Annotated in this window: 48 protein-coding genes; 12 read left to right on the top strand and 36 right to left on the bottom strand. The window is 68.8% G+C overall.

The features are described from left to right. Together E3O19_RS05880 and E3O19_RS05875 are read left to right on the top strand one after the other, a co-directional pair. Positions 1 to 904: hypothetical protein (locus E3O19_RS05880; RefSeq protein WP_206750937.1), on the top strand; the 904-nt coding region annotated here is incomplete at its 5' end. Between the two features lie 183 nt (positions 905 to 1,087). Continuing rightward, on the top strand, positions 1,088 to 1,540 hold the full coding sequence (locus E3O19_RS05875) for a DUF2269 family protein (protein WP_134566087.1): 453 nt from the start codon (positions 1,088 to 1,090) through the stop codon (positions 1,538 to 1,540). A 2-nt stretch (positions 1,541 to 1,542) separates the two neighbouring features. On the opposite strand, the gene E3O19_RS05870 is transcribed toward E3O19_RS05875, so the two are convergent. The 10 genes from E3O19_RS05870 to E3O19_RS05830 all read right to left on the bottom strand — a co-directional run bounded on the left by E3O19_RS05870 (position 1,543) and on the right by E3O19_RS05830 (position 10,662). Next, positions 1,543 to 2,340: a sulfite exporter TauE/SafE family protein gene (locus tag E3O19_RS05870; RefSeq protein ID WP_198413867.1), complete on the bottom strand. Its 798-nt coding sequence runs from the start codon at positions 2,338 to 2,340 to the stop codon at positions 1,543 to 1,545. A 210-nt stretch (positions 2,341 to 2,550) separates the two neighbouring features. Then, positions 2,551 to 3,612, bottom strand: coding sequence for a DsbA family protein (locus E3O19_RS05865; protein ID WP_134566083.1), 1,062 nt, complete (start codon positions 3,610 to 3,612; stop codon positions 2,551 to 2,553). After that, positions 3,613 to 4,842 carry an aminotransferase class V-fold PLP-dependent enzyme gene (locus E3O19_RS05860; protein WP_134566081.1) on the bottom strand — a complete coding sequence of 410 codons (1,230 nt, stop codon included), beginning with the start codon at positions 4,840 to 4,842 and terminating at the stop codon, positions 3,613 to 3,615. Between the two features lie 36 nt (positions 4,843 to 4,878). Next, entirely contained in the window at positions 4,879 to 6,384 is a 1,506-nt protein-coding gene (locus E3O19_RS05855; protein ID WP_134566079.1) for a multicopper oxidase family protein, read from the bottom strand. After that, positions 6,384 to 6,665 (bottom strand): SHOCT domain-containing protein, encoded by a 282-nt coding sequence (locus E3O19_RS05850; RefSeq protein WP_134566077.1) that lies wholly within the window; start codon positions 6,663 to 6,665, stop codon positions 6,384 to 6,386. The genes E3O19_RS05855 and E3O19_RS05850 overlap by 1 nt, the downstream gene beginning before the upstream one ends. A gap of 102 nt (positions 6,666 to 6,767) precedes the next feature. Beyond that, entirely contained in the window at positions 6,768 to 7,730 is a 963-nt protein-coding gene (locus E3O19_RS05845) for a F510_1955 family glycosylhydrolase (protein WP_134566075.1), read from the bottom strand. Then, positions 7,727 to 7,879, bottom strand: a complete 153-nt coding sequence (locus E3O19_RS17730; protein WP_166804487.1) for a hypothetical protein — start codon at positions 7,877 to 7,879, stop codon at positions 7,727 to 7,729. The genes E3O19_RS05845 and E3O19_RS17730 overlap by 4 nt, the downstream gene beginning before the upstream one ends. Positions 7,880 to 7,922: 43 nt before the next feature. After that, positions 7,923 to 8,459, bottom strand: a complete 537-nt coding sequence (locus tag E3O19_RS05840; RefSeq protein ID WP_134566073.1) for a hypothetical protein — start codon at positions 8,457 to 8,459, stop codon at positions 7,923 to 7,925. Positions 8,460 to 8,624: 165 nt separating this feature from the next. Next, positions 8,625 to 9,182 (bottom strand): gluconokinase, encoded by a 558-nt coding sequence (locus tag E3O19_RS05835; RefSeq protein WP_134566111.1) that lies wholly within the window; start codon positions 9,180 to 9,182, stop codon positions 8,625 to 8,627. Positions 9,183 to 9,216: 34 nt separating this feature from the next. Next, complete coding sequence (locus E3O19_RS05830; protein WP_420898587.1) at positions 9,217 to 10,662, bottom strand: GntP family permease; 1,446 nt, start codon at positions 10,660 to 10,662, stop codon at positions 9,217 to 9,219. A gap of 249 nt (positions 10,663 to 10,911) precedes the next feature. Between E3O19_RS05830 and E3O19_RS05825 the strand changes: the two genes are divergently transcribed. Beyond that, positions 10,912 to 11,661 carry a FadR/GntR family transcriptional regulator gene (locus E3O19_RS05825; RefSeq protein WP_134566071.1) on the top strand — a complete coding sequence of 250 codons (750 nt, stop codon included), beginning with the start codon at positions 10,912 to 10,914 and terminating at the stop codon, positions 11,659 to 11,661. Between the two features lie 40 nt (positions 11,662 to 11,701). Here the strand turns inward: E3O19_RS05825 and E3O19_RS05820 are convergent, their stop codons facing one another. Further along, complete coding sequence (locus E3O19_RS05820) at positions 11,702 to 12,988, bottom strand: ATP-binding protein (RefSeq protein WP_134566069.1); 1,287 nt, start codon at positions 12,986 to 12,988, stop codon at positions 11,702 to 11,704. 95 nt (positions 12,989 to 13,083) lie between these two features. Further along, positions 13,084 to 15,723 carry an excinuclease ABC subunit UvrA gene (locus E3O19_RS05815; protein ID WP_166804486.1) on the bottom strand — a complete coding sequence of 880 codons (2,640 nt, stop codon included), beginning with the start codon at positions 15,721 to 15,723 and terminating at the stop codon, positions 13,084 to 13,086. Between the two features lie 347 nt (positions 15,724 to 16,070). On the opposite strand from E3O19_RS05815, the gene E3O19_RS17725 reads away from it, so the two are divergent. Continuing rightward, positions 16,071 to 16,247: a hypothetical protein gene (locus E3O19_RS17725; RefSeq protein WP_166804485.1), complete on the top strand. Its 177-nt coding sequence runs from the start codon at positions 16,071 to 16,073 to the stop codon at positions 16,245 to 16,247. Between the two features lie 83 nt (positions 16,248 to 16,330). On the opposite strand, the gene E3O19_RS05810 is transcribed toward E3O19_RS17725, so the two are convergent. After that, the gene (locus E3O19_RS05810) at positions 16,331 to 16,879 is read right to left on the bottom strand and encodes a helix-turn-helix domain-containing protein (RefSeq protein ID WP_134566067.1); all 549 of its coding nucleotides are present in this window, start codon (positions 16,877 to 16,879) and stop codon (positions 16,331 to 16,333) included. Between the two features lie 8 nt (positions 16,880 to 16,887). Next, a complete protein-coding gene (locus E3O19_RS05805; protein WP_134566065.1) occupies positions 16,888 to 17,556 on the bottom strand; it encodes a cyclase family protein in 669 nt (222 codons plus the stop codon). A gap of 114 nt (positions 17,557 to 17,670) precedes the next feature. On the opposite strand from E3O19_RS05805, the gene E3O19_RS05800 reads away from it, so the two are divergent. Together E3O19_RS05800 and E3O19_RS05795 are read left to right on the top strand one after the other, a co-directional pair. After that, positions 17,671 to 19,236, top strand: a complete 1,566-nt coding sequence (locus E3O19_RS05800; protein ID WP_134566063.1) for a purine-cytosine permease family protein — start codon at positions 17,671 to 17,673, stop codon at positions 19,234 to 19,236. Between the two features lie 3 nt (positions 19,237 to 19,239). After that, positions 19,240 to 19,653 carry a nuclear transport factor 2 family protein gene (locus E3O19_RS05795; protein ID WP_134566061.1) on the top strand — a complete coding sequence of 138 codons (414 nt, stop codon included), beginning with the start codon at positions 19,240 to 19,242 and terminating at the stop codon, positions 19,651 to 19,653. A 43-nt stretch (positions 19,654 to 19,696) separates the two neighbouring features. Here the strand turns inward: E3O19_RS05795 and E3O19_RS05790 are convergent, their stop codons facing one another. The 7 genes from E3O19_RS05790 to E3O19_RS05760 all read right to left on the bottom strand — a co-directional run bounded on the left by E3O19_RS05790 (position 19,697) and on the right by E3O19_RS05760 (position 24,873). Further along, positions 19,697 to 20,710: an acyl-CoA thioesterase gene (locus E3O19_RS05790; RefSeq protein WP_241981229.1), complete on the bottom strand. Its 1,014-nt coding sequence runs from the start codon at positions 20,708 to 20,710 to the stop codon at positions 19,697 to 19,699. A 70-nt stretch (positions 20,711 to 20,780) separates the two neighbouring features. Next, a complete protein-coding gene (locus tag E3O19_RS05785) occupies positions 20,781 to 22,085 on the bottom strand; it encodes an MFS transporter (protein WP_134566059.1) in 1,305 nt (434 codons plus the stop codon). A gap of 69 nt (positions 22,086 to 22,154) precedes the next feature. After that, on the bottom strand, positions 22,155 to 22,478 hold the full coding sequence (locus E3O19_RS05780) for a YciI family protein (protein WP_134566057.1): 324 nt from the start codon (positions 22,476 to 22,478) through the stop codon (positions 22,155 to 22,157). A gap of 61 nt (positions 22,479 to 22,539) precedes the next feature. Next, a complete protein-coding gene (locus E3O19_RS05775) occupies positions 22,540 to 23,001 on the bottom strand; it encodes an SRPBCC family protein (RefSeq protein WP_134566055.1) in 462 nt (153 codons plus the stop codon). A 5-nt stretch (positions 23,002 to 23,006) separates the two neighbouring features. Next, entirely contained in the window at positions 23,007 to 23,996 is a 990-nt protein-coding gene (locus E3O19_RS05770; protein WP_134566053.1) for a TIGR03086 family metal-binding protein, read from the bottom strand. After that, positions 23,996 to 24,316, bottom strand: a complete 321-nt coding sequence (locus E3O19_RS05765; RefSeq protein WP_174776901.1) for an ArsR/SmtB family transcription factor — start codon at positions 24,314 to 24,316, stop codon at positions 23,996 to 23,998. The genes E3O19_RS05770 and E3O19_RS05765 overlap by 1 nt, the downstream gene beginning before the upstream one ends. A 74-nt stretch (positions 24,317 to 24,390) precedes the next feature. Beyond that, positions 24,391 to 24,873, bottom strand: coding sequence for a heme-degrading domain-containing protein (locus E3O19_RS05760; protein ID WP_134566050.1), 483 nt, complete (start codon positions 24,871 to 24,873; stop codon positions 24,391 to 24,393). 141 nt (positions 24,874 to 25,014) lie between these two features. Here E3O19_RS05760 and E3O19_RS05755 point away from each other — a divergent pair, with 141 nt between their 5' ends. Then, positions 25,015 to 25,218, top strand: a complete 204-nt coding sequence (locus E3O19_RS05755) for a three-helix bundle dimerization domain-containing protein (protein ID WP_241981228.1) — start codon at positions 25,015 to 25,017, stop codon at positions 25,216 to 25,218. Positions 25,219 to 25,339: 121 nt separating this feature from the next. Here the strand turns inward: E3O19_RS05755 and E3O19_RS05750 are convergent, their stop codons facing one another. The 3 genes from E3O19_RS05750 to E3O19_RS05740 all read right to left on the bottom strand — a co-directional run bounded on the left by E3O19_RS05750 (position 25,340) and on the right by E3O19_RS05740 (position 28,670). Next, positions 25,340 to 25,609, bottom strand: coding sequence for a hypothetical protein (locus tag E3O19_RS05750; protein ID WP_134566046.1), 270 nt, complete (start codon positions 25,607 to 25,609; stop codon positions 25,340 to 25,342). Between the two features lie 316 nt (positions 25,610 to 25,925). Further along, a complete protein-coding gene (locus E3O19_RS05745; RefSeq protein WP_134566044.1) occupies positions 25,926 to 26,435 on the bottom strand; it encodes a universal stress protein in 510 nt (169 codons plus the stop codon). A gap of 333 nt (positions 26,436 to 26,768) precedes the next feature. Next, the gene (locus E3O19_RS05740) at positions 26,769 to 28,670 is read right to left on the bottom strand and encodes an APC family permease (RefSeq protein WP_241981230.1); all 1,902 of its coding nucleotides are present in this window, start codon (positions 28,668 to 28,670) and stop codon (positions 26,769 to 26,771) included. Between the two features lie 122 nt (positions 28,671 to 28,792). On the opposite strand from E3O19_RS05740, the gene E3O19_RS05735 reads away from it, so the two are divergent. Next, the gene (locus E3O19_RS05735; protein ID WP_134566041.1) at positions 28,793 to 29,158 is read left to right on the top strand and encodes an ArsR/SmtB family transcription factor; all 366 of its coding nucleotides are present in this window, start codon (positions 28,793 to 28,795) and stop codon (positions 29,156 to 29,158) included. On the opposite strand, the gene E3O19_RS18260 is transcribed toward E3O19_RS05735, so the two are convergent. Continuing rightward, on the bottom strand, positions 29,128 to 29,352 hold the full coding sequence (locus E3O19_RS18260; protein ID WP_241981227.1) for a hypothetical protein: 225 nt from the start codon (positions 29,350 to 29,352) through the stop codon (positions 29,128 to 29,130). The genes E3O19_RS05735 and E3O19_RS18260 overlap by 31 nt on opposite strands. A 42-nt stretch (positions 29,353 to 29,394) precedes the next feature. Here E3O19_RS18260 and E3O19_RS05730 point away from each other — a divergent pair, with 42 nt between their 5' ends. Then, entirely contained in the window at positions 29,395 to 30,312 is a 918-nt protein-coding gene (locus E3O19_RS05730; protein WP_174776902.1) for a cation diffusion facilitator family transporter, read from the top strand. 40 nt (positions 30,313 to 30,352) lie between these two features. On the opposite strand, the gene E3O19_RS05725 is transcribed toward E3O19_RS05730, so the two are convergent. The 4 genes from E3O19_RS05725 to E3O19_RS05710 all read right to left on the bottom strand — a co-directional run bounded on the left by E3O19_RS05725 (position 30,353) and on the right by E3O19_RS05710 (position 33,988). Further along, a complete protein-coding gene (locus tag E3O19_RS05725) occupies positions 30,353 to 31,615 on the bottom strand; it encodes an MFS transporter (RefSeq protein WP_241981226.1) in 1,263 nt (420 codons plus the stop codon). Positions 31,616 to 31,641: 26 nt separating this feature from the next. Beyond that, a complete protein-coding gene (locus tag E3O19_RS05720) occupies positions 31,642 to 31,869 on the bottom strand; it encodes a YgaP family membrane protein (RefSeq protein WP_198413866.1) in 228 nt (75 codons plus the stop codon). 56 nt (positions 31,870 to 31,925) lie between these two features. Then, a complete protein-coding gene (locus E3O19_RS05715) occupies positions 31,926 to 32,546 on the bottom strand; it encodes a class I SAM-dependent methyltransferase (protein WP_134566037.1) in 621 nt (206 codons plus the stop codon). A gap of 119 nt (positions 32,547 to 32,665) precedes the next feature. Further along, positions 32,666 to 33,988 carry a LuxR C-terminal-related transcriptional regulator gene (locus tag E3O19_RS05710; protein ID WP_241981225.1) on the bottom strand — a complete coding sequence of 441 codons (1,323 nt, stop codon included), beginning with the start codon at positions 33,986 to 33,988 and terminating at the stop codon, positions 32,666 to 32,668. A gap of 120 nt (positions 33,989 to 34,108) precedes the next feature. Between E3O19_RS05710 and hxlB the strand changes: the two genes are divergently transcribed. Continuing rightward, complete coding sequence (hxlB, locus tag E3O19_RS05705) at positions 34,109 to 34,711, top strand: 6-phospho-3-hexuloisomerase (protein WP_134566035.1); 603 nt, start codon at positions 34,109 to 34,111, stop codon at positions 34,709 to 34,711. 82 nt (positions 34,712 to 34,793) lie between these two features. Further along, on the top strand, positions 34,794 to 35,417 hold the full coding sequence (hxlA, locus tag E3O19_RS05700) for a 3-hexulose-6-phosphate synthase (protein WP_134566033.1): 624 nt from the start codon (positions 34,794 to 34,796) through the stop codon (positions 35,415 to 35,417). A 145-nt stretch (positions 35,418 to 35,562) separates the two neighbouring features. Here the strand turns inward: hxlA and E3O19_RS05695 are convergent, their stop codons facing one another. The 3 genes from E3O19_RS05695 to E3O19_RS05685 form a co-directional block, all read right to left on the bottom strand. Beyond that, on the bottom strand, positions 35,563 to 36,231 hold the full coding sequence (locus tag E3O19_RS05695; RefSeq protein ID WP_241981224.1) for an HAD hydrolase-like protein: 669 nt from the start codon (positions 36,229 to 36,231) through the stop codon (positions 35,563 to 35,565). Positions 36,232 to 36,365: 134 nt separating this feature from the next. Continuing rightward, complete coding sequence (nucS, locus tag E3O19_RS05690; RefSeq protein ID WP_134566031.1) at positions 36,366 to 37,061, bottom strand: endonuclease NucS; 696 nt, start codon at positions 37,059 to 37,061, stop codon at positions 36,366 to 36,368. 9 nt (positions 37,062 to 37,070) lie between these two features. Further along, positions 37,071 to 38,330 (bottom strand): MFS transporter, encoded by a 1,260-nt coding sequence (locus E3O19_RS05685; protein WP_241981223.1) that lies wholly within the window; start codon positions 38,328 to 38,330, stop codon positions 37,071 to 37,073. A 92-nt stretch (positions 38,331 to 38,422) separates the two neighbouring features. On the opposite strand from E3O19_RS05685, the gene E3O19_RS05680 reads away from it, so the two are divergent. After that, the gene (locus E3O19_RS05680; protein ID WP_134566029.1) at positions 38,423 to 39,898 is read left to right on the top strand and encodes a pyridoxal phosphate-dependent decarboxylase family protein; all 1,476 of its coding nucleotides are present in this window, start codon (positions 38,423 to 38,425) and stop codon (positions 39,896 to 39,898) included. Positions 39,899 to 40,106: 208 nt separating this feature from the next. Here E3O19_RS05680 and fdxA read toward each other — a convergent pair whose 3' ends face one another. The 4 genes from fdxA to sufD form a co-directional block, all read right to left on the bottom strand. Next, positions 40,107 to 40,430: a ferredoxin gene (gene fdxA, locus E3O19_RS05675; RefSeq protein ID WP_134566027.1), complete on the bottom strand. Its 324-nt coding sequence runs from the start codon at positions 40,428 to 40,430 to the stop codon at positions 40,107 to 40,109. Positions 40,431 to 40,490: 60 nt separating this feature from the next. After that, positions 40,491 to 40,808, bottom strand: coding sequence for a metal-sulfur cluster assembly factor (locus E3O19_RS05670; RefSeq protein WP_420898588.1), 318 nt, complete (start codon positions 40,806 to 40,808; stop codon positions 40,491 to 40,493). A 53-nt stretch (positions 40,809 to 40,861) separates the two neighbouring features. Next, positions 40,862 to 41,626, bottom strand: a complete 765-nt coding sequence (sufC, locus tag E3O19_RS05665; protein WP_134566025.1) for a Fe-S cluster assembly ATPase SufC — start codon at positions 41,624 to 41,626, stop codon at positions 40,862 to 40,864. 80 nt (positions 41,627 to 41,706) lie between these two features. Further along, positions 41,707 to 42,906: a Fe-S cluster assembly protein SufD gene (gene sufD, locus E3O19_RS05660; RefSeq protein WP_241981222.1), complete on the bottom strand. Its 1,200-nt coding sequence runs from the start codon at positions 42,904 to 42,906 to the stop codon at positions 41,707 to 41,709. Positions 42,907 to 43,028 lie beyond the last annotated feature (122 nt).

Raw genomic sequence — 43,028 nt, 5'->3', positions numbered from 1 at the left:
CAATCCCACGGCCGCGCGGGCCTGCCCAGCCCGCGCCCGCCCACACCGCGCCCGAAACCGCTGGGCGCTGCCGCGACCGCGGGCGCGGGCTGCCGAAACCACCGCGGGAGCGAGGACGAAGCGTCTGCGCAGCCCGGCCATGGCGGTGCCCGGCCATGGCGGTGCCCGGCCATGGCGGTGCGCGGCCATGGAGGTGCCCGACCGGCGGCGGTGCTCGACCACCGGCTACGCTCGACTACAGGCCAGCCAGGGAGAAACCGTGACGCACTCGTATCCGCTCTACCAGGCCATCCGGGCCCAATGCTTCTGCTGCCAGGCACTGCAATCGTTCACCTTCACCTCCGCGACCGACCAGGTCGTCTGCGCGCTGTGCCTGCACCACCTCGGCGGCGACAAGGCAGAGCGCCGGGACGCCGAACACGTGCAACTCTGGCTGGCACAGTACGCCGACCTGCAGGAGGTGCACCGGATGGGCGCCGAAAAGGCTGCGGTGGCCGCGGCAGAGGCTGCCGCGACGATCCTGACCCTGACCGGACAACTCGACGACCTCCGCGGCCTGGTCGCCGGCCGCTTCGACCGCACGGTGAGCGGGGAACTCCGGGCCGTGCTAGAAAACGACCTGGTCAGGCGCGCCGAACGCCGCGGCATGCTGGCACTGCGTCAGCGGGACTGGGCGATGGCCGTGATCTGGCGGCTCGGGATGCTGCATCATGACGACCCCGCACGCCTCGGCTCCTGCGCCTGCGGACGAGCCATCATGGCCTGCGCCGAGGGGCGCGTGCTCGACCCGCAGCGGCAGGCCGTGAGCGACTGGGAAAAGAAGAACCTGGCCCTGCTCGCGGCAGGCAAACGCCATGGCCTCCCCGACGACCACCCCGGTGTTGCCGCGGCAGGTGCCTGGTGACCCTCCGGAACTCCGTCGCCCGGGTCACCTCTTCGGCCTGCTCGTCGACGAGTAGCGGGCATCCGGGCGACGCAGTCCGATCCCATCCGGGCGACGCAGTCCGATCCCATTCGGGCGACGCAGTCCGATCCCATTCGGGCGACGCAGTCCGATCCCATCCGGGCGACGCTCTACGCTGAAACCATGGATATTCTGTTCAACACCCTGCACATCGTCGCCGCGGTCTTCATTGTCGGTCCGATGGCCATCCTGCCGATGACCGCCATGCGTTCCATCCGGGCGGGGGAGGCTGGGCAGGTCGCCACGCTGGCGAAGTCGGTGAACCTGTTCACCCTGCTGTCGATCGTCGTCGCATTCTTCGGCTTCGGCGCCCTCGGGGTCTCAGACCCCAAGGACGGCTTCACCTTCGGCTCGACCTGGGTACTGCTCTCGATCCTCGCCTATGTGATCGCCCTGGCGATCAACCTGTTCGTCGTCGTCCCGGCCATGCGACAGGCGGCGGAGGCCATCACCGCCGGAGCGGGGGCGGCCACCCTCGAGGCCAAGCCCGCCGGTTACTCCCGCGTGGCGATGGGATCCGGGAGCTCGTCGCTTCTTTTGGTCATCGTGGTCGTGCTCATGGTCTGGAAGCCGTAGCCTCAGGTCGCGAACAGGACCACGGCGGCGATCACCGCGACGAGCACCAGGATGGTGCGCAGCACCGGCGCGGGCAGCCTGCGGCCGATCCGGGCGCCCAGCCAGCCGCCCGCGGCCGAGCCGACGCCGATCAGAATCGCGATCCGCCAGTCCACAGTGCCGCTGGCGATGAAAACGATCGCCGAAAGGAGGTTCGCCATCCCGGCGAGCACGTTCTTGGCGCCGTTGGCGCGGTGCAGGTCGCTGGACCAGAGGATGCCGAGCAGGGCGAGCAGCACCACACCCTGGGCGGCGCCGAAGTAGCCGCCGTACACGCCGGTGGCGAGCACGCCGAGGGTGAGCCCGAGGGTGAGCGGGCGGGCATCCGTTGCCGCCTCTTCGGCGTCGCGGAGGGACGTGCCGGCCGGTCCCGCGGTCGCCCGGCGCCGGACGAAGCGGGCCACGCGAGGCTGGATGGCCGAGAGAAGCGCGGCCAGCAGCAGGAACGGGACGACGCCGGCGAAGAACCCCCCGGGCAGCACCAGCAGCAGCAAACCGCCGGTGATCCCGCCGACCGCGGAGAAGAGCGCCATCCAGGCGACCGCCCGCCACTGCGTCGCCAGTTCACGCCGGTAGCCGACGGCGCCGACGACGGAGGCCGGAACCAGGCCGACCGTGTTGGACACGTTCGCGATGATCGGCGGCACGCCGAGCGCAAGCAGCACGGGGAAGGTGATCAGGGTGCCGGCGCCGGCGACCACGTTGATGATCCCGGCGGCGATTCCGGCGAGCACGATGATCGCGCCATCGACCAGCGTCACGCGGGGCCGGCGTTGCTGTCGGGAGTCCCGTCGACGAGCTTCACGATCGCGGAGCAGTCCAGAATGCCCGCGCCGGCCCGCCCATCTTGCCGAGCCCGATCCATCCATTCGTTGCCATGACGCCAGCTCCTTTGCCTCGGGCGACCGGGAACCGTGCCCCATCCGTAGTCTGCCAGACGCGGTTCGCGGCCGTTCGAGGCCCGACCCAGGTCAGTCCAGGTCGTCCACCGAGACCAGCCCGTCGTGCCGGCGTCCGTCGAAGATGATGGTCGGGATCTTCACGGTGTGGATGCGCTCCTCGACCAGGGTCTTGTTGTGGGCGATCACCTGGGCGACTTCGGTCGAACCGGCGACGGATGCGACGGTGTCGACCTGCGCCCGGCTCAGGCCGAACTCCTGTGCCCATTCCTGGAGCAGCGCGGTGGTTTCCGCGGAGTCCGCGCCGTTGATGACGCTCTGCCAGGACACGCCCTCGTCGTTCTCCTCGGTGTAGATGCGCTTGAGGATCTGCCAGTCGACCGGCGTCTTCGCGTCGGCGAGCGGGTTCAGGCGCAGGGCCTCGAGGTACTGGGTGACCAGCAGCGAATTCGGGAACTTGTAGCCCGTTGCCGACTGGATCGGGAAGGCGATGTAGCTGAGGTTCCGGCGGTCGGCGAACCCGGCCTTCTCGATGTTCTGGAACAGCTGCAGGCAGTAGGTGCAGCCGGGGTCGATCACCTCGAGCGCCGTCTCCTTCTTCGCGTCCGGGCCGTTCAGGTAGGTCGCGTTCGCCGGCAGGTATTCCGAGGCGTCCCAGTTCTGCATCCGCGAGGGAATCGCGGAGAACGTCTCGCCGAGCCGCACGAAGTCGTTGCCGAACGCACCGACGACGTCCCAGGCCGCCAGGGATTCGCCGAAGGTGGGGGTCTGGTCGGGGATCGAGCAGGCCTCGGCACCCAGGCTGCACGAGGCAGAGTCCTGCTTGTTGCAGGTGCCGTAGACGTAGAGGTTCGCCGCGCTCTCGACGACGACGTAGCCGCTCCAGATGGTCGTGAGCACGACGAGGAACGCCACCACCTCGAGGGCAACGCTGGCGGGGCCGACGAGTCCGGGGCGGCGGGCCGCGAGCGGCGCGAGCATGTGGTCCTTGAGATCTTGCTTAAAGGTCGTGTCGCAGGGGCGGAAGGTGACCCGGCGGAGCGTGCAACTCGCCGCCTTCGCGAGGTAACGCCGGTAGCGCGCCGAGATGGCGGCCATGAAGAGGAGAACGATGAAGGCGGCGATGCAGAACACTTAGGAGAGGCCTTTCATGAGGCGGGCGAGGGCGTCGTGTGCCCGGTCGACGTCCGCCATGGTCGAATGCAGCCCGAGCGAGAAACGCAGCAGCGGGGGAAGACCGAGCCGTTGCTTGAGGTAGTGATGCGCGCAGAAGTAACCGCTGCGCGCGGCGATCCCCGATTGGGAGAGAAAGACGGCCAGTCGGTGTGAATCCTGCTTCGCCGCGTAGACGCTGATCACCGGACTGGCCGCGGCGTTGACCATTGTCAGGCCGGGGATGTCGGAGAGCGAGTCGAAGAGCCGCTCCGACAGGGCCGAGAGGTGTTCGGTCGGGAGCCGGCCGCCGGGGCGAACCCGGCCGATCCAGTCGGTCGCCCCGCGGAGGGCGATGATCTCGGCCCAGGCCTGTAGCCCAGGTTCGAGCAGGGCGCCCGGGTCGTTCGGGAGCAGGTCGTAGGAGTCCTCACGGACATCCGCGACCATGCCGCCGCCGACGAAGGCGAGCTCGAGCGAGGCCAGCAGTTCGCGCCGGGCGACGATCACGCCCAGGCTCGCGCCATACATCTTGTGCGCGGAGAAGCAGATCGCATCCGCGTCAGTCTTCTGCAGCAGGGCGCGCTCGTGGGCCATCGCCTGGGCGGCATCGAGGATGACGATCCCGCCGCGTGCGTGCGTGTCGCGCACGAGGTCGGCCAGGTTCGTCAGGAGCCGGCCATCGATGTTCGAGGCGGCGTTGACGACCACGATGGCGCGTTCGAGCCGGGCCGGTTCGTAGAGCAGGGCGCCGTCGGCGGCCCGGTCGAGCAGGAGCCGGGGGATGCCGAGCCGTTTTGCCGCCGTCATGGTGGGCAGGAAGACCGAGTTGTGCTCGATGTGGCTGGTAACGACCCGGGCGTAACGGCCATGCGGCAGTTGCTGTAGCAGCAGGTTGAGGCCGAAGGTCGTGTTCAGGGTGAAGGAGACCGCGTAATGGCGTCCCGAGAGTCCGAGCAGACCGAGCACGCCCTGCCGGGCGGCCGCCACCTCGTCGTCGACGCGCCTGCCCCAGGCATATTTCACCCGGCCGCCGCAGGCGTTGTAGCTGGTGTAATACTCCGTCAGGGCATCGAGCACCGGTTGCGGGCGCAGGCTCTGGCAGGCGGAGTCGAGATAGACCACGCCGGGGTCGAGGTAGGAGAAGTCGGCGAGACGGTCGGTCCTGATCGCCTCCGGCGTGGCGCGCCGGAAAAGTCCGTTGTGTTTCATGATCCTGAATCTTTCCGGCTCAGTCCAGGTGAGCGGTTAGCCGGCCGGACGGACATCGATGACGCCCATCATGCCGTTGTCTTCGTGGTCGAGAATGTGGCAGTGGTACACGGTCTTGCCGGTGAATCCGGTGAAGGCGATCCGCACCAGAACGACCGAGCGGGCCGGCACGTTGATGACGTCCTGCCAGAGCACGGAGTCCACGGCGCGGCCGGCACGTTCGATGACCTGCATCGGCCAGACGTGCAGGTGCAGCGGGTGGTCCATCCGGCTGGCGTTGGTCAGGGTCCATTCCTCGACGCTGCCGCCCTGCACGGTCGTGTCCACCCTGGCGCCGTCGAATTCGCGGCCGTTGATGGTGAAGCCCATGCCGCCGCCGCCCATCATGCCGCCCATGCCCATTTCGAAGACGAATTCGCGGCGCGCCGTGACCGTGGCGCCGCGAAGGTCGGGCGGTGTGGCTTGACGGGGGATTGGCGCCAGCGCGTTGGCGTTGCCGCCGGAACCGGCATCTGCGACAGTCACCGTGGCGAGCGTGACCTCGGAGGGGGAGGAACCGCCGCTGCCGCCCATCATGCCGTCGTCCCCGCGATCGTAGGGAACGGCGCGCAGGGCGGCGACGCCCTCCGTCGCGGTGACGAGCAGATCGGCACGATTGCCGGGTGCCAGCAGCACCTCGTCCACCTTCTTCGGCTTGCCGAACCGGCCGGAGTCCAGACCGAGGAGCCGCAGCTCCTGCCCGTCGAGTCGGAGTCGCAGGTAGCGGGAGACGCAGGCGTTGACAATCCGCCAGCGTTCGCGTTCGCCCGAACGGATGTCCACCGCCGGGTTCAGCTGTCCGTTCACCAGCACCAGCTCACCCTCACGTCCGTGCATCCGTTCGGCCACCGTGGCCCGGGCCAGGCTGCCTTCGGCGTTGAGGGTGAGGTCGGAGACCACCAGCACGCGTTCGCGGGTGACCGGGATCGGCAGCGGGTCTTCGACGACGATGGCGCCGTAGAGCCCGCCGAAGACCTGGGCGGCCACGACCCCGTGGTGATGCGGGTGGTACCAGTAGAGGCCGGGCGGGTGGTCGGCCGGCAGCCGGAACTCGTAGTCGAACGAGTCGCCTGGCTCGATCATGACGAACGGGTTGTCGCTCTTGCCCTCCGGGGAGACGTGCAGGCCGTGGGTGTGCAGGTTGGTGGGGTCGGCGAGACCGTTATGCAAGGTCACCGCAACCCGGTCCCCGGCCCGCACACGCAGCGTCGGACCCGGGAGGCCGCCGTTGTAGCCGAGGGTGGCGGCGTTCCGGCCGCCGATCCGCACCTGGCCCGGCGCGGCATCCAGCGTCACCTCCAGCACACCGTCGCGGCTCTTCAGCTCGGTCGGCTGGCGCAGCGGCTCGCCGGATTTCGCCCCGAACGCCGACCGGGCGACAGTGTCGCCGAACGGGGTACGGCCGGGCTGCGCGGTCCAGAGCAGCCCGGCACCCCCGACGACGGTGCCGGCCAGTCCCAGACCGCCGAGGGTGACGGCGGTCCGGCGGCTGATCGGCTTCACTAGGCGCCCTCGCCGAGTACCTGAACCTGCTCACGATACTGCTCGGCGGTCAAGTCGCCTTGCGCAAAGCGTTCGTCGAGGATCTGGCGGGCGCGGCTCCTGCCGGGTGAGCCGGCCGGTAGTGTCCGTGGGTCCGGTGCGTTCCGCGGGTCCGGCGTGTTCCGATCCACTCCGCCGGAGAACAGCCGAACCATGAGGACGACGAGCAAGGCGATGCCGACCAGCGCCAGCAGGCCGAACACCCAGGCCCATCCCATTCCTCCTCCGTAGCCGTACATCATGATTGGTCTCCTTTCGTGTGGGACGGATTTTCCGTCGGTGTCAGTATGCCCCCGGGGGTAATTCCGAGCTTCGTGCCCCAGGTAGATCTCTGGCTCATGGCCCTAGGCCTTTACCGAGACGAGAACGGTCCAGGTCGCTCCGAAGTCATCGCTCGCCACGACGCCGCGGTTGTCCGCGGCGAGGATCCACGGCACGCTGCCGCCGACGTAGCTGAGGGCAATGGGGGCACCCTCGGTGCGGCCGCCCTTGACCCAGGGTCCGGCGGCGGACCCCTGATGCCAGACCACGCCAGCCGGGTCGATCCCGACGAGGCCGCCGCCGGTCTGTGCATCGCCGACGTCGATCAAAAGCAGGGTCGGCGCGTCGGGTTCCAGGCTGAAAGTGCGGCCGGCGTCGCTGCTGCCGACGAGACCCTCGGCCGTGGTCGCGAAGACCTGGTCCGGATTGGCCGGGTTGGCCGCGAGGTCTCGCAGCGGCACTGTTTCGCCGGTCGACCAGGTCGCGCCCGAGTCGTCGCTGATCACCAGGGTGCCGGTGCCGGAGTCGTAGCCGTAGACCCGCAGATTGTCGCCGGGCAGGGGTACGGCGTCGAGATCGTGAAAGTCCGTCTTGCCCGCGAGCGAAAGCCGGGTCCAGTTTTCCGCGGCATCCGTGCTGGAGATCAGACCCAGGTTGGGCAGGGCGAGATCGGAAGGCTGATCGGGAGCGGGATGCCCGGAGGCCAGCAGCAGGCCGGGTGCGGCCACCGTGAAGCCCATGACGTCGAGCCGGCGGTTGGCGACCCGCGTCGGCTGCGAGATGCCACCGACCGAGGACCTGGCCGGATAGCTGGAAGGCAGCGCGTCCGTGGGGATCAGCCACACTCCCTGGTGGGTGGCCACAAAGGTCTTACCGGATCCGGCGTCCGCGCCCAGGCCGTGGATGTGCTCGAAGCCATCGGCTGCGGCTGGCGGGGCGGCAGGTGCGGCATCCGGGCCTGGGGCGCATCCGGCCAGAAGGATCGCGACCCCGGTCGCGAGAGCTCCGGCACAGCCGAGTTGCCTGGTTCTGCGAGGGGAGATCATCGTGAACCCCCGCTCCAGAGCGTCGCGAGGAGGCTCGTCATGACGGCGATCTCCTCAGTGAGGATGGGTGGGCGCGAGGTGCGCGGGTACAGCTGCATGTTGGTCATCCATTCGTCGGGGAAGAGTGCGAAACCGGTGGCCGTTGACACGGCGAATCCACGCTGCCGGAGAGGGCGCGCGGACGGGTTCGATCTAGACGCGACTAATGGAGAGGAGGGTGAGGCTGGGGCGATGCAGGTGAAGCGGAATGGCCCGGAAGGTGTCATTGACGAAGCCGCCGGAGGCGAAGACCAGACCCGACTCGGACGGCATCCGCGCGAGAATAGCGTTGGAGCCGACCACGAGCACGTTGGAGCAGGACGTTGCGGCCGTGCCGCCGCCGCCGAGCGAGTTGTACTTGGAGCAGAACGCCGGCTGGCTTGCTGACGTGGCCAGGGTCATCGTCGGACCGGTGCGCGTCGCCGGCGCAGCCGCGATTGGGGGAATCGCCGGGAGCGCATCCGCCACTGGGTTCGCGCCCGGCATCTGGTTCGTGGTCGCCGCCCGGGGCGCGGCCATGCTGGTTGCCCCCATGTGGGCCATGGCATGCCCGGTGCCGCCGGAGTAGACCGCGACCAGGCAGAGGAGCATGGCGACCAGGGTCAGCATGACGAGGATCACGGCGCGAAGGGGGCCGTGTGCGGCCGACGCGGGGCCGGCCGACACCGCGGAGGAGGCGACCTGGTTCATCTCACCTCCGCTCGCCCGGCACGGATGTGCGGCACGATAACCGGCCGGATACACCGACGGTACCCATTCAGATTAGCCGAACTCGGCAGGGAAACCCTGTGAGCGGCCGCCACGCACGAACGGCCCCGCGAAAACGGGGCCGTTCGTCGGTCAATCGATGTGCTGTCAGGCGCCCTGGACCGTGGCGCCGCGGCCGACCGAGGATTTCCCGGGCTCCGCGGCGCCCAGGCTCGACGAGCCCGGACGCGGCGTGAGAGCGAGCCGCCGCACGATCTCGGCGGCCTCCTCGGCCGGTGCGCGTCCGGCGTCTATCGTGATCGCCCGCTCGTCGGCGTCCGGCGCCTCGAGGGTCGCTACCTGCGAGTCGAGCAGCGAGGTCGGCATGTAGTGGTCGTGCCGGGTGGCGAGCCGCCGGCCGATCAGGTCCTTCGACCCGGCCAGGTGCACGAAGATCACGTTGTGCTCCCGCAGCACGTCGCGGTAGCGGCGTTTGAGCGCGGAGCAGGTGATGATCCCGGGCATGCCCGCCATGGTGTGCTCGATGATCCACGACGAGATGGTGTCGAGCCACGGCGCGCGGTCCTCGTCGTTCAGGGCGTGGCCGGCCGACATCTTGTCGATGTTCTCCTGCGGGTGCAGGTCGTCGCCCTCCTCCAGGTCCCAGCCGAGCTGGCCGGCGAGGATGCCTGCCACCGTCGACTTCCCGGAGCCGGAGATTCCCATGATCACGAGGACGGGCTGCTGGTTCTCGAACACGCTAGATCACTATGTTCAGCAGGAGCACGCCGGCCAGGCCGGTGAGGGAGATGAGGCACTCCATGATGGTCCAGGTCTTCAGGGTCTGCCCGACGGTGGTGCCCAGGTATTCCTTGACCAGCCAGAAGCCCGCATCGTTGACGTGGGAGAGGAACAGGGAACCGGCGCCGATCGCGAGCACCATCAGTGCGAGATCCGTGCCGCCCAGGCTGGCGGCAACCGGGGCGAGGATGCCGGCGGCGGTGACGGTCGCGACCGTCGCCGAACCGGTGGCGACGCGGACGAGTGCGGCGACGAACCAGGCCAGGAGCAGCACCGAGATGCTGCTGCCGGCGACGGCATTCGCGATGACGGTTCCGATCCCGGTGTCGATCAGGACCTGCTTGAACCCGCCGCCGGCGCCGACGATGAGGAGGATGCCCGCGATCGGGGGAAGTGAGTCGGCAAGCGACTTGGAGACGGCGGCGCGATCCATGCCGCCGCCGCGGCCGAAGACGATCATTGCGTAGATGACGGCCAGGCCCAGGGCGATCATCGGGGTACCGAGGAAGTCGAGCGCGGTATTGAGCGGCGCGGTGGAGCCGGGGGCGGTGGCATCGGCGATCGACCGTGCCAGCATCAGCACAACGGGGAGCAGGATGCCGGAAAGGGTGATCAGGAAACTCGGGCGTGCGGTGCGCGTCTCGCCGGCACCCAGGTCCTCGGTGGTGATGAAGAGGGCGGGCACGGGCACGGAGACCCAGCGGCTGGCGAACTTGCTGAAGACCGGGCCGGCGACGATGACCGTGGGGATGGCGACGAGCACGCCGATCGCGAGGGTGAGGCCGAGGTTGGCGCCGAGTGCCGTGACGGCGACCAGGGGGCCGGGGTGAGGCGGCACGAGGCCGTGCATGACGGACAGGCCGGCGAGGGCGGGGATGGCGATCCGGATGAGGGACATCCCGCTGCGCCGTGCGACCAGGATGATCACGGGGATGAGGAGCACGAGGCCGACCTCGAAGAACATCGGCAGGCCGATCAGCCCGCCGATCAGCGCCATCGTCCAGGGCAGCGTGCGGACGCTGGAGCGGGTGACCAGCGAGTCGACGATCCGGTCGGCTCCGCCGGAGTCGGCGAGCAGCTTACCGAACATGGCGCCGAAGCCGACGAGGATACCGACGCCCGCCATGGTCCCGCCGAAACCGGTGCTGAAGCTGGTGACGGCGGCACCCGGTGCGAGCCCGGCGCCGGCGCCGACGCCGACGGCGCCGATCGCGAGGGCGAGGAACGGGTGGACCTTGAGCCAGGTGATCAACACGATGATGACGGCGATGCCGACGATCGCGGCGATGATCAGCTGGGCGTCGCTTCCGGCCGGGGTGATCGGCACAACCGGCGTGGGTGCCGCGGTCACAAGGGAGAGATACATCTGGATGTCCATTCCGAGGCCGCGTCCCTGCGACCCCATCGTCATAAGTGGCGCACGGGGAGTCGTCCGGCCGGCTGTGGGTCCGGCATAGTGGAAGGACACACCGTGCGGTAATAAATCTGATTAATCAGATAATTGAGTGTGGCATACGTGACGTGGTTGTGGGAAGAGCGACGGCGCAATTCGCCGCTACGATCGCGGGGACGCCGCAAACGATTGCTGATACCGGTCACCGCGGCGCAGGCAGCGAGCGGCACCGGAAGCGAGCGGCACCGGAAGGAAGCACTGATGATCACTGGCGATGGCCTCGGCTCGTGGCGCGAACGAGGGCTGCACGCCCGGGTGCTGAACTCCCTCGGCCAGGAGATCGTCGACGGACGCTACGCGCCGGGGGACATCCTGAACCTGGACGAGATCAGCGCGGCCTTCGCCGTGTCCCGTTCGGTGCTGCGCGAGGCCCTGCGGGTGTTGCAGTCGCTCGGCATGGTCGAGCCGCGCCAGCGGGTCGGAACGCAGGTGCTCCCGCGAGGGGCCTGGGACCTGATGAACCCGCAGATCATCCTCTGGCGCGGCCGGGGGCCGGAGTACTTCACCCAGATGCGCGAGATGCTCGAGATGCGACTCGGGATCGAGCCGGTCGCCGCCCGGCTGAGTGCTCGGCTGATGACGGATGCCCAGCTCGTCGCCGTCGCCGAGGCCGCCGCGGCGATGGTCGCCGCCGATCTCGCCGGCGACGGCCGCCGGTTCCTGGAGTCGGACATCGCCTTCCATTGCCTGATCCTGGTCGGATCGGGCAACAGCGTGATGGGTCACTTCGCCGGCACTGTCGCCGCGCTGCTGCGCACCAGGGAAGAGGAAAAGCGGTTCACCATCACCGAGTACACCCCGCCCTCCGCGCACCGGCACAACCAGCTCGCCGTTGCGCTCGCCGAGCGTGACGCCGACGCCGCCCACCGCTGGTCGTACGCGACGATCGAGGCCACCCTGGCGGAGTTCATGCAGGAGGCGGGCGACGCCGCGGGCCGGCCTGGGGTCTGACACCGCGGCATCCGCCCAGCGGCCCGCCGTTCCGGAGCGCTCAGAGCCGGGCGAGCCGCTCGATGTCCTCCAAGAACTCAGCCGCCACCTGGGCCGACACTGTGGTGCGGGTCGAGCGGATCGCCGCCAGGTAGTCGTCGGTGCCGGGGCCGCTCGGGTCGGTGTCGCCAGGGTCGTCGAAGAGCGCCCGCTCCAGCGCCTGCTGTGAGGCGCGCCGCGCGGCGTATTCGATGTCGGCCGGTGAGAAGCCGCCGCTCGCCTGGACCAGGGTGGCCAGGTCGACGGAGTCGGCGAACGGTTTGGGGATGTAACCCGCCCAGATCGCCTGGCGGGCGGCATCGTCGGGCAGACCGATCGGGATGACGTAGTCGAAGCGTCCGTGCCGGAGCAGCGCCGAGTCGAGGGCTCGGATGAAGTTGGTCGCGCAGACGAGCAGCCGGCCGGGCTGTTCCCGGAAGGCGGGGATGATCTTGAGCAGCTCGTTGGTCACGCCCTGCAGGGGCGAGGGTGGTTCACCGCCCCGCTGCGCGGCGATCTCCTCGACCTCGTCGATGAAGACGACCGCGTGCTCGAGCTCGGAAATCTTGAGGAATGTCTCCCTGAGTGCGCCGGCCAGGCCCTGGGGGTCCCCGGCCAGCCTTGACGGGAACACCTCGACGAACGGCCATTCGAGACGGGAGGCGATGGCCTTGGCGAAGGTGGTCTTGCCGGTGCCTGGCGGGCCGAAGAGCACCACGGCCTTCGGCGGCACAACGCCGTACCGGTCGGCCATGTCCGGCTTCGCCAACGGCATGACCAGTCGTCGCTCGAGCAGCTCCTTCTCCTTGCGCATGCCTCCGACCCCGGCCCACAGGTCCCGGGGAAGGATGCGGCCGCCCACCTCGCTGAGTGCGCGCAGGCCCTCTCGTTGCACCGGGATATCGCGCTCGAAGTAGCGCAGCTGCTTTTTCACCTCGAAGCCGCGGTTGAGGAACGCGTCGACCCGGCTGGCGGTCTCCGGCATCAGTGCGGAGAGCTTCGTGATCCCGTGCGGCGCCATCCGCGTCTCGAGGGCCGCCAGCATGGCGGTGCCGATGCCCTGGCTCTGCCAGGACTGCCGGGTGGCGAGGAAGACGATCCAGCCCTGGGCGTGGGCGGCCCGGCCGACGGCAGCGCCCACCACCTCGTCGCCGTGCAGTGCGACCACGGCGTGGTCTTTCTGGCAGGACGCCATCACCTCGGACAGCCCGTATACCGGCTCCGTCTTTGCCGCCGTGATCTCCTGCCAGAGCTGTAGGATGCCGTCGAGATCGTCTGCATGGAAGTCCCGAATACGCCAACCGGTCATTGAGGCTCCTTCGCGCCATGAGGTGTGCTGACAAATCTAGGTCATCCGGGACCGGTAGCGCCCGCAGACAGCCGGGTTCGCAGCCCCGCGGTGGGCTAGCCGGCGCTGCCGTCGGCCAGGCGCCGGGACAGGTAGGCGGCGGTGCGGCTCTCCGCATGCGCGGCAACGGTCTCGGGCGGTCCGGAGACGAGGATGCGCCCGCCCGCGTCGCCGCCGGCCGGCCCGAGGTCGATCACCCAGTCGGCCGCTGCGACCACGTCGAGGTCGTGCTCGACCACGATCACCGTGTTGCCGGCGTCGACGAGCCGGTTCAACTGGGTCAGGAGCAGTTGCACGTCGGCGGGGTGCAGGCCGGTGGTCGGCTCGTCGAGGAGGTAAAGGGTGTGGCCGCGGCGGGCACGTTGCAGCTCGGTGGCGAGCTTGATCCGCTGCGCCTCACCGCCGGAGAGTTCGGTGGCCGGCTGGCCGAGCCGGAGGTAACCGAGGCCGACCTCGCGGAGGGTGCCCAGGCTGCGCGCGGCGGCCGGGACGTCCACGAGGAATGCCGCGGCCGCGTCCACGGTGAGGCCGAGCACCTCGGCGATGGTGCGGCCGTTGTAGTCGATCTCCAACGTCTCGGGGTTGTAGCGGGAGCCGCCGCAGGCCGGGCAGGGCGCGTAGCTGCCCGGCAGGAAGAGCAGCTCGACGGCCACGGACCCCTCGCCGAGGCAGGTCTCGCAGCGGCCGCCGGCCACGTTGAAGGAGAAGCGGCCCGCGCCGTAGCCGCGTGCGCGGGCTTTGTCCGTCGCGGCGAAGGCCGATCGTACCGCGTCGAAGAGCCCGGTGTAGGTGGCCAGGTTGGAGCGCGGGGTGCGGCCGATCGGCTTCTGGTCGACCCGCACGAGGCGATCGACGGTGGCGAGGCCGGTGATCCGGTCGACGGTGGTCGCGGAAGAGACCGTGCCGGGAGATTCCGGGTCGCCGGTGTCGTCGGCCCCGGCGACAACCGTGTCGTCGGCCGCCGCCCCGCCGGGGTGTAGCTCATGCCGGACAGCGTCGGCAAGGACCTGGCTGACCAGGGTGGACTTGCCCGAACCGGAGACCCCCGTCACCGCGGTGAGAACGCCCAACGGAAAGCTGGCGTCGAGGGCACGGAGGTTGTGGCGGCTGATCCCGTGCAGGCCGAGCCACTCGGCGGGCACCCGGCGCTGCGGCTCGGCCGGTGCGGGGGACAGGGCCGCGGAGGCGTTCTCGACCTTGATTCGGGATCCATCCTCGGTCCCGGCGAAGAGGAATCGACGGGTGACCGACTCGGGCACGTCGGCCAGCCCGGCGATCGGCCCGCTGTAGAGCACGGCGCCTCCCTCGGTGCCGGCCAGCGGCCCGACGTCGACGACCCAGTCGGCCTTGCGCACGACGGCCATGTTGTGCTCCACGACGAAGACGGAGTTGCCGGACTCCTTGAGCTGCTCGAGCACGACGAGGAGCGGCTCGGCGTCGGCCGGGTGCAATCCGGCCGAGGGTTCGTCGAGCACATAGATCACGCCGAAAAGACCGGAGCGGAGCTGGGTGGCGATACGGAGCCGCTGCATCTCGCCCGGCGAGAGGGTGGGGGTTGCCCTGGCCAGGCTGAGGTAGCCGAGGCCGAGCTCGAGCAGCACCTCGATCCGGGAGAGCAGGTCGCGGGTCAGCGTGACGGCGACCTCGGTGACCTCGCCGGATGCCGCATCCGGCCGGGCCGCGCCGGCCTCGGTGAGGACCGCAGTGGGCCGGATGACCTCGGCGAGGCCGGTCAGCGGAAGCGCGGCCAGTTCGGCGATCGACCGGCCGGCGAAGGTCACCGTGAGGGCCGCGGGGGTCAGCCCGGTGCCGCCGCAGAGCGGGCACGGCCCTGACTCGACGAATCGCAGCGCCCGTTCGCGCTGGCTCTGGCTCTTCGAGTCGGCCAGGGTGTGCATGACGTAGCTGCGCGCGCTCCAGAACCGCCCCTGGTAGGGCTTGGCGATTCGGTCGCGTTGGGGCACAACTTCCACGACGGGCTGCTCCTCGGTGAACAGGATCCAGTCGCGGTCGGCGGCCGGGAGGTTACGCCAGGTCGTGTCGACGTCGTAGCCGAGCACGATCAGGATGTCCCGCAGGTTCTTGCCCTGCCAGGCGCCCGGCCAGGCCGCGATGGCCCCGTCGCGGATGCTCAGGGTCGAGTCGGGCACCAGCGAATCGGCCGTGACGGTGTGCGCTATGCCCAGCCCGTGGCACTGCGGGCAGGCACCGGCTGCGGTATTCGGCGAGAACGAGTCCGACTCGAGGCGCACCGCGCCTGCTGGATATGTGCCGGCGCGGGAATACAACATCCGGAGCGAATTGGAGAGCGTGGTGAGCGTGCCCACCGATGACCGGGCGCTGGGCGTGCCGCGCCGCTGCTGGAGCGCGACTGCTGGCGGCAGCCCGGTGATCTCGTCAACCCTCGGGCTGTGCCCCTGCTGGATCAGGCGGCGGGCATAGGGTGCGACCGATTCGAGGAACCGCCGTTGGGCCTCGGCGAAGATCGTGCCGAACGCCAGGGAGGACTTGCCGGAGCCGGACACCCCGGTGAATGCGACGATGGCGTCGCGCGGCACGTCGACATCGACATCGCGCAGGTTGTTCTCCCTCGCCCCGCGCACGCGCACGAAGCCCGTGGTCGCGTCGGTCCTCGACCCGGTGCTCGATCCAATGGTCGATTCGGTGGAGCGTGGGTCACGGGGCAGGGGTTGCATCAGAGGACTCTAGTGGGCGCGGCTGGCCGATGCCCGTCCACGGCCGCTGCGGAGGTATCATTGTGGTTGCGATCCCGTCCACTGATGGTGGTGGGTCGGTGGGACATCCCTCGCGTGCAGTCCGATGCCAAACCGTGACAATCTCGATCGTCCATTCATTGAACAAGGCTCAGCGGCGTGCCGTTCACTTCACGTTTGAGACTGAGAGACCCAATGGCCGATTCCACGAACAATTCAACGATCCAGTATGTTTCGGCGCTTCGATGGGCCGCACTCAAGCGGGAGTTCGTCTCCCGGCAGAGTGCCTCCAATGGCGTTCGGGACAAGGATCGGGACTGAGAGCGACAGTGGCTGAACCGTCCGCACCCGACCAGGCGCAGCCGGCGCCGGTCAATCAGGTGTCGTTGCCGCGCTGGGCGGAGCTCAAGCGTGCCTATGTGGCGCGCCAGAGCGGCGAACACGGCGGGCCGACGGCGGGTGCGGAGAACGCGGCCGACCCTGACCCGATCGCCCCGGAGAGCTGACCCGCCCGTCCCGTGCGGCTGAGTTGCGGACACAACACGTTCGCGCGCTCGACGAAGGTGCTTTGGCCGCGATTCAGCACGGCTTACGGGGCCGGGGCCAGCATCCAGAGCACTTCGCACTCCTCCGCGGTCGACGCGTTGCGCCAGGTGTGAGGGTCGCGGCCCCGGAAGGTCATCGCGTCGCCCGCATTCAGTGAGAACGTTTCCTCACCGATCACGATGATCAGGGTGCCGTGCAGGATGTAGGCGAATTCGATCTCTGTGTCGAGAACATAGAGGTCGAGGCCGGCCGAGCCGCCGGGATCGATAACCGAGCGGATGACCTCGACCTGGTTCTGGTTGCCGGGCGTCAGCAGGCTCTCGGTCGCGCCCCGGCCGCCGAAATTGATCGGTGAGCCGTGCCCCGCGCGGACGATCTGGGTCGGGGGAGCCTCGAACAGCTCGCCCACCCGCAGGCCGACGGCGTCGCAGATGGCCACCAGGGTGGCAACGGACGGCGAGACCTGGTCGCGTTCCAGCCTGCTGACGAATCCCTGGGTGATACCGGCGCTGGTGGCGACGGCCTCGAGGGTGAGGCCTTTGCCCAGCCGCGCCGCGCGCAGCCGCGCGCCGATTGGAACCTGTCGCGCCATGGAGATCCCTACATTTCGAGGTGCAGCGCGACTGCCCGGACCGGGGCGCCGTCTGCTGCTTCAAAGGCTATCGGTAGCAACGAAATCACCGGACCGGCGAAGTCGATCGAGGCCAGGTTGGTGAGGTTCTCGCTGATCACGCCCGCGACGTCGGCAATGAGGTGGTGAACGGGGAAGCCCTCGCCGGGGTGCGTCTCGTCGGGGGTTTCGTCGATGTTGATGGCGTCGATCCCGAACGTGCGGATGCCGAGGTCGATCAAGCGCGCGCATGCTCTCGCATCGAGAAAGGGATTGTCGAAGTACCGGTCGGTGCCGTAGTGCGTGCTCCAGCCCGTGTGCAGGAGCACGATCGAGCCGGGCTCGAGCAGATGAGCGACGGGTTCGATGTGCCGCCAGGTGATTCGTCCCCGCGCTCCGACGTCCCTGGCATCGACGATGACGCCCGGCCCGATGAAGCGGCCCAGCGGCAGCGCGTCCAGCTTCGGAGCGGATTCGTCGAAGTGGTACGGCGCGTCCACGTGGGTGCCGGTCTGGGAGCCCATACTCACGCTCAGCAGATTGAAGCCGTCACGCTCGATCGTGCTGTGCACCTCGAATCGCGGAACCGGGTCGCCCGGGTAGACCTGGGTGGCGGTGTTCACGGCGACCGAGAGATCGACGACGCTGATTATCTTCATAGTCAAGAACTATTGCATGAGGGACAAGCAAGCGGCTAGGGTCTACCCAACTTGTTCTGAGCCCCCGCTTCTCCCACCGCGCAGCGCCATCCGAGAAACCCGAAGGTCGTCCACATGAGTGAAAACACCGGTACCGTCCACGACGACGGCACGGTGGTGCTGAATGCCCGCCCGAAGGCCACCGAGGTGGAGACGCACGGGATCGACACGATTCCGCCTGCCGACCGCACCTCCACCTGGGTCGACCTGCTGAGGATCCAGTTCGGCGGAGCGAATACGTTCGCGACCGTCCTGCTCGGCACGTTCCCGATCGTACTCGGGCTTTCGTTCTGGCAGGCCGTGCTCGCCACGGTGACCGGCGTGCTCGTCGGCACCGTTTTCCTGATGCCCATGGGGCTCTTCGGACCGAAGACAGGCACGAACAACGCGGTATCGTCCGGAGCGTTCTTCGGCGTGCGCGGCCGGGTCGTCGGGTCGTTCCTGTCGCTCCTCACCGCGATCGCGTTCTACTCCATTTCGGTGTGGGTGAGCGGCGACGCCCTCGTCGGGGGGCTCAATCGACTGGCCGGCATCTCCGACTCGATCGGCCTGCGGACCCTGGTCTACGGCGTGATCGGCGTGATCGTGATCGTGGTGGTGGTCTACGGTTTCCAGTTCATGCTGCTCGTGAACAAGACGGCGGTGATCGCCAACACGGCACTGATCCTCCTGGCCGTGGTCGCCTTCTCCGGAACCTTCGACGCCGGCTACAACCCCGGACCCGACGCGCTGGCACTGGGCGGTTTCTGGCCGACTTTCGTGGCGGCAGCGCTCATCGTGATGAGCAACCCGATCTCGTTCGGGGCGTTCCTCGGAGACTGGTCCCGGTACATCCCCAAGAGCACACCGCCGCGCAAGCTGCTCCTTGCGACGTTCCTCGGCCAGATCCTCACCCTGGTGCCGTTCCTGTTCGGCGTCGCCACGGCAACGCTGGTCGCCGGACAGGCGGACTACGTCTTCGCCCTGATCCAGGCCTCTCCGATCTGGTACGCGGTGCTACTGATGCTGGTCGCGTTCATCGGCGGACTGTCCACCGGGACGACCTCGCTGTACGGCACCGGCCTTGACTTCTCCTCGGTGTTCCCTACCTTCAGCCGGGTGCAGGCCACGATCGGAATCGGCGTGGTCGCCTTCCTGTTCATTCTGACCGGCCGGCTGTTCTTCGACCTCCTCGGTGCGGTCAACGCCTTCGTCGGTGCCATCATCGTGACCACCACTCCGTGGATGGTGATCATGGCGATCGGCTACGTCGTGCGCCGCGGCCACTTCGACGCCCGAAACCTCCAGGTCTTCAACAAGGGGGAAATCGGCGGCATCTACTGGTTCAACTCCGGCGTGAACTGGCGAGGGATGGTGGCGTGGATAGCCGCCGCCGTCATCGGCCTGCTTTTCGCCAACTATCCGCCCATCATCGTCGGCCCTTTCATCGGGATCGGTGGCGGCATGGACCTCAGCCTGGTCACAGCCGTCGTGGCCGGCGCAGTGCTCTACCTGGGCGCGCTCTGGATCTTCCCCGAACCGCGCTACGTCTTCGGTGCGAGCGGGCCACGTCTCGTGCGCGCCACCGACGGGGCCGCGCAGGAAGTCGTCACCGACCATGGCTCGACGGCGGCCAGGGCCGCTGTCCGCAGGGCGCGGTAGATCATGCCGAACGAGCTGGACCGGACAGGCTTGGTGGCCGAGGCCCTTGCCGCGGCGGACACGATCATCGATGACTTCGGACACCATCGGCGGGATGCCTACTTTGCCGGGTTCGCAGCTGAGGCCACCTTCGTGTTCCACACGGTCCCGGAGCGGCTTGAAACGCGCGCCGCCTACGAAGAGTTGTGGCGAGACTGGGAGCAGACCAACGGATTCCGCGTCCTGGGCTGCACCTCGGCGAACCGGCGCCTGCAGCTCCTCGGCACTGTCGCCGTTTTCAGCCACGACGTGACGACCCTGCTCGAATCCGACGGGGTCGAGGAGACCCAGCGCGAACGGGAGACGATCGTGCTCGCCCTGCAGGGCGGTCGCTGGCTCGGCGTGCACGAACACCTCTCGCCGGCATCCCCGGCCTGACCTGCCTCGGCGGGCCAGGGACCCGCGTCAGCAACCCGGCGGACTAGGGCCGGCGGAAGAGTTCCACCGGCATCATCGCGAGTGGCGCGCGCAGGGCGATGAGCGTCCTGGCCTGCTCGTCGAGGGCCTTGTCCTCTGAAGTGATCAGGGTGAGTGGGGTGACCGGTTCCGCGTGCCCATCCGCCCCTATCGCCACGAAGATACTCATGCACGCCGTGGTGAGCTGGAGGTCGTGCGGGTTTCTCGGGCTGCCCGAGTGCACCCGGATGCTGATGTGCATGCTGCGATGACCCGTATGGATGAGCCGGGCATCCACCTCGACGATGTGCCCGATGTGGATGGGGCGGTAGAAGTGGATGCCGCCGGAGTAGACCGCGACGGCAGACTCCGAGCTCCAGGCCGCCGCGGTGGCGAAGGCGGCCTCGTCGATCCAGCGCATGACGGTGCCGCCGTGGGCGTTGCCGCCCCAGTTCGCGTCGGCGGGAGCGGCGAGGAAACGGAAGATGGTGCGCGGTGTGCTGCCCTCCTCGGTATATTCCGCTGCGCGCATGATCGACTGGATGCGTTTGCGCGGCTCGAGCCGGGCCTGGGCGTTCTGCTGCAACGAGCGGTCCACCTCCGAGTGGGGGATCCAGGTGGGCACCTCCCGTGGCTTACCCGCGTCGTCGACGGCGACGAAGACGAGGATGCAGTGGGTTGCCGGACTGTATTCCCTGGCGCGCACATCCGTCGTCTCGACGGTGACGAGCACGTGCATGCTTGTGCGGCCCGTGTGGATGATGCGGGCGTGTACCTCGACGAGGTTGCCCGGCTTGATTGGCCGGGTGAAGTGCACGTTGCCGACGTACGCCGTCACCGTGTCCGAGGCACTCCAACCCACAGCGCAGGCATATGCTGCCTTGTCGATCCACTCGAGCACGCTGCCGGCGGCGACCGTGGTGCCCGAGGCCGCCACGTCCTGGGGCACGGCCATGAAGCGCAGGGTGATGCGGTCGTCCGGCTCCGTTACCCGTACGGTGTCGTCGGTGTCCGGAGTTGGCGTCGTCGGTATGGTCACGGGAACTCCAAGGGAGCCAGGTCGGGGGCTTGGTTCCACAATCCCACGCCGGGCAGGATTATGGAAAATATCAGGCGAGGAGTCCGGCGTCCCGGTGTTGGCGCCGGATCGTGGCCCAGAGCAGTGCGAAGGCCGCCACCTGGAGGGCGACGACGGTGGCGACCAGCACCGGGACCTGGCCGTAGAGAGCCCCCGCCAGTGCCCCGCCGGCGAGTGCCGCCGCTCCCTCGAACGCGGCGAAAATACCGTAGGCGGTGCCGCGCATGCCGTTCGGCACCAGGTCGGCGACCAGTGCCTTCACCGTGGACTCCTGGATTCCGGTTGCCATTCCCCAGAGCACAGCGCCGACGATGACGGCGCCGAGCTGGGCCGAGAGGGTGAGCCCCGGCACGAGGGCGATCATCACGGGCAGGGTGAAGAGCACTCCGGTGCCCAGCTTGTCATAGGCGTAGCCGCTGGCCAGGGCGCCGATGGCGGCCGATCCCATGGCGACAGCGAAGACCAGCGGAACTGCGGCAAGCGGCAGGATTCCGGCGTCTACGAGGTGGAAGGAGATCACGCCGAAGCTGACCAACCCGACCGTGGACACCCCCACGGTCGCAGCGAAGAGGTAGAACGTGCGAGGCAGCTTGAAGGCCGCGGGACGGTCCGCGGGGTCGGACGGGTCACCGGGGTCGACCGAATCTTCCGGCGCGCCTGCCTGTGGCGGCGCAGCAACAGGGGCGCGGTCCCGGCTGCCCTCGTACACGCTGAGGTCGGGCACTCGGGTTCGCATCCAGACGAGGATGCCGATTGCCACGGCGCCCGGAACAGCGAGCACGGCGAAGGCCGGCCAGATCACGGTCGTCGCGGCGATCACGGCGGAGACGACCAGCGGTCCGAGCAACGAACCTGCCTGGTCGAGGGACTTGTGCACGGCGAAGCCTCGGCCCCGCCCGACGGCGCCGGCGGCGTTCGCGAGGAGCACGGTCTTCGCCGGGCTGCGGATCGCCTTGCCGGTGCGTTCGGCCAGGATCAGTGCGCTGGCGAGCACCAGGCCGGTCCCGCCGACAAATGGGGTGACGGCGAGCAGGGGGACGCAGACCGCGGTCAGGGCGTAACCGGCAATGGTGAAGGTCCAGTAGCGGCCGGTACGGTCCGACCATGGACCGGAGATCAGTCGGAAGGAGAGCGCGAAGGCCTCGCCCAGACCCGTCACGACACCGACGACCAGCGCGGATGCCCCGAGCTGGCCCAGGAGCGGGCCGGTGAGCGACTGCGCGCCATCGGAGGCCAGATCGACGACGAGGCTCACGATGCCGAAGTTCAGCACCACCCGCCAGGCCGACCACTGGCGTGCGGGCGGAGCGCTGCCGAGGGGATCAGACTCGCCCATCGGTGCCTCCTGACGAAGAGGGTGGCCGGCCGGGACCAGCGTCCCGGCCGGCCGGACTTTGATCCGAGGTTACATCTGTCCGAGTTCGAAGATCTGCAGGCTGAACCGGCCCTTGCCTTCGCTGAGGAACGGGTGACCCTCGGCGAGGGCCTTCGCCTCGTCGAGGCTGGCGGCCTCGACGACGCTGTACCCGGTCAGGTCGGCCGCCGCTGCGGTCGAGCCGTCGTCGACGAGGGCGGTGCCGCCGGCGAACGGGGCGCCGCCCTCGACGAGTGCCGACCCGATCCGACCCATCCAGGCCCCCCATGCCGCGGTCTCCTTCTCACCCTGTTCAGGAGTGAACTGGTCCGTCGGGGTGGCGGGGCCCTTGTAGATGTAGATGAACTTGCTCATGGTGCTTCCTTCCTGTTGGTGCACCCGGCCAGGCGGCTAGGTGCTGTTTCGTGGGTGTCGGTCAGCTCGGTGCTTCGGCCCCGGGTCCGGCCGCTTCGAGGATGCCGGCCAGCCGTCGCAGATCGCCGCGGTTGATGAATCGCATCGCGGCCGCCATGACCGGGGCGACGAGTCGGGAAAAACCGTGCGGCGCGCCGCTGTTGCGCAGGGTCATCCGGGTGCGGGAGGCGTCGACCGCGGCCCAGGTGTATTCAGTTCGCATGGGGAACGGGCCCTCCGAGGTGCGCATCACGAGGCGTTCCCCCGGGACGTATTCCTCGATTTCGTAGGTGTAGTCGAGGGTGCGGCCGAGGAATCGTGCGATGAAGGCTATCCGCGCGCCGGGAGCCAGTGGGCGCGGGCTGCGCCACTCTGCCGTGTCAATCCTCGAGTACCAGCTCGGTGCGTTGTCGGGGTCGGCCGCGTAGTCCGCGACTTCCCGGCAGGGGCGGCGGATGATCGCTTCGGTTGTCACGTCAACCATGGGAGTCACTCCGGATTCCGGCGGCCGGTGAAGGCCAGGAGGCGTGGCAGGCTCGCGGCCGATTCCTCGACTTCGATGGCCGTGTGGAAACTGCCGCCGCGCATCGGGTCGGTGATGATCTGGCGGGCCAGGCCGAGGATGTAGTCGGAGAGCGCCGGCGCCACCTCGAGGTGCTGCCCGGTCGCCGTCGCCAGGTCCCAGGCGTGCACCAGGAACTCCAGGTTGAGGATGTTCGCCACGGTCGTCGCGGGAAGGCCGCCGGGTCCGAGGTCAAGGGTTCCGGCCAGCCCGCGGAGCCGGAGGGCCTCGAGGGTCTTCTGGGCGATGTCGGCGATCCTTACTTCGGCGGCGGCGGCGGCGGCGGGTGTGGTGGTGGCGTCGGGCGCAGGCACCCCGAGCGCCGTGCCGATCCGGGCGATCGAGCCCTGAAGGTGAGCGACGAGCCCGGCGACGGTGAAGTCCTCGCAGGGCGTGGGGGCATCCTCGTTCTCCGCGGTCACGCCGCGTAGCACGCGCTGCACGATGGCGAGGGCGGCCTCCGCGCTGGCCAGCGGGTCGATCGGGTCGGGGAAAGCGGCCCATTCATCCGGGCCGACTTCCCCCTCGACACCGAGGGTGACCAGGCGGCCGAGGAAGTGCTGCCAGCCCTGGGCGTGGCTTGCCGCCTGCTCGGCAGTGAGACCGTCGTGCACGAGCCGCACGGTGGTGCCACCCTCGACCGCGTCGAGGGTGATCGAGACCGTGGAGGATCCGGGTGGCAGGTCGGACGAGTCTTCCCAGCCCCAGCTGAGCACGACCCGCCTGCCCGGCTCAATCTCGGTGAACGTGCCGGCCGCGGAACGACCCGGTACGATGGTCCACCGATATTCGCCGCCCACGCGCAGATCCACCCGCGCGGCCACGGTCTTCCAGCGGCGCAGGCGCTCCGGCTCGGTTATCAGCCGGAACACGGCGTCGGGGTCGAGCGGCAGAAAGACGGTCATGTCGAAGGGCATCAGGATTCTCCTTGCGGTGGGCGCGAACGAAGTGCGTGGGCATCGGACACAAGCTGGTCGAGTTCACTGGTCCAGAAGGCGTCGAAGAGTCGGCGGAGCCGTCCCATGCCGGCCTGGTCCAGCCGGTAATGCCGATTGCGGCCCTCTTTGCGGGCGGCTACGAGCCCGGCTCCTGCAAGCAGCAGCAGGTGCTGGGAGATCGCGGAACGGCTCACCGCAAACTCGCCGGACAACTCGGTCACGGTCTGTTCACCGTGGGCGAGCAGTTGGAGCAACCGGCGCCTGGTGGGCTCGGTTGCCACCTCGAGGAGGTCGACCATGAACAAACGTTAGCAGCGGCTAACGCATTGTGCAATGGTCCGTCCGCGTGGCGGGAGCTGTGAACGGCGGCGGCTCAGCCCTGAGCCAGGCGGTGCTCCGCGAGCACCTCGACGACGAGGTCGTGGTCGTCGCGCTGGGCCAGGCCGGAGACGCCGACCACGCCGATCAGCGAGCCGCGCACGCGCAACGGGAAGGCGCCCCCGTGCGCGGCGTGGGTGGCCGGGTCGAGGTGCGAGGCCGTGCGGAAGTCGCGGCCGAGCGAGCGAAAGCGCGTGCCCACCGCGAACGAGGAGTTCGCGAACCGGCGCACCACCCGGAACTTGCTCTCGAGCCAGGCGTCGTTGTCGGCGCTCGAACCGGGTAGCGCCGCGTGGAAGACGCGCTGGTCCCCGAACGTGATCGACACGGCGATCGGATGCCCGCGTAGAGAGCCGAGCTCCACCAGCCTGGAGCCCACCGCCCAGGCGTCGCCGAAGTCGAAGGAGTCGAATTGGATGGTGCGTTCCTGGTCGAGCAGAGTGCTGAGGAGGTCTGCCGCCTCCGATGCATCGGTCATGGTTCGCCTTTCGGGCGAGCGCGTCGGTGTGCGCCCGTTGCTCCAGTCTTCCACGCGGCCGGAGCGTCGAAGCCGGGGCAAACCGGCCCCGCGCGTCGTCCGGAAGTTGACCAAATGGGGGCGGGGGCTGAAACTGGAGAGGTGAACCCCCAAGAGGAAGACCGTGCCGTCGCCAAGGTCATCGATCGGTTGGCCGAAAAGTTCCCGGAAGAGCCGCGAGTGCGGATCGAGCAGACCGTTCACGAACAGCAGGAAGCGCTGGCGGGAAACCCGGTGCGCGACTACGTTCCCGTGCTGATCGAGCACGCGGCGAAGAACCGATTGCGTAGCCCAGCCACCATCTGAGCCGACCCAGGTTCCTCTGCCGTTCAGGCCAGGAGAGGACCAAGGTCGCGTGCTCCCGTCTGAAGCAGCCGAAGAAGTTCGCCCCCGGTTTAGATGGGCCCCGGAAAGCCAGGTGGTGTATTCAGCGCCACCCTTCCGCCTTCGGGATCGCCGACCGCGGCATCCGTCGTGGATACAGCGGGCTCGAGGCGGAACGGATGCGAGCGTGCAAATCCATTAGCGGGCACTCCCAACGGCCGCGGTCGATGAGCCGGTTCGTCACGAGCATGCCGATCAGCGCGGAGGTCAGTCGCAGCTGTACCCGCTGGTCCTGAGGCTCCTGGGTGCCGTGATCGAGCCATGGCTCGCGCAGGAACAGACCGAGCCCGAAGAGCAGGTCCTCGGCGTGCATGGTGCGGAACCATGGCCCCCTGGGGCTCGATCTCGCGCTCGGCGGCGAGCAGCACGCGGTCGTCGGCGACCAGGATGACGTCCGCTTCGGTTTCCAGGCAGTCCAGCATCCGCTGGTACGCACGCGTGATGCGCTGACGGGTGACAGGACCGGCGCGCCCCGCGAGCTCATGGTCGAAGAACACCTGGAGGATTTCGTCGATGTGGGGCTGAGTCGTATTCATGGCGGCAGGGTCCCAGTAGCCACCGACACTCGCTGGAACCCGGGACGCGGGCCCGAGGGTCCTCGCCTGAGTCCCAGTTCAGCCCAGTTCTGTTCAGCGCATTTCCCAGGGGAGCCGTTCGTCGAAGGGAACGGGGGCGAGCGGGATCATCACCACCGGGCGGTGCTGGCGGTGGGCCAGGCGCACGGCAATCGAACCGGAGAAGAACGCTTGGAGGCCGCCACGGACGCTGGATTCCCGCGTGCCGACAATGATCAGCGACGCCCCCAACGTCTCGGCGAGATGGCCGAGGGCCAGGGCAGGGTCGCCAGCCAGGGCCCGCGTGCTCCAGGCCACGCCGCTCCCTTCGAGCAGCGCCTCCAGGTGGGCGCGCAGCCCCGGGTGGAAACCCTCGTCGGCCAGGTCCGTGTTGTCCGGGTCGAACGACAGGGTGGACATGCTGCCGTCGGGGTGCTCGGAGACCATAAAACGGCCGGCATCGACCCAGGCGCAGATCAGCTCCGCCGCGAAATGGGCGGCGAATACGGCCGCCTGCAACACGACGGCATCCGGTTGGCCCGGGGCGACGCCCACGATCACGCGCGCCGGGTGACTAGCGCTCATGATCTGCTCCCTTTCGGCGCGGCTGGGTGCCGACCAGTCCGATCGTGCCACCGACCGGCGGGCATTGCGAGTACTCCCCGCCGAATGAGCCAAATATTGATGTTCATCGATATGGAGGATTCACCGACAGCACTGACAGGTCGTCTCCACGGATGCCGGACCGGCAGTCGGTGCCCAAGGGCCAACATCCAGATCTCCGAACCGGGCCTGTGCTGCGGCGCGGGAATCTGCGGCGGGGACGTCCACCAGGCGCTGGCCACGGCCCCACGGCCCCACGGTGCCGACCGGGCGGTACCCGTCGCGGGCTGAGCCGGGCACGCGCGCCCTAATTCATCAACTGACGTGGATGTGCGGTCGCCGTTTGGCGTTGGGTTCCGATTCGCGCAACACCTCGCGAGTGACGGGGGCGATTTCGCCGAGTCCGGTGAACAGGAACTTGAACATGTTGGAGATCGGGTTGCCCTGGGTCCATTCGAAGTAGATCTCCGGGATCAGGCCGGTCTGGTCGCGGATCTCCAGCAGCACGGCGGCGATCGTGTTCGGTACGTTCCCGCTCGTGACCTGGAGCACACGGTACCCGTGCTTGGCGACTCCGCGCACGAGCAGGTCCTCCTCGAAATCGGAGGAGTCGGATGGGTGCACCTCGAGGAACATGATCGGTGACCCGGGCGGGATGTGGCCGAAGCGTCGTTCGTCGCGGCTCTTGTTCCGGTACTCGGCCTCGGTATCCTCATCGGGCTCGTGCGAGATGATCCGGATGACGTCGTACTCCTCGGCATCCGACATGACGAAGTCCAGCGCGTTGGAATCCAGCACGACGGAGGTCGCCCGCAGCTCGAAGGAACGCCGCACGCGGGAGAGGATCGAGGTGGTCATGATGGCGAGGATGAAGAGTCCGGCGATCCGGACGCCATCCGGGCGTTCAAAGACGTTGGCGACCGTCGTGTAGGTCAGGATCAGGGCGGTGACGCCGAATCCGAGGGTGCGCCAGCGCTGCTGCTTGTGCCAGGCCGAGAGGGTTACGGCGACGGAGGCGGACGTCATCAGCACGAGCACCCCGGTGGCGTACGCGCCGCCCTGGGCGTCGACGTTCGCCTGGAAGACCACCGTGATGAGGAAGGCGATGCCGATGAAGATCAGGACGAGTGGGCGGACGGCCCTGGCCCACTGGGGCGCCATCCCGTAGCGCGGCAGGTAGCGGGGAACAAGGTTGAGCAGGCCGGCCATCGCCGACGCGCCGGCAAACCACAGAATGCAGATGGTACTGATGTCGTAGACGGATCCGAAAACCGGTCCGAGGTATTCGTGTGCGAGATACGCGAGGGCGCGACCGTTGGCCGGTCCGCCGGGCTGGAAGTCCTTCTGCGGGATCAGCAGGGTCGTGACGACGCTCGAGGTGATCAGGAAGGCGCTCATGATGAGCGCCGCCGTGGTGAGCAGGCGTTTGGTGCCGCGGATCCGGCCGACGGGGTCCTCCTCGGTGTCGCTTGAGTCGCCGGTCACCTGCGGCATCACGGCAACCCCGGTCTCGAAGCCGGACAGGCCCAGCGCCAGCTTCGGGAACACGATCAGGGCAATTCCGACCATGACGAGCGGATTACCATGTTGCGCAGTGAGTGCTGCCCACCAGTCCGTAATCAGGGCAGCATGCCCAGCGACGTGTCCGATGGCCACAATGATCACGACGAGATTGAGGAATAGGTAGACCGCAACCAGCACGACGGCGATGCCGATGGCCTCCTTGAAGCCGCGGAGGAAGACGATGCCGAGCAGCGCGACCAGCAGCAGGGTGACCAGCACCTCCTGACCGTGCATCCAGGCGGGAGCGAATGGGTTCTCGATCGCGTGGGCCGTGGCGTCGGCCGCCGACAGGGTGATCGTGATCATGAAGTCCGTGGCGGCGAACCCGAGCAGGGCGAGCACGAAGAGCTTGCCGGCCCACCAGGGCAACAGGCGTTCCAGCATCTGGATCGAACCAGACCCGTGGAAGCTCTCCTGCGCGACCCGTCGATACACCGGCAGGGCACCCAGAAGAGTCAAGGCGACCAGCACGATGGTCGCGATCGGCGACAGCAGACCGGCCGCGAGGGCCGCGATGGCCGGCTGGTAGCCGAGGGTGGAGAAGTAGTCGACCCCGGTCAGGCACATCACCCGCCACCAGGAATGCGTCTTCTCGGCCGTGGCGGCGTGGGGACCCACGTGCTCGCCCCGCTGGTTGACAAGGCCCTTGAGCATCCAGGTGCGGATGCCGGCGGACCCTACGCGAGATTTGATCACCAGCAAACATTACTCCGCGCGGGCGAACGACGTTCGCGTCCGATCAGCGACGCGCGAACCGAATGTGCAATAATCTGCGCATGGATGCAGATAATGAGATGTGTGGCCGTGCGCCCGATAGTCAATTCGTCGAGTTGGCTGTTGAAGTCTTCGCCATGCTGGCAGACCCCACCCGGGTGCGGATCGTCCTTGCCCTGCGCGACGGAGAGCTTTCCGTGAATCAACTCGCAGATGCCATCACCAAGTCGCCCGCGGCCGTCTCCCAACATTTGGCCAAGCTGCGTCTGGCGCGGATGGTAACCACGCGCCATGAAGCGACCCGGGTGTTCTACCGTTTGGAAAACGAGCACGCGAGTCAACTCGTGTCGGATGCGATCTTCCAGGCGGAGCACTCCCTCGGGGGCACTCCGCGCCATCACCACACCCAGAACGAGGCCAGCGCATGAGCGCGCCACACCTGCATTCCCCCGATAATGGCCTTCCCGGCGACGCCCACACCCGCGGGCACGGGCACGAGCACGACCACGGGCACGGGCACGAGCACGACCACGGGCACGACCACGGGCACGGGCACGAGCACGACCACGGGCACGAGCACGACCACGGGCACGACCACGAGGACGGCCATGGCGCTGGCCACGCGCACCCCACCGGCGTCAAGGGATTCTTCTACGGACTATTCGTGCCTCACAGCCACGACGCCGCTGACTCGATCGATGACGCGTTGGAGGCCAGTACCCAAGGCATCCGCGCGGTCAAAATCAGCCTGTTCATCCTCCTCGGCACCACCGTCCTGCAGCTCGCCGTCGTGCTCGTCAGCGGCTCGGTGGCTTTGCTCGCCGACACCATCCACAACTTCTCCGACGCCCTGACCGCGATTCCGTTGTGGATCGCGTTCATCCTCGGCCGTCGCATCGCGTCCCGCCGATACACCTACGGTTACGGGCGGGCCGAGGACCTCGCCGGACTCTTCATAGTCGGGGTGGTCGCCCTATCCGCCGTCGTGGCAGCATGGCAGTCGATCGACCGGCTCTTCAACCCTGCGCCGTTGCACAACCTGTGGTGGGTGCTCGCCGCCGGCCTGATCGGTTTTGCGGGCAACGAACTGGTCGCGGTCTATCGCATCCGCGTCGGGCAGCAAATCGGATCGGCGGCCCTCGTCGCCGACGGCGTTCACGCACGGATTGACGGCTTCACGTCCCTGGCCGTGGTCGCAGGTGCGCTCGGCGTCATGCTCGGATTCCCGTTGGCCGACCCGATTGTCGGCCTCCTGATCTCCGCGGCGATCATCGTTTTGCTCTCGGGAACGGTGCGGAGCATCGGTCGGCGACTCATGGATGGTATCGAACCGGAGCTCGTGGACCGGGCGCGGTCGGCACTGGCGGAGGCCCCCGGGGTGGTGGAGGTTTCCGGTATCCGTTTGAGATGGGTTGGTCACCGACTTCGAGGTGAGGCGCGCGTCGTGGTCGCCGATACCCTGCTGTCTGCGGCAGGGCTGGTGGCCAACGAGGCCGAGCGTCATCTGCAGCGCGCGATGCCGAATCTCGATCATTTTACGATTCAGACGGTCGCTGCCGGGTCACAGCCTGGGCAACGGTAGGCCAGGGGCAGGCGTGCACTGACGGCCTCAGCACGGGAGGCTATCCGGAGCGCTGTGCCGCCGCGAGTCGCAGCGCGGACCAGACCACGATCACGGCAACCAGGAGCATGGTGACCAGGCCCAAGCCCGAATAGCCGGCCGCCGAGAGGATCGGGCCGGCCATGGCGCCGCCGAGCGCCCCGGCCGCGTTCATCGAGAGGTCGGAGAAGCCCTGCAGGGGGGCGCGATCGTGCACCTCGACGGCCTCGGCGATAAGCGCGGAGCCGGCGACGACGGATGCCGACCAGCCGAGCCCCAGCAGGATCAGCCCCGCAGTCATGGCCACCGGGGAGTCGCCGTTCAGCCAGAACAGGGTCAGCGCGGCCAACAGCAGCGCCTGGCCGGTGAGAATCACCGGCATCCGTCCGACCCGGTCGGCGAGGGCGCCGAAGACGGGGGAGAGGGCGTACATTCCGGCCACGTGCAGGCTGATCGTGAGCCCGACGAGGGTGAGCGTGGCGCCGTGGTCGCGCAGGTGCACGGGGGCCATCGACATGAGGGCCACCATCGTGGCATGGCTGAGGGCGATCACGCAGACGGCGAACCGGGCAGGCGGGTTGGCCCGGATGATGGCCAGCCCGCCGATCCGGCGCCTGCCTGCGGAGCCGCTCGTGTGCACAGCCAGGGCCGTGAGCAGCGGGTCGGGCCGGAGGCCAACCGAATAGACGGCGGCGGCGCCGACCGTGGCCAGCAGGGAGAAGGCGAACGCTCCGGTCAACGGCGGGAGGCCCAGGGAAGCGCCGACCACCTCGCCGGGGCCGAACAGGTTCGGGCCGAGCACCGCGCCGGCGGTGGTGGACCAGACGACGATCGAGAGGTCGCGTGCGCGAAACCGCACGCTGGCCAGGTCTGTTGCGGCAAACCGGGCCTGAAGGTTGGTGGCCGACCCCGCGCCGAGGAGCATGAGGGCCAGGAGCAGCAGCGGGAACGCGTCGACGGCCACCGAAGTGATGGCCAGAACGGCTCCGGCCCCGGCGATGAGCGACCCGGCCGCCAGGGAACGGCGCCGGCCGCGGGCCTGGGCGAGCCTGGACAGCGGCACGGCGACAAGGGCCGCGCCGAGCGTGCTCATGGTGGCAGCCATGCCGGACCAGGCGCTGGAACCGGAGAGCTGGGCGGCCAGCAGGGCGCCCAGGGAGAGCGTGGCACCCATGCCGATGCCGCCGAGGACCTGGCCGATGACGAGAACCCGCACCACCGAGCGCTGCAGCGGGCTGTGGTCCGGCGGCGTGCTCGGCGGCGTGGTCGGCGGTGCGACCGGCACCCCGCCGGTCGCGGGCCGGTCCGGGTTCAGGATGTGTGGGTTTTCCGGAAGTCGGGTCCCTGCAACGGCTTGCCGAAGAGCGGCGCGAGCAGGCAGAAATCGAACGAACCCGCGGCGATGAACACGGCGCCGAGCACGGCCAGGATCCACCACCAGCCGCCGAGGACCACGGTGAGGGCGACGAGGGTGAGGCCGGCGATGATGCGTGCCCAGCGACCGGCGGTCGACCCGAGGAACTGAAGAGTGGACATCATGTGCTCCCTTGCTCTGTGCCTCCCAATATACCCTATGGGGTAATTCTGGCGAGACCTCAGGCCCTGGCGACCAGAACGGTGTCGAGGGCCACTCCGCCGGTGTCCGCGGGGGACTCAGGGTCGGTGGCCAGGTCCCGGCTGACGGTTTCGCAACGCAGGACTCGCTCCGGTCCCACAATCGAGGAGAGTAGCTCGGGCGTGTAGAGAATGTCGGGGTTGCCGGGGCCGGGGCCGCCGACGCCGATGTTGGCCCGGTCGTGGCCGAGGACGAGCAGGTGACCGCCGGGGGTGAGCCAGCCCAGCATCCTGGCCAGCAGGGTGCGGAACAGCACCTCCGGAAGGTGCAGGTACATCACCGTGACCAGGTCGAAGCGTCCCTCGGGTTGCCAGGTTGTGGCATCCGCGACCAGCCAGTCCACGTGGACGCCCGCGGCCCGCGCGTGCTCCCCGGCCTGGGCTATGGCCTCGGCGGAGAAGTCCAGCCCGGTGACCTGCCAGCCCCGGCCGGCCAGCCAGATCGCGTTGCGGCCGTCGCCGGTGGCCAGATCGAGCGCGCGCCCCGGCTGCCAGGGCGCCACGGTGTCCTGCACGAGTTGCGCCGGCACCGCCGACCAGAGCCTCGCGTCATGGCCCTCCCGCGCCTGCCGGTAGCGGTCGTCCCACTCGTGTGCGTCCATCGCGAGGTCCCTTCGATCAATCCGGCTTCCGGCGTGCCAATTTTCGCACGGTGCCTGGTTCGGCGTGCACTCCGCCTCGGCTCGGCTCGGCTCGGCTCGGGTCGGGAGAGCGGATGCGCTCAGCGAGCGAGCGAGGCGAGCTCCGCCCGCGTGGAGGCACCCACCTTGCGAAGCAGGTTTGCCACGTGGAACTTGACGGTGTTCTCGCTGATCAACAGCGCCTCGGCGATAGCGCGGTTGCGCGCACCGGAGGCGACCAGTTCCAGCACACCCTGTTCGCGGGGGCTGAGGCCCCATTCGGCGGCCGGGGCCAGCGCGGCGACCGGCGCGTCCAGCGGGAGGGTCACCACCATCTCGGAGCCCCACCCGGCGGTGGCCTCCACTTCGAGGCTGCCGCTGAGCGCGGCAACCCGGCCGGCCAGCCGGCTCACACTGGGAACGTCGGTGGTGAGATCGCCCGGCCCGTCGTCCCGGACGCGGATGAGCAGGTTGCTGCCGTCGCAGTCCCACTGCACCCGCACCCGGCCGACCCCCTCCTGATCGATCAGGGCGAGCACGGCACCGCGCACGATGGCTCGCCCGGCGTGGGCAACCTCGCCGGGGAGCGCGCGGCCGTTGAGCGGGGGCTCAATGAACTGCACGTCCAGGTCGCCGAAACGCACCAGCGGCCGCAGATCGTCACGCAACCGTTCGAAGGCCTGAGCGACCGGTTCCTCCGACAGGGACCGGTCGCGGTCGGAGACCGCCCGTAGTCGTACCATGGCCTTTGCCGTCACGTCGATCGCGTTCTGGCGCGCCGCTTCCGCGCTGGCGTCGCGGGCGCGGAGCACGGCGAGGAGCGACTCCAGCGTGGTCGCGTGTGCGTCGGTGAGATCGGCGATCACCCTGGCCCGCTCAGCGGATGCGGCCCGCGAGTCGAAGAGATAGGCGGGCGGCGCCGCGGCCACCTGGCGACGGATGCCGGCGGCGACGAGCTCCCACAATTGCCCGATCACGGCGATGGACCGGGCCGGCCCACTCTCCGGCCCGTCCTCCGACACGGTGCCAGGTCGGGCGGGCGCCCCGGCCCACTCGGATTCCGGACCCGGCTCGGGGTCGGTGAGCACGAGCAGCGCGCCCGTGGCGGCGAGCCAGACCGCCACCGGGCGCACCTCGGAGCCGATGGTCGCGCCGGGCAGCCAGAGGGGCGCGGAGCCCTCCGGCATCGAGCCACGCAGCGTATCCAGTTCCGCGATCGACACCCGGTCCGTGATCCCGTCGTCTCCGGCCTTCTTCTGTGGCCGCCCGGTGCAGTCTTCGGTGAAGATCACCAGCGCGCTGTGGGTGAGGAGGGGGCGCACCAGTTCGGAGAGGCTCGCCGCCATGCCGAGGAGCGGGCTCGAGAGCACCAGGTCGACGCGCTCGAGCAATTCGATCGAATGGGGTTGGAGAAGTGGATTCACGAATCCAGCCTATCCATTCCCGTGCCTGACTCGCTGAATCCGGGTAAACCTACCCGGATGGGTAGGTCTGCCGTCCGTTTGGTGGGCCGCACGCCTGCCCGGAACGGCGCACGATGAGGTATGCCTTCACGCGCCACAGTCTCGCGCCCCGAACCCACCCCCTCGATCCTGCCCGCCCTCGAACTCATCGCTGCCGAGAACGCCGCCGTCATCCTTCGGCTGCTGGCAGATGCCGAGGCAACCCTCGACTCGGCCGCCGCACGGCTGCTGGCCGCCCGGAGCGTCTTCGTCTTCGGGGTCGGCCGGTCGGGCCTCGCACTGAAGATGACCGCGATGCGCCTCATGCACCTGGGACTCCGGGTGCACGTGGTGGGCGAGACGACGGCGCCGGCGATCGGCCCCGGCGACGTGCTGCTGGTGGCCAGCGGCTCGGGCAGCACCGGTGCGATCGTGCGTGCGGCCGAGGCTGCGGCGGCGGCCGGCGCCGGGATCGTGGCGATCACCACGGATCTCGGCTCGCCGCTCGGCGGCCTGGCCAAGGTGACGGTCGTGGTTCCTGCCGCCCGGAAGCAGGACCACGACGGGCAGGTCTCGGCCCAGTACTCCGGTGGCCTGTTCGAGCAGAGTGTCGTGGTCATCGGCGACGCCATTTTCCACGGCTTGTGGAAGGCATCCGGCGCATCGGCCGAGGAGCTGTGGCCGCGCCACGCCAACCTCGAATAGCCCTGACCAGCCTCGCCCTCCCAGACCACCCCGTCTCCCCGACGAATCCAGTCAATCCAACCGAAACAGAGAGAAGAACAACATGAAGCTTCAAGTAGCCATGGACGTGGTCACCACGGATGCGGCCCTCGCGCTGGCCGCACAGGTCGCGCCGCACGTGGACATCATCGAACTCGGCACCCCGCTGATCAAGGCGGAAGGCCTGCGCGCCGTGACCGCCATCAAGGCGGCGCACCCGGATAAGACGGTCTTCGCCGACCTCAAGACCATGGATGCCGGAGAACTCGAGGCAGACCTGGCGTTCACGGCCGGCGCCGACCTGGTGACCGTGCTCGGGGCGGCCGGTGACAGCACCATCGCCGGGGCGGTCGCAGCGGCTAAGAAGCACGGCAAGGGAGTCGTCGTCGACCTGATCGGGGTCGCCGACAAGGTGACCCGCGCCCGGGAGGTCACCGAACTCGGCGCCGCGTTCGTTGAGATGCATGCCGGCCTCGACGAGCAGGCCGAGCCCGGCTTCTCCCTGGCGACACTGCTCAACCAGGGCGAGACGGCCCGGGTGCCGTTCTCGCTGGCGGGCGGTGTGAGCATTGCCACCATCGCCTCCGTGCAGCGGGCCGGCGCATCCGTTGCCGTCGCGGGCGGCGCGATCTACGGTGCGGAGGATCCGGCGGCCGCGGCCCGGGCCCTGCGTGCGGCGATCATCTGAGCCAGATCATCTGAGCCAGATCATCTGAGCCAGATCATCTGGGTCAGGGGCGGCATGTCTCGGCGGCATGAAGCCGCCGACACAGGAAACGCACGAGGCGCCGCCGGAAGGAAGGCACCTCGTGCGTTTTCGTGTGTCGGGTGGATCAGCCGAGCAGGAGCCTGCCGAGCTGGTCGACCGAGTAGACCGTGGCGGTCGCGGCGGCGGCCTCGGCGGGGGAGCCGTAGCCCCACTCGACGAGGATGGTGGGAACGCCGTGGGCGGCGGCACCCTCAGCGTCGTAGCTACGGTCGCCGACCATGACCGGGGCCGCAAGGTTGGCGCCGACGGCGCCGAGGCGGGTCAGGGCCTCCTCCACGATGTCGGCCTTGGAGCTTCGCGTTTCCGTGTCGGACGCGCCGACCATGACCGTGAAGTATTTAGCGAGGTCGAAGTGTTCGAGGATCGTGATGGCGCTGTGTTCGGGCTTGCTCGTGGCCAGGGCCATCGGGATCTTCGCCTCGTGGATGCGCTCGAGCAGGCCGGCCACGCCGGGGTACACGGCGGTGTCGAGCATATGCTCACCCTGGTAGTCGGCCCGGTAGACGGCGAGGGCCTCGAGGGCCTCATCGGGCGTCATCCCGGCGTATTCACGGAAGGCCGCGAGCAGGGGCGGGCCGACGTAGGCGAGGAGTTCCGCTGCCGGCGGAACCGGGCGGCCGAGGAGGGCGAAGGTGCGGGCCAGGGAGTTGGTGATGGCCGGGGCGGAGTCGGTGATCGTTCCGTCGAGGTCAAAGAGGATGGCGCTCCAGGTGCGCGTCAGTGTCGAATTCACTCGCCCATCCTAGGCGGAATGGCCGCAAACTCCTGCACCGTAAAGTAAAAAATGGAGCGCATTCCTGTTTCGCCGTGGCCGCCAGCCCCTTGTGCCGTGTGTGGCGGCCCGGCGTTCGGCGGCCCGCTTCGGGCCTAGAACAGCTTGGACTGGGTGTCGTCGAGACCGCGCATGGCGTCGTAGTCGAGCACCAGGCAACGGATGCCGCGGTCCTCGGCGAGCATGCGCGCCTGCGGTTTGATGATCTGCGCCGCGAACACCCCGGCTACCGGGGCCAGGTGCGGATCCCGGTTCATCAGCTCAAGATACCGGGTGAGCTGCTCGACCCCGTCGATGTCCCCGCGGCGTTTGAGCTCGACCGCGACCGAGCCGCCCGCGGCGTCCCTGGCGAGGATGTCGACCGGGCCGATCGCCGTCATGTATTCGCGACGCACGAGGGTGTGGCCGTCCCCGAGCAGGTGGATGTGCTCGGCCAGCAGCTTCTGCAGGTGAGCCTCGACGCCGTCCTTGATCAGCCCCGGGTCGATTCCCAGCTCGTGGGCCGAGTCGTGCAGCACCTCGTAGATGCTGACGATGAGCTGGTCTGCGGTCTTGGCGTGGGTGACCGTCCAGACCTCGGTGACGCCGGCATCCGCCTGGTCGTCATCGGGCGGGGCGACCTGGAGGGCGCACGGCGGGCTCATCCAGTTCAGCGGCTTGTACGAGCCACCGTCGGAGTGCACGAGCACACTGCCGTCGGACTTGATCATCAGCAGCCGGGTGGCCAGCGGCAGATGCGCACTGAGCCTTCCGGCGTAGTCAACGGAGCATTGGGCAATAACGAGACGCACCCGATGAGCCTAACCGGAGACGTGTCGGGTTTCGCGCGCGGCCGGTGCGGCCAGTCCGGCAAGCACCATCAGCCCGAGGATCAGGAACAGGGCGCTCAGGATGCCCCAGGCCTGGCCGAGCATCCCGAGCACCGGGGGGCCGACCAGGAACGCGAAATAGCCGATCATGGCCACCGCGCTCACCCGCGCGGCGGCATTCTTCGTGTCGTCCGCGGCGGCCGACATGCCCACCGGGAAGCCAAGGGAGGCACCCAGGCCCCAGAGCACCGTGCCGCAATAGATCAGGGCGTGGCTGGGCGCCAGGATGAACAGGAGCAGGCCGAGCCCGCCGAGAACCGCGCAACTGCGCAGTACCGGCACGCGCCCGAACCGGTCGATCACGGGGCCGCCGAGCACCCGGCCGACCGTCATTGCCGCCACGAACACTCCGAAGACGATCGCGCCCTCGGTGTTGCTGAGGCCATGCCCATCGACGGAGGCCAGGGCCAGCCAGTCGTTCGCCGAACCCTCGGCGAAGGTCATCCCGAGCACGATCACTCCGATCAGCAGGATCTTCAGGTCCGCCCAGACGGTGAGGCTCCGGCGCAACCGTTCGCGCCGGGTCTGCGGGCCGGCGGCTGAATCGGCCGCGGTCTCGGGGCGCGGGTCGACCAGTGGGATGTACGGCACGGCGACGACCGCAGCGGCCAGCACGAGGATGGCGATCCCGAGCAGGTGCCAGTGCACCGGGAGCCCGACGAGGGAGGCGCCGGCGCCGATGAGGGCCCCGACCACGGTGCCGAGGCTGAAGCAGGCGTGCATCAGCGGCATCAGGGTCTTGCCGATCTCGCGCTCCGCCGCCGCGCCCTCCACATTCATCACGACGTCGAGCGAGCCGATACCGAAGCCGACAAGGGCAAGGCCGAAGAAGACGAAGGGAGCTGAGGTGAGCAGGCTGGAGCCGGCTCCGACGAGGATCAGCCCGACGACCGAGAGTGAGGCGCTCTGCAGCATCGACCGTCGCGCGCCGAATCGGCCGAGCATCCACACGGCGGCGACGAGGCCGAACACCGACCCGGCGGAGAGACCGAAAATGAGGAGGCCGACCTCGGCGGTGCTCAGCCGCAGCCCGTCGCGCACGGCCGGGATCCGCGACATCCAGGTGGCAAGGCTGAGCCCGCTGAGGAAGAAGATCACGAAAACGGCGTTGCGCCAGGCAAGGAGGCCGGGGGCCACCCGGCTGGGACCGGTCGTACCGGTCGTACCGTTCGGGTGTGCTGGCTGGGTCACGGGGAATCCTCGGTGGGTGTCATCGGTCTGTCGCGGCCGTCCACTCCAAAACTAGCCGACCCGATCGACCCGCGGGGGGCTACACTGGCCCCATGTCGGCCCAGCCGGACGCCTTCGAGGCGGCGCTGCAACGGGCGAGAGTGCACGCCATGGAGTGGCTCGCGTCCGTTCCCGCCCGCCCGGTGGGCCCGTCGCGCACCGCCGACGAGTTGCGTGCCGGATTCGCAGCGCCGCTGCCGGAGCAGCCGACCGACCCGGCCGAGGTCATCGACGAACTCGCGCGCCTGGCCGAACCCGGCCTGATGGCGATGCCCTCCGGTCGCTTCTTCGGCTGGGTGATCGGGGGAACCCTCCCGGCGGCGCTTGCGGCCGACTGGCTGGTCAGCGCGTGGGACCAGAACGCGGGCATGCGATTTGCCAGTCCGGCCGTCGCCGCGGCGGAGGAGGCCGCCGCAGGGTGGCTGCTCGACCTACTGCGCCTGCCACCCAGGTCGGACGTGGGCTTCACGACCGGCGGGACCACGGCCAACTTCGTCGGCCTCGCCGCGGGCAGGCAGGCCGTGCTCGACCGGGTCGGCTGGGATCTCGCCGGCCTCGGGCTGAGCGGGGCGCCGCGCATCCGGGTGTTCGCGGGGGCTGAGCGGCACGACGTCATCGACCTGGTGCTGCGCTACCTCGGCCTCGGCGCGCCCATCCTCGTCGACGCCGACGAGCAGGGTCGCATCCGGCCCGACGCGCTGGCCGCCGCCATGGACGACGGTGCAGTCCCGGTCGGCCCGGCCATCGTCTGCCTGCAGGCAGGCAATCTGCACTCCGGCGCGTTCGACCCGATGGCGGACGCGATCGCCGTCGCACACGATCGCGGGGCCTGGGTGCACGTCGACGGCGCGTTCGGTCTCTGGGCGGCGGTGAGCCGGCGCTACCGGGAGGCCCTGGCCGGACTCGAGCTCGCCGACTCCTGGGCGACCGACGGGCATAAGACGCTCAACGTTCCCTACGACTGCGGCATGGCGATCGTGGCCAGGCCCGACGTCGTGCGCGCGGCCTTCGGCGTGCACACCAGCTACCTCATCACCGACAGCTCCGGCCCGGGCGACCCGTTCGACAAGGTGCCGGAGCTCTCTCGACGTGCCCGCGGCGTGACCGTGTGGGCCGCGCTCCGGTCCCTCGGCCGCGCGGGCACCATCGCCCTCGTGGAGCGGCTGGCCGACCGGGCGGCAGAACTCGCAGCGGGTATCGCGCGCATCCCCGGCGCCCTGGTGCTGAACGAGGTGGTGTTCACCCAGGTCAGTGTCAGCTTCGGTGACGACGAGCGCACCCGTCGGGTGACCACGGCGCTGCTCAACGGCGGCGTGGCCTGGATGTCCGGGTCGCGCTGGCATGGCCGGGACGTGCTGCGCATCTCGGTGAGCAACTGGTCCACGGATGCCGACGACGTCGCGCTCTCACTGGCCGCCCTCGAGCGGGCGGTCGCCTCGGTTGACGCGGCCGGTGCGACGGCCGGTTCGACGGCCGGTGCGACGGCCGGTTCGACGGCCGGGAATTCCGGCACCGGGCCGGCCAACTGAGGCCGTCACCCGATAGAATTGTCCTGATCAGCACCGATGTGAACCCGGTTGGCCGGGTCGACGCGCCGAGGCGTGGGGAACCACCGAGGCCAGTCGAGGGGCATCGATGGACCCGGCGAACGTGTGCGCCGTCGTCACCGCGGGATGCAGCCGGTGCACCGCCGCATCCGCTCCTCGCGGGGCGCGGCGGTTCCGGCGGCCGGAGCGCCTAGGACGCCACCTGCGGTGGCAGGGCGGCGATGATCGGGTGATCCTTCTGAAACACCCCGGACTTGGCCGCCCCGCCGGGCGAGCCGATGTCGTCGAAGAACTCGACATTGGCCTTGTAGTAGTCGGCCCATTCCTCGGGAAGGTCATCCTCGTAGTAGATTGCCTCGACCGGGCAGACCGGCTCGCAGGCGCCGCAGTCGATGCACTCGTCCGGATGGATATAGAGGGCGCGGTCGCCCTCGTAGATGCAGTCGACCGGGCACTCGTCAACGCAGGCGCGGTCCTTCACATCGACGCAGGGCAGCGCGATCACATAGGTCACCGCGCCGCTCCTCTCAGAGGGAGGTGCGATGCGGGGCCCGTGCGGCGCTGATCCGGCCGGTTAGATGGTGAAACCAAGGGCGCTCATCATCTCCCGGCCGTCGTCGGTGATCTTCTCAATGCCCCACGGCGGCATCCAGACCCAGTTGATGCGGAACGCATCGACGACGCCGTCCAGGGCGATGCCGGTCTGCTCCTCGAGCACGTCGGTCAGCGGGCAGCCGGCCGACGTGAGGGTCATGTGGATGATCAGGGCGTTGTTCTCGTCGTCCCAGCCCAGGTCGTAGATCAGCCCGAGGTCGACGATGTTGATGCCGAGTTCTGGGTCGATGACGTCCTTGAGGGCCTCCTGGACGTCGTCGAATCGCTTCGCGCTCAGGGTGGATTCGGCCGTCTCGATCGGGGCAGCTTTCGCGGTGTCCGTGTCCAGGCTCAACGCGCCACCGCCTTGCTCTGGTACCGATCGTAGCCCTCGTCTTCGAGCCGGTCGGCGAGCTCGGGGCCACCCTGTTCGGCGATCCGTCCGTCGACGAAGACGTGCACGAAGTCCGGCGTGATGTAGCGCAGGATGCGGGTGTAGTGGGTGATCAGGAGCAGACCCAGGCCGGTGTTCTCCTTGGCCCGGTTGACGCCCTCCGACACGATCTTGAGCGCGTCGACGTCGAGGCCGGAGTCGGTCTCGTCGAGCACGGCGAACCGGGGCCTCAGCAGTTCGAGCTGGAGGATCTCGTTGCGCTTCTTCTCTCCGCCCGAGAAGCCCTCGTTCACGTTGCGCTCGGCGAAGCTCTTGTCCATCCGGAGCTGCTTCATGGAGTCGCGCACCTCCTTGATCCAGGTGCGGATGGGCGGCGCGACTCCATCGGTGGCGGTCTTGGCGGTGCGGAGGAAGTTCGTCACGGTCACGCCGGGGATCTCGACCGGGTACTGCATGGCCAGGAACAGCCCGGCGCGGGCGCGCTGGTCCACGGTCATCGTGGTGACCTCTTCGCCATCGAGCAGGATCGAACCGCTGTCGACGGTGTACTTGGGGTGGCCCGCGATCGTATAGGCGAGGGTGGACTTGCCGGAGCCGTTGGGGCCCATGATGGCGTGGATCTCGCCCTCGTTGATGGTCAGGTTCACCCCGTGCAGGATCTGCTTGGTGCCCTGGTCGGTCTCGACACTGACGTGCAGGTCGATGATCTGTAGAACTGACATGGAATTCACTTTCGTTCGTCGGCGCGCGCGCCGTGAAAAGGGTGGAGTGGCCGATGTATCGGCCAGAGTGAGCCGGATGCTTAGGCCGGGGTGCTCTCGGTGAGTTCTGCTTCGATGGCCGCCTGGAGGCGCTCTTCGAGCACCGGGGATCCGATCTGCTGCACGATTTCGCTGAGGAAGCCGCGCACGACGAGGCGCCGGGCCTCGTCTTCGGTGATGCCTCGCGACTGCAGGTAGAACAGTTGCTCGTCGTCGAAGCGGCCGGTCGCGCTCGCGTGCCCGGCGCCCTTGATGTCGCCGGTCTCGATCTCCAGATTCGGGATCGAGTCCGCCCGGGTGCCCTCGGTGAGCACAAGGTTACGGTTCTGCTCGTAGCTGTCGGTGCCGGCGGCATCCCGCCCGATCAGCACGTCGCCGATCCACACGGTGCGGGCACCCTGGCCCTGCAACGCCCCTTTGTACGTCACCCGGCTGCGACTGTTCGGCGCGGCATGGTTGACGAACACCTGCTGCTCGAGGTGCTGGCCGGCGTCGGCGAAGTACAGCCCCAACAGTTCCGTGTCCGAACCGGCCCCGGACAGTCGCACCGACGGGTTCACCCGCACGATGCTGCCGCCCAGGGTCACCACGACGTGCTTGAGGCGCGCGTCGCGGCCGATGGTCGCGAAGTGGTTCGTCAGGTGCACGGCCGTGTCGCCCCATTCCTGCAGGCTCACCACCGTCAGGTTCGCCGACTCGCCCAGGATGATCTCGACGTTCTCGGTCAGCCGAGCCTCGCCCGTGTTCGACAGGATCAGGATCGCCCGGCTGAACGGCTTGGCCTCGATGATCGTGTGCGCACCGCGCGGCCCGGAACCCAGCTGGGCACGGGTAACCGTGATCTCCTTGGCCTCCTCGCCGCTGATCGTAATGGCGAGAGCCTTCTCGAAACTCGACCATGCATTCGCCGACGCCCGCTCTTCGGGGGCGCCGGCTGAGCCGATGCGGGAATCCCCCCGACCGACCCAGGCGACACTGACGCCGGCAACGGATATCGACTCGACCGGGTACTGCGACCCGTCGAGCGCACCCGTGGTCAGATCGGTGAACTTCTTCACCGGGGACAGCTTCCAGACCGCCTCGCGGCCCGTGACGGGTCCGAAGTCGGCCACGTTCACGCTCGTGAACCGGTCGGAACGGGTCTGCACCGGAACGTAGCCGAAACGGCCGTCCGAGTGCTCGGTGATGCCGTGCTGCCCGGCAGTGGGCATGGCGGTAGTCAGGATTGCGGTCGCGGACATCTAGCCGACCGACCCTTCCATGCCCATTTCAATGAGCTTGTTGAGTTCGAGGGCATACTCCATGGGGAGTTCCCGGGCGATCGGTTCGATGAAGCCGCGCACGATCATGGCCATCGCCTCGT

Origin of the sequence: Cryobacterium algoritolerans (assembly GCF_004402785.1) — a bacterium.
GTDB classification, from domain to species: Bacteria; Actinomycetota; Actinomycetes; order Actinomycetales; family Microbacteriaceae; genus Cryobacterium; species Cryobacterium algoritolerans.
The sequence above is the reverse complement of the archived record's forward strand: the minus strand, read 5'-3'. Positions and strand labels throughout refer to the sequence as shown.

Coding starts and splice junctions, on each gene's coding strand:
- E3O19_RS05820 (WP_134566069.1), bottom strand. CDS start 12,988: ATGACCGGTTGGCGTATTCGGGACTTCCATGCAGACGATCTCGACGGC.
- E3O19_RS05860 (WP_134566081.1), bottom strand. CDS start 4,842: ATGAAACACAACGGACTTTTCCGGCGCGCCACGCCGGAGGCGATCAGG.
- E3O19_RS05715 (WP_134566037.1), bottom strand. CDS start 32,546: ATGGACGCACACGAGTGGGACGACCGCTACCGGCAGGCGCGGGAGGGC.
- E3O19_RS05850 (WP_134566077.1), bottom strand. CDS start 6,665: ATGATGTACGGCTACGGAGGAGGAATGGGATGGGCCTGGGTGTTCGGC.
- E3O19_RS05740 (WP_241981230.1), bottom strand. CDS start 28,670: ATGCTCAAGGGCCTTGTCAACCAGCGGGGCGAGCACGTGGGTCCCCAC.
- E3O19_RS05750 (WP_134566046.1), bottom strand. CDS start 25,609: ATGCACGCCGAGGACCTGCTCTTCGGGCTCGGTCTGTTCCTGCGCGAG.
- E3O19_RS05830 (WP_420898587.1), bottom strand. CDS start 10,662: ATGGGGTCGCAGGGACGCGGCCTCGGAATGGACATCCAGATGTATCTC.
- E3O19_RS05845 (WP_134566075.1), bottom strand. CDS start 7,730: ATGATCTCCCCTCGCAGAACCAGGCAACTCGGCTGTGCCGGAGCTCTC.
- E3O19_RS05795 (WP_134566061.1), top strand. CDS start 19,240: ATGCCGAACGAGCTGGACCGGACAGGCTTGGTGGCCGAGGCCCTTGCC.
- E3O19_RS05815 (WP_166804486.1), bottom strand. CDS start 15,723: ATGCAACCCCTGCCCCGTGACCCACGCTCCACCGAATCGACCATTGGA.
- E3O19_RS05775 (WP_134566055.1), bottom strand. CDS start 23,001: ATGGTTGACGTGACAACCGAAGCGATCATCCGCCGCCCCTGCCGGGAA.
- E3O19_RS05735 (WP_134566041.1), top strand. CDS start 28,793: ATGGATGCAGATAATGAGATGTGTGGCCGTGCGCCCGATAGTCAATTC.
- sufC (WP_134566025.1), bottom strand. CDS start 41,626: ATGTCAGTTCTACAGATCATCGACCTGCACGTCAGTGTCGAGACCGAC.
- E3O19_RS05760 (WP_134566050.1), bottom strand. CDS start 24,873: ATGACCGATGCATCGGAGGCGGCAGACCTCCTCAGCACTCTGCTCGAC.
- E3O19_RS05835 (WP_134566111.1), bottom strand. CDS start 9,182: ATGGGAATCTCCGGCTCCGGGAAGTCGACGGTGGCAGGCATCCTCGCC.
- E3O19_RS05810 (WP_134566067.1), bottom strand. CDS start 16,879: ATGGCGCGACAGGTTCCAATCGGCGCGCGGCTGCGCGCGGCGCGGCTG.
- sufD (WP_241981222.1), bottom strand. CDS start 42,906: ATGTCCGCGACCGCAATCCTGACTACCGCCATGCCCACTGCCGGGCAG.
- E3O19_RS05840 (WP_134566073.1), bottom strand. CDS start 8,459: ATGAACCAGGTCGCCTCCTCCGCGGTGTCGGCCGGCCCCGCGTCGGCC.
- hxlB (WP_134566035.1), top strand. CDS start 34,109: ATGCCTTCACGCGCCACAGTCTCGCGCCCCGAACCCACCCCCTCGATC.
- E3O19_RS05680 (WP_134566029.1), top strand. CDS start 38,423: ATGTCGGCCCAGCCGGACGCCTTCGAGGCGGCGCTGCAACGGGCGAGA.
- E3O19_RS05720 (WP_198413866.1), bottom strand. CDS start 31,869: ATGATGTCCACTCTTCAGTTCCTCGGGTCGACCGCCGGTCGCTGGGCA.
- E3O19_RS05785 (WP_134566059.1), bottom strand. CDS start 22,085: ATGGGCGAGTCTGATCCCCTCGGCAGCGCTCCGCCCGCACGCCAGTGG.
- E3O19_RS05875 (WP_134566087.1), top strand. CDS start 1,088: ATGGATATTCTGTTCAACACCCTGCACATCGTCGCCGCGGTCTTCATT.
- E3O19_RS05825 (WP_134566071.1), top strand. CDS start 10,912: ATGATCACTGGCGATGGCCTCGGCTCGTGGCGCGAACGAGGGCTGCAC.
- E3O19_RS05745 (WP_134566044.1), bottom strand. CDS start 26,435: ATGAGCGCTAGTCACCCGGCGCGCGTGATCGTGGGCGTCGCCCCGGGC.
- E3O19_RS05780 (WP_134566057.1), bottom strand. CDS start 22,478: ATGAGCAAGTTCATCTACATCTACAAGGGCCCCGCCACCCCGACGGAC.
- E3O19_RS05800 (WP_134566063.1), top strand. CDS start 17,671: ATGAGTGAAAACACCGGTACCGTCCACGACGACGGCACGGTGGTGCTG.
- hxlA (WP_134566033.1), top strand. CDS start 34,794: ATGAAGCTTCAAGTAGCCATGGACGTGGTCACCACGGATGCGGCCCTC.
- E3O19_RS05805 (WP_134566065.1), bottom strand. CDS start 17,556: ATGAAGATAATCAGCGTCGTCGATCTCTCGGTCGCCGTGAACACCGCC.
- E3O19_RS05770 (WP_134566053.1), bottom strand. CDS start 23,996: ATGCCCTTCGACATGACCGTCTTTCTGCCGCTCGACCCCGACGCCGTG.
- E3O19_RS05765 (WP_174776901.1), bottom strand. CDS start 24,316: ATGGTCGACCTCCTCGAGGTGGCAACCGAGCCCACCAGGCGCCGGTTG.